The sequence below is a fragment of the Chthoniobacterales bacterium genome, from assembly GCA_035274845.1.
In the GTDB taxonomy this organism is placed as follows: Bacteria; Verrucomicrobiota; Verrucomicrobiia; order Chthoniobacterales; family UBA10450; genus AV80.
Genome location: DATENU010000008.1, coordinates 1 through 57671 on the forward strand (window position 1 = coordinate 1; position 57671 = coordinate 57671).

52 protein-coding genes (1 of these 52 running past the window's edge) are annotated in these 57671 nt (G+C 59.0%); 29 read left to right on the top strand and 23 right to left on the bottom strand.

Annotated features, from left to right (window positions below; translation table 11 throughout):
* The first annotated feature begins 317 nt into the window (after positions 1 to 317).
* Together VJU77_03250 and VJU77_03255 are read left to right on the top strand one after the other, a co-directional pair.
* Positions 318 to 1298, top strand: coding sequence for a glycosyltransferase (locus VJU77_03250; protein ID HKP02355.1), 981 nt, complete (start codon positions 318 to 320; stop codon positions 1296 to 1298).
* On the top strand, positions 1295 to 2746 hold the full coding sequence (locus VJU77_03255; GenBank protein ID HKP02356.1) for a pyridoxal-dependent decarboxylase: 1452 nt from the start codon (positions 1295 to 1297) through the stop codon (positions 2744 to 2746). The genes VJU77_03250 and VJU77_03255 overlap by 4 nt, the downstream gene beginning before the upstream one ends.
* Positions 2747 to 3057: 311 nt before the next feature.
* Here VJU77_03255 and VJU77_03260 read toward each other — a convergent pair whose 3' ends face one another.
* Positions 3058 to 3324 (bottom strand): zinc ribbon domain-containing protein, encoded by a 267-nt coding sequence (locus VJU77_03260; GenBank protein HKP02357.1) that lies wholly within the window; start codon positions 3322 to 3324, stop codon positions 3058 to 3060.
* 23 nt (positions 3325 to 3347) lie between these two features.
* On the bottom strand, positions 3348 to 3641 hold the full coding sequence (locus VJU77_03265) for a hypothetical protein (protein HKP02358.1): 294 nt from the start codon (positions 3639 to 3641) through the stop codon (positions 3348 to 3350).
* Between the two features lie 171 nt (positions 3642 to 3812).
* On the opposite strand from VJU77_03265, the gene hppD reads away from it, so the two are divergent.
* Positions 3813 to 4946: a 4-hydroxyphenylpyruvate dioxygenase gene (hppD, locus tag VJU77_03270; GenBank protein ID HKP02359.1), complete on the top strand. Its 1134-nt coding sequence runs from the start codon at positions 3813 to 3815 to the stop codon at positions 4944 to 4946.
* A 23-nt stretch (positions 4947 to 4969) separates the two neighbouring features.
* Entirely contained in the window at positions 4970 to 6154 is a 1185-nt protein-coding gene (locus VJU77_03275; protein ID HKP02360.1) for a homogentisate 1,2-dioxygenase, read from the top strand.
* A gap of 85 nt (positions 6155 to 6239) precedes the next feature.
* On the opposite strand, the gene VJU77_03280 is transcribed toward VJU77_03275, so the two are convergent.
* The 3 genes from VJU77_03280 to VJU77_03290 form a co-directional block, all read right to left on the bottom strand.
* Entirely contained in the window at positions 6240 to 6938 is a 699-nt protein-coding gene (locus VJU77_03280; protein ID HKP02361.1) for an NlpC/P60 family protein, read from the bottom strand.
* A gap of 202 nt (positions 6939 to 7140) precedes the next feature.
* A complete protein-coding gene (locus tag VJU77_03285) occupies positions 7141 to 10125 on the bottom strand; it encodes a protein kinase (GenBank protein ID HKP02362.1) in 2985 nt (994 codons plus the stop codon).
* Positions 10126 to 10674 (bottom strand): ECF-type sigma factor, encoded by a 549-nt coding sequence (locus VJU77_03290; protein ID HKP02363.1) that lies wholly within the window; start codon positions 10672 to 10674, stop codon positions 10126 to 10128.
* Between the two features lie 231 nt (positions 10675 to 10905).
* On the opposite strand from VJU77_03290, the gene VJU77_03295 reads away from it, so the two are divergent.
* The 5 genes from VJU77_03295 to VJU77_03315 all read left to right on the top strand — a co-directional run bounded on the left by VJU77_03295 (position 10906) and on the right by VJU77_03315 (position 16311).
* Positions 10906 to 11346 (top strand): hypothetical protein, encoded by a 441-nt coding sequence (locus tag VJU77_03295; GenBank protein HKP02364.1) that lies wholly within the window; start codon positions 10906 to 10908, stop codon positions 11344 to 11346.
* Positions 11347 to 11454: 108 nt separating this feature from the next.
* A complete protein-coding gene (locus VJU77_03300) occupies positions 11455 to 13125 on the top strand; it encodes a kelch repeat-containing protein (protein HKP02365.1) in 1671 nt (556 codons plus the stop codon).
* Positions 13126 to 13341: 216 nt separating this feature from the next.
* On the top strand, positions 13342 to 13881 hold the full coding sequence (gene folE, locus VJU77_03305) for a GTP cyclohydrolase I FolE (protein ID HKP02366.1): 540 nt from the start codon (positions 13342 to 13344) through the stop codon (positions 13879 to 13881).
* A 72-nt stretch (positions 13882 to 13953) separates the two neighbouring features.
* Positions 13954 to 15165 carry a 6-carboxytetrahydropterin synthase gene (locus tag VJU77_03310; protein ID HKP02367.1) on the top strand — a complete coding sequence of 404 codons (1212 nt, stop codon included), beginning with the start codon at positions 13954 to 13956 and terminating at the stop codon, positions 15163 to 15165.
* Positions 15166 to 15618: 453 nt separating this feature from the next.
* Positions 15619 to 16311 (top strand): SDR family NAD(P)-dependent oxidoreductase, encoded by a 693-nt coding sequence (locus tag VJU77_03315; protein HKP02368.1) that lies wholly within the window; start codon positions 15619 to 15621, stop codon positions 16309 to 16311.
* A gap of 94 nt (positions 16312 to 16405) precedes the next feature.
* Here VJU77_03315 and VJU77_03320 read toward each other — a convergent pair whose 3' ends face one another.
* The gene (locus tag VJU77_03320; protein HKP02369.1) at positions 16406 to 18130 is read right to left on the bottom strand and encodes an aromatic amino acid hydroxylase; all 1725 of its coding nucleotides are present in this window, start codon (positions 18128 to 18130) and stop codon (positions 16406 to 16408) included.
* A gap of 310 nt (positions 18131 to 18440) precedes the next feature.
* Between VJU77_03320 and VJU77_03325 the strand changes: the two genes are divergently transcribed.
* Entirely contained in the window at positions 18441 to 19163 is a 723-nt protein-coding gene (locus VJU77_03325; GenBank protein ID HKP02370.1) for a hypothetical protein, read from the top strand.
* Complete coding sequence (locus VJU77_03330; protein ID HKP02371.1) at positions 19160 to 19822, top strand: class I SAM-dependent methyltransferase; 663 nt, start codon at positions 19160 to 19162, stop codon at positions 19820 to 19822. Before VJU77_03325 ends, VJU77_03330 begins: the two co-directional genes overlap by 4 nt.
* Here VJU77_03330 and VJU77_03335 read toward each other — a convergent pair.
* Both VJU77_03335 and VJU77_03340 read right to left on the bottom strand, forming a co-directional pair.
* Positions 19819 to 21876, bottom strand: a complete 2058-nt coding sequence (locus VJU77_03335) for a DUF4349 domain-containing protein (protein HKP02372.1) — start codon at positions 21874 to 21876, stop codon at positions 19819 to 19821. The two genes, VJU77_03330 and VJU77_03335, sit on opposite strands and share 4 nt — an antisense overlap.
* A 5-nt stretch (positions 21877 to 21881) precedes the next feature.
* Positions 21882 to 22424: a sigma-70 family RNA polymerase sigma factor gene (locus VJU77_03340; protein ID HKP02373.1), complete on the bottom strand. Its 543-nt coding sequence runs from the start codon at positions 22422 to 22424 to the stop codon at positions 21882 to 21884.
* 238 nt (positions 22425 to 22662) lie between these two features.
* On the opposite strand from VJU77_03340, the gene VJU77_03345 reads away from it, so the two are divergent.
* Positions 22663 to 23133: a transposase gene (locus VJU77_03345; GenBank protein ID HKP02374.1), complete on the top strand. Its 471-nt coding sequence runs from the start codon at positions 22663 to 22665 to the stop codon at positions 23131 to 23133.
* 72 nt (positions 23134 to 23205) lie between these two features.
* Here the strand turns inward: VJU77_03345 and VJU77_03350 are convergent, their stop codons facing one another.
* The 9 genes from VJU77_03350 to VJU77_03390 all read right to left on the bottom strand — a co-directional run bounded on the left by VJU77_03350 (position 23206) and on the right by VJU77_03390 (position 33798).
* Complete coding sequence (locus tag VJU77_03350; GenBank protein HKP02375.1) at positions 23206 to 24222, bottom strand: L,D-transpeptidase family protein; 1017 nt, start codon at positions 24220 to 24222, stop codon at positions 23206 to 23208.
* 44 nt (positions 24223 to 24266) lie between these two features.
* The gene (locus VJU77_03355) at positions 24267 to 25313 is read right to left on the bottom strand and encodes a mechanosensitive ion channel family protein (protein ID HKP02376.1); all 1047 of its coding nucleotides are present in this window, start codon (positions 25311 to 25313) and stop codon (positions 24267 to 24269) included.
* A 154-nt stretch (positions 25314 to 25467) separates the two neighbouring features.
* Positions 25468 to 25893, bottom strand: coding sequence for a VOC family protein (locus tag VJU77_03360; GenBank protein HKP02377.1), 426 nt, complete (start codon positions 25891 to 25893; stop codon positions 25468 to 25470).
* 356 nt (positions 25894 to 26249) lie between these two features.
* A complete protein-coding gene (locus VJU77_03365) occupies positions 26250 to 28313 on the bottom strand; it encodes an amylo-alpha-1,6-glucosidase (GenBank protein ID HKP02378.1) in 2064 nt (687 codons plus the stop codon).
* Entirely contained in the window at positions 28291 to 30303 is a 2013-nt protein-coding gene (gene treZ / locus VJU77_03370; GenBank protein HKP02379.1) for a malto-oligosyltrehalose trehalohydrolase, read from the bottom strand. The genes VJU77_03365 and treZ overlap by 23 nt, the downstream gene beginning before the upstream one ends.
* Before the next feature lie 562 nt (positions 30304 to 30865).
* Positions 30866 to 31318: a hypothetical protein gene (locus VJU77_03375; GenBank protein HKP02380.1), complete on the bottom strand. Its 453-nt coding sequence runs from the start codon at positions 31316 to 31318 to the stop codon at positions 30866 to 30868.
* 65 nt (positions 31319 to 31383) lie between these two features.
* Entirely contained in the window at positions 31384 to 31872 is a 489-nt protein-coding gene (locus VJU77_03380) for a hypothetical protein (GenBank protein ID HKP02381.1), read from the bottom strand.
* 41 nt (positions 31873 to 31913) lie between these two features.
* Complete coding sequence (locus VJU77_03385; protein HKP02382.1) at positions 31914 to 32372, bottom strand: polymer-forming cytoskeletal protein; 459 nt, start codon at positions 32370 to 32372, stop codon at positions 31914 to 31916.
* A 166-nt stretch (positions 32373 to 32538) separates the two neighbouring features.
* Positions 32539 to 33798 carry an MFS transporter gene (locus VJU77_03390; GenBank protein ID HKP02383.1) on the bottom strand — a complete coding sequence of 420 codons (1260 nt, stop codon included), beginning with the start codon at positions 33796 to 33798 and terminating at the stop codon, positions 32539 to 32541.
* Between the two features lie 271 nt (positions 33799 to 34069).
* Here VJU77_03390 and VJU77_03395 point away from each other — a divergent pair, with 271 nt between their 5' ends.
* The 9 genes from VJU77_03395 (at position 34070) to VJU77_03435 (ending at position 43667) form a co-directional block, all read left to right on the top strand.
* Positions 34070 to 35047, top strand: coding sequence for a lysophospholipid acyltransferase family protein (locus VJU77_03395; protein HKP02384.1), 978 nt, complete (start codon positions 34070 to 34072; stop codon positions 35045 to 35047).
* Positions 35044 to 36027 carry a hypothetical protein gene (locus VJU77_03400; GenBank protein HKP02385.1) on the top strand — a complete coding sequence of 328 codons (984 nt, stop codon included), beginning with the start codon at positions 35044 to 35046 and terminating at the stop codon, positions 36025 to 36027. The genes VJU77_03395 and VJU77_03400 overlap by 4 nt, the downstream gene beginning before the upstream one ends.
* A 118-nt stretch (positions 36028 to 36145) precedes the next feature.
* Positions 36146 to 36754: a L,D-transpeptidase gene (locus tag VJU77_03405; protein HKP02386.1), complete on the top strand. Its 609-nt coding sequence runs from the start codon at positions 36146 to 36148 to the stop codon at positions 36752 to 36754.
* 79 nt (positions 36755 to 36833) lie between these two features.
* A complete protein-coding gene (locus tag VJU77_03410) occupies positions 36834 to 38072 on the top strand; it encodes a 4-hydroxy-3-methylbut-2-enyl diphosphate reductase (protein HKP02387.1) in 1239 nt (412 codons plus the stop codon).
* A 110-nt stretch (positions 38073 to 38182) separates the two neighbouring features.
* Positions 38183 to 39013: a Ku protein gene (locus VJU77_03415; protein HKP02388.1), complete on the top strand. Its 831-nt coding sequence runs from the start codon at positions 38183 to 38185 to the stop codon at positions 39011 to 39013.
* A gap of 290 nt (positions 39014 to 39303) precedes the next feature.
* A complete protein-coding gene (locus tag VJU77_03420) occupies positions 39304 to 39621 on the top strand; it encodes a hypothetical protein (GenBank protein ID HKP02389.1) in 318 nt (105 codons plus the stop codon).
* A gap of 14 nt (positions 39622 to 39635) precedes the next feature.
* Positions 39636 to 40649 (top strand): hypothetical protein, encoded by a 1014-nt coding sequence (locus VJU77_03425; GenBank protein HKP02390.1) that lies wholly within the window; start codon positions 39636 to 39638, stop codon positions 40647 to 40649.
* A 453-nt stretch (positions 40650 to 41102) separates the two neighbouring features.
* A complete protein-coding gene (locus VJU77_03430) occupies positions 41103 to 41582 on the top strand; it encodes a hypothetical protein (GenBank protein ID HKP02391.1) in 480 nt (159 codons plus the stop codon).
* Positions 41583 to 41585: 3 nt separating this feature from the next.
* Entirely contained in the window at positions 41586 to 43667 is a 2082-nt protein-coding gene (locus VJU77_03435) for a tetratricopeptide repeat protein (protein ID HKP02392.1), read from the top strand.
* Between the two features lie 84 nt (positions 43668 to 43751).
* Here the strand turns inward: VJU77_03435 and VJU77_03440 are convergent, their stop codons facing one another.
* The 3 genes from VJU77_03440 to VJU77_03450 form a co-directional block, all read right to left on the bottom strand.
* Positions 43752 to 44174 carry a YkgJ family cysteine cluster protein gene (locus VJU77_03440; protein HKP02393.1) on the bottom strand — a complete coding sequence of 141 codons (423 nt, stop codon included), beginning with the start codon at positions 44172 to 44174 and terminating at the stop codon, positions 43752 to 43754.
* Positions 44175 to 44277: 103 nt separating this feature from the next.
* Positions 44278 to 45501 carry an NAD(P)/FAD-dependent oxidoreductase gene (locus tag VJU77_03445; protein ID HKP02394.1) on the bottom strand — a complete coding sequence of 408 codons (1224 nt, stop codon included), beginning with the start codon at positions 45499 to 45501 and terminating at the stop codon, positions 44278 to 44280.
* Positions 45502 to 45504: 3 nt separating this feature from the next.
* A complete protein-coding gene (locus VJU77_03450; protein HKP02395.1) occupies positions 45505 to 46239 on the bottom strand; it encodes a DUF72 domain-containing protein in 735 nt (244 codons plus the stop codon).
* 141 nt (positions 46240 to 46380) lie between these two features.
* Here VJU77_03450 and VJU77_03455 point away from each other — a divergent pair, with 141 nt between their 5' ends.
* The 3 genes from VJU77_03455 (at position 46381) to VJU77_03465 (ending at position 48118) form a co-directional block, all read left to right on the top strand.
* The gene (locus VJU77_03455; GenBank protein HKP02396.1) at positions 46381 to 46794 is read left to right on the top strand and encodes a DoxX family protein; all 414 of its coding nucleotides are present in this window, start codon (positions 46381 to 46383) and stop codon (positions 46792 to 46794) included.
* Positions 46795 to 46799: 5 nt separating this feature from the next.
* Positions 46800 to 47579, top strand: a complete 780-nt coding sequence (locus VJU77_03460; protein ID HKP02397.1) for a dienelactone hydrolase family protein — start codon at positions 46800 to 46802, stop codon at positions 47577 to 47579.
* A gap of 119 nt (positions 47580 to 47698) precedes the next feature.
* Positions 47699 to 48118, top strand: coding sequence for a transposase (locus VJU77_03465; protein ID HKP02398.1), 420 nt, complete (start codon positions 47699 to 47701; stop codon positions 48116 to 48118).
* A 97-nt stretch (positions 48119 to 48215) separates the two neighbouring features.
* On the opposite strand, the gene VJU77_03470 is transcribed toward VJU77_03465, so the two are convergent.
* Complete coding sequence (locus VJU77_03470; protein ID HKP02399.1) at positions 48216 to 50324, bottom strand: S46 family peptidase; 2109 nt, start codon at positions 50322 to 50324, stop codon at positions 48216 to 48218.
* A gap of 254 nt (positions 50325 to 50578) precedes the next feature.
* Between VJU77_03470 and VJU77_03475 the strand changes: the two genes are divergently transcribed.
* A complete protein-coding gene (locus VJU77_03475) occupies positions 50579 to 52645 on the top strand; it encodes a tetratricopeptide repeat protein (protein HKP02400.1) in 2067 nt (688 codons plus the stop codon).
* 156 nt (positions 52646 to 52801) lie between these two features.
* Here VJU77_03475 and VJU77_03480 read toward each other — a convergent pair whose 3' ends face one another.
* Together VJU77_03480 and VJU77_03485 are read right to left on the bottom strand one after the other, a co-directional pair.
* A complete protein-coding gene (locus VJU77_03480) occupies positions 52802 to 53326 on the bottom strand; it encodes a hypothetical protein (GenBank protein HKP02401.1) in 525 nt (174 codons plus the stop codon).
* A 147-nt stretch (positions 53327 to 53473) separates the two neighbouring features.
* Positions 53474 to 54079 carry a hypothetical protein gene (locus VJU77_03485; GenBank protein ID HKP02402.1) on the bottom strand — a complete coding sequence of 202 codons (606 nt, stop codon included), beginning with the start codon at positions 54077 to 54079 and terminating at the stop codon, positions 53474 to 53476.
* A gap of 122 nt (positions 54080 to 54201) precedes the next feature.
* On the opposite strand from VJU77_03485, the gene VJU77_03490 reads away from it, so the two are divergent.
* From VJU77_03490 to VJU77_03505, 4 genes are all read left to right on the top strand, one after another.
* Positions 54202 to 55335: an AI-2E family transporter gene (locus VJU77_03490; protein HKP02403.1), complete on the top strand. Its 1134-nt coding sequence runs from the start codon at positions 54202 to 54204 to the stop codon at positions 55333 to 55335.
* A gap of 106 nt (positions 55336 to 55441) precedes the next feature.
* Positions 55442 to 56410 (top strand): ABC transporter substrate-binding protein, encoded by a 969-nt coding sequence (locus tag VJU77_03495; protein ID HKP02404.1) that lies wholly within the window; start codon positions 55442 to 55444, stop codon positions 56408 to 56410.
* A complete protein-coding gene (locus tag VJU77_03500) occupies positions 56410 to 57213 on the top strand; it encodes an ABC transporter ATP-binding protein (GenBank protein ID HKP02405.1) in 804 nt (267 codons plus the stop codon). The genes VJU77_03495 and VJU77_03500 overlap by 1 nt, the downstream gene beginning before the upstream one ends.
* A protein-coding gene (locus tag VJU77_03505) for an ABC transporter permease (GenBank protein HKP02406.1) crosses the window boundary here: on the top strand, positions 57213 to 57671 show its 5' portion. Its footprint extends 309 nt past the window's final position; the window shows 459 of its 768 coding nt (coding positions 1–459); it begins with the start codon at positions 57213 to 57215; the stop codon falls past the right edge of the window. Before VJU77_03500 ends, VJU77_03505 begins: the two co-directional genes overlap by 1 nt.

The following is a 57671-nucleotide window of genomic DNA, read 5'->3' on the forward strand; positions in this document are numbered from 1 at the left end:
TCTGTAGCGGCGGTCTCAGACCGTCGGCTGATGACGGAATGAAGGTCGACGGTCCGAGACCGCCGCTACAGTCAGGTGGATCGCGCGCTACGCCGCGCGATGATTGACGCGTCTAGTTTCCTTCGAGGGGCGCATTTCCGCAGCAACGCTGTCGTCATCGAGCGCGTAGCGCTCGATCCACCTCGTTTGGCTTCGCCTCATTAATTTTGTAGCGGCGGTCTCAGACCGCCGGCGCGATTAGATAATAGACGATCGACGGTCTGAGACCGCCGCTACAGGAAATGAAACGCTGCACCTATCTTCTCCCAATTCGACGAATGAGCTTCTCCGACGCCGAAGCGGCTGAATTCGCCGAATATTTCCACACCCTGGGCGAGGCCGGTTGCGAGGTGCTGGTCATGGACGGCTCGCCGGCTCCGGTGTTCGCCGAAAACCACAACGCCTGGAGTTCGCTCTGCCGGCACCACGAGGTGGATCGTTCGTTCGGTTATTTGAACGACAAGGTAAACGGCATTCACACCGGCGTGAAACTGGCGACCTCACCGAAAATCGTCCTCGCGGATGACGACATCCGTTACACCGCAGCGCAAATCGACCGGGTTTGCCAGCTCCTCGACGATTTTGAGGTCGTGCGTCCGCAAAACTACCTCTCGCCGCTTCCCTGGTGGGCGCGAATGGAAGCTGCCCGGATGCTGATCAACCGCGCGACCCTGCGGACCGCCGATTACCCGGGCACCTGCGCCTTTCGTCGGGACACCATGTTGCGGGTCGGGCACTACGATGGCGATGTCCTGTTCGACAACGAGGAGATGATCCGCCATTTCGCGCGGGAAGGCGCGGCCATCAGTTACGCGACGAACCTGTTCGTGCAAAAACGGCCGCCGCGTTTCCGGAAATGGATCGAACAACGGCCGCGGCAGGCCTACGAGGATTTCGGGTTGCGGCTAAAGACAGCTCTCTTTCTGAGTTTGCCTCTGCTGGCGGCGGTGGCCGGTTTCGCTTTTGGCTGCAAAGCGCTGTTGCTCTACCTGCTCGGCATTTTCGTGGGCGGTGTCGCGCTCGCTTTTGCCGGCCGGTGCCGCGGCGACGCGGGACAATACTTTCGACTGAGCGTCTGTCTTTTCGCGCCGCTCTGGATTGCCGAGCGCACCTTCAGCACCTACTGGGCGCTCTACTGGCAATTCGCCCGTGGCGGTTATCCCTTCGGCGACAAAATCTTGTCGAAAGGCATCGGACGCGATTGGATCAGCGGTGGACGCGTGGCCGCGCAGGCGGCGGCGCGCCAGCCTAACGAATGAACAATCAAAGCCCCGAACGTCCGCCCGGAACGATGGGCGACATCCCCGCCGACGTTTTTCGCAAACATCTCCACGAGCTGGCGGATTGGATTGCCGATTACCGGGAAAAAATCGCCGAGCGGCGGATTGCCCCGAACGACAAGCCGGGCGCGGTCCTGGAACAGTTGGACAAAACGCCGCCGGAAACCGGCACCTCCTTCGACCGCATCTTCGCCGACATCGATCGAGTGATCGTTCCCGGCGTGGCCCACTGGGCCCATCCGCAGTTCATGAGCTACTTCGGCTGTACCACCACCAGCCCTGGGATCCTCGCCGAGATGATCACCGCCGCGCTCAACGTCAACGCCATGACCTGGCGCACGTCTCCAGCCGCGACCGAGCTGGAAACGCTCGTGCTCGACTGGCTCCGGGAATGGCTCGGATTGCCCGCGGAATTTACCGGGGTCGATTACGACACCGCTTCCATCTCGACCATGCACGCGCTCGCGGTTGCGCGGGAGGAAGCGAGCACCTCCATCCGGACGCTCGGCCTCTCCGGCCGGTCCGAGCTGCCTATCTTTCGAATTTACGTTTCCGACCAGGCCCACAGCTCAATGGACAAAGCCGCGATTGCGCTGGGGCTAGGGGAGCACAACGTGCGGCGGCTCGCCTGCGATTCCGAATTTCGGATGAACGTCGCCACGTTGCGGGAGGCGGTGACCGCGGATCTTCGTCACGGCTTCAAGCCTCTCGCAGTCGTCGCAACCGTGGGCACCACCTCAACGGCCAGCGTCGATCCGGTGGCGGAAATCGCCAAAGTCTGCGCGGAACATCAGATGTGGCTCCACATCGACGCGGCTTACGGCGGCGGTTTGGCCCTGTTGCCCGAGCACAAATGGGTCACCGACGGCTGGGCCGAAGCCGATTCGCTCGTGATCAATCCGCACAAAATGCTTTTCGTTCCGTTCGATTTCAGCGCGCTTTTTGTCCGCGACATTGAGCGGCTCCGTCGCCTCTTCACCCTCGTCCCCGAATACCTGCATCTCCGCGATCCCGCCGGCGCCGAGATCAACTACATGGATTACGGCGTCCAGCTTGGCCGCCGCTTCCGCTCGCTCAAGGCGTGGGTCGTCTGGCGATCGTTTGGCCGCGCCGGGATGGCCGCCATCATCCGCGAACACCTGCGGTTAGCTCAGCTCTTTGCCGGCTGGGTCAAAGAGGACGCCCGCTTTGAATTGTCCGCTCCTGTCATGATGGGAGTCGTCTGCTTCCGCCTCAAGGACCCCAATGACAAAGCGGCCGACCAGAAAAACAGCGCCACCGTCGCCAAGATCAATGCCTCCGGGAAAGCCTACCTGACCCAGACCAAACTCCGCGGCCGCATCGTCATGCGCCTCGGTCTCGGAAACATCCTCTCCACCGAAGAACACGTCCATCGCGTCTGGGATATCATCCGCGAAGCGATCTAAATTTCACTAGCGGGCTTCTGTAGTTCTCGCCCTGTGGGCGACAGTTCCGCGCCAAAGGCGCCATTCAATTTTAGCCTGGGGCAACGCCCCACGGTTCATGAACGAAAAAGGCCGAGCGCTGAAAGCGCGATTCACGACGTTTTGTGCAAGATTTGAATCGCGCTTTCAGCGCTGGAAGCCTTGGAAATCCTTGGTCCTGGGGCGTTGCCCCCGGCTGGAATTGAGGTCGCGCCATTGGCGCTACGCGCTACCAAATCGCCGGAGAAGTCCGCTTCGAGGCGTTCGCATATTCCCTGGCTCGGCCATTTCCCTTAGGAACCCTTCCATCGCTCGAGGTTCGGAATTCCTTTTGTGAATAAGGACGCCAGAAAGCGGGGAAAGCCCATCTCTTTCATCTTCGCTTTGACGAAGTCCTGCATCTGGGACGCCGTCCAATCGGGCTGCTTGAACGCGCCATCTTCATAGCAATACGAGCAATACATGGTACTCACCGTGCCGTCCGCGTTGCGTCCCCCACCTCCCGGCGATTTCTTGAGCGGCATACCGCAGCTCTGACAATTCTTGTATGTGGCTGTCATAGGATTGTTTTGCCCTTTTCGCTTCAGGACGGGTTCGTCCCATCGGTCTTCTTTTTCATGACGCGCGCAATTTGAATCAGGGTAACGAGCAGCAGAGAGAAGCCCATCGCCGCAGTGCCAAGGAACAGGCCCCAGATCATGCCCACGCCGGCCGCATAGCGCACCAGTGAACCACCAGCGCTGTGGCCAAACAGGGAGGCCACGAACTCTGGAGAGACCAGCGCAACCACACACGCGAATATGCCGCCGATAGCCGACGAGCCGAGAGCTCCCGCCACGATCGAGGCGAAATAGCGGAGGAAAGTCATATTGATCAACGGAACGAAATCGATCGGCTCAAAGCCATTACCTTTTTGTCTAACAAATCCTTCGCCCGATCACAAGCCCGGCGCATCGTGCGAAACGATTCCAGGCGGCTGGCTCGGCTTTGTTTGAAAGGCGTTCGGAGTTCGGTTAACGTGGAGTTGCCCGCGAAACCTCAAATTCTTATGGAAACGACCATCGCCGCTCCCAAACAAACCGCGTCCGCCGAAACCGATTTTCTCCCGCTCCAGGGGACTGATTACGTTGAATTCTGGGTAGGCAACGCCAAGCAGGCCGCGCATTTTTACAAGACTGCGTTTGGTTTTCAATCGCTCGCCTACGCCGGCCCCGAGACCGGCGTGAAAGATCGCGCCAGCTACGTGATCCGGCAGAACAAGCTGACTTTCGTCCTGACCACGCCGATGCGGCCGAATAACCCGATCGCCGACCACATCGCGTTGCATGGAGATGGCGTGAAGTTTCTCGCGCTCAAAGTCGAGGACGCGACTTCCGCCTGGAAGGAAACCACCAAGCGCGGCGGCAAGAGTTACATGGAGCCGACCACGTTGAAGGACGACACCGGCCGAGTGGTGATGAGCGGCATTCACACTTACGGCGACACGGTCCATCTCTTCATCGAGCGGGGCGATTACAACGGCGTTTTCATGCCGGGCTTCCGGAAATGGGAGAGCGACTACAACCCGCCTGATACCGGCCTTCTCTACGTCGATCATTGCGTCGGCAACGTCGGTTGGAACCAGATGAATCCGTGGGTGAAATTCTACGAGGATGTGATGGGATTCCGGAACATCCTCACCTTCGACGACAAGGATATTTCGACCGAATACTCGGCGCTCATGAGCAAGGTGATGAGCAACGGGAACGGCTTCGTGAAGTTCCCGATCAACGAGCCGGCCGAGGGGAAAAAGAAATCGCAGGTAGAAGAATACCTGGACTTCTACAACGGCGAAGGAGTCCAGCATTGCGCGGTCGCGACCAACGACATCGTCAAAACGGTGACCGACCTGCAAGCGCGCGGCGTCGAGTTCCTCAAGATTCCGACCACGTATTACGACACCCTGCCGGAAAGGGTCGGGCACATCGACGAAGACCTGGAGCCGCTCGCCCGCCTCGGCATCCTGGTCGATCGCGATAACGAAGGATATCTGCTCCAGATTTTCACGAAGCCGGTGGAAGACAGACCGACACTCTTTTTCGAAATCATCCAGCGGAAGGGCGCGAAGAGTTTCGGCAAAGGCAATTTCAAGGCGCTCTTTGAAGCGCTGGAAAAGGAACAGGAAGCGCGGGGCAATCTGTAATCGCCTAACGAGAGGATCAACTTATGCCGCATTATCAAAAGCTGGGCGAAATCCCGAGAAAGCACCACATTTGGTTCCATCGCAACGGGGCGGGTCCCGGGTATAAAAACGAAGGCATTTACTACGAGCACGTCATCACGACGGAAGGCTTCAACGAAGCTTACTCGATCATGTATCACCTCCGCCCCCCCACGCGGGTGCGCAGCGTCGAGCTGATCAAGTGTGAAGAGCTGAAGAAGGTGACGGACGCGCCGCTGCGTCATCACCACCTCAAGGCCGCCAATGTTCCGCGCAAAGGCGATCTCTACACCGGCCGGATCCCGATGCTCTTCAACCAGGACATGATCGCTTACCGGCAAAAACCGGCGAAGACCTACGGCGAATACGAGTATTTCCGGAACGGTGGCGCCGACGAGATCATCTTCGTTTTCAAGGGTGGGGGAACGCTGGAGAGCCCGTTCGGCAAACTGCGTTATCGCGCCGAAGACTACATCGTCATCCCGCGCGGGATTACTTACCGGCTCGTGCCGGACAAGGTCGAAGAAGAAGATTATCTCATCCTGGAGTCCACCGGTCCGGTCCGCATCCCGCGCCGCTACCTGAATCATGAAGGCCAGATCCGGATGGGGTCGCCCTATTCCGAGCGTGACTTTCATGGGCCGACTGAAACGCTGGTGATCGATAAAGACGAAGACGTTGCCGTTCTGGTGAAAGATGGTCCGCGCTGGACGCGGGTGGTTCACGCCCACCATCCTTGCGACGTCGTCGGCTGGGACGGGTTCGTTTACCCATTCACGTTCAACGCCCAGGATTTCGAGCCGATCACCGGCACGGTCCATCAGCCGCCGCCGATCCATCAGACCTTCGAGATTCGCGGTTACGTCGTCTGCACCTTCGCGCCGCGGATGCTCGACTATCATCCGGAAGCGGTGAAGATCCCGTGGGTGCACGACAACGTCGAAGCCGACGAAGTGCTCTTCTACGTCCGCGGCAATTTCGGCTCACGGAAGGGGATCGAGGCCGGCTCGATCACCTTGCATCCGCGCGGAATTCCCCACGGACCGCATCCTGGGACGATCATGGCGAGCAAAGACGCGCTGCGGACCGAAGAGCTCGCCGTCATGTTCGACACCGAGCATACGCTCGAGTTGACTGAACAGGCCGTCGCGCTCGACGACGAGAAGTATCCGCTTAGCTGGCTGGATTAGCGCAAACTAAACGGCACGGAGGCGTTCCGTCTCCATTCCGAAAATAGCCCAACGCTTGTGCGCTGGGCTATTCCCTTCCGATTCGTCAGCGCAACCACCGCCATGCCACCATCAGGACTTCCTGTCCGGCAATTGGCGAAGAATTCAGATCAACGATATGGACACGCATTATGTCCGGATCGGCTTCGATCCAGCGGCTGGCGCCCAGGCAGGCCAACACGTGGCTGCCGGATGTAGTCACGGCGAGATCGCCCGCACGAAGGCTTTGCGCAGCTCGCATCGGGATCGCCGCGCCATCGGCGATGGGCAACGTTAAGCCGTTGGCGCCTTTTCCCAGCTGAATCGCGTTGGTGTCGCGCCACCAAAGTTGGAGAGCCGCGCGGAGCAGCGCCGGATCGCCCGCGGCCAAACTTTCGTCAGCCAGGGCGCGGACCATGGCGGCGCGAACGAGACCGGAACAGTCAATGCCTCGATGATTCTCGCCGCCGTAAACATAACGAACGCCGTCGTATTGGCTCAGATGGTCGACGAACCGCTGACGGAGTCGGTCAGTGTTGATTTTTTCGCGTCCGGGAATCAGTAGGGCCGCGAAGAACGCAGCGATCATCAGCATCAGAAGAACTCGTAATGCCTTCTTTCGCCACGTGACTGCGACGAGGGACAACCCGGTCAAACCCCAAAGAGCAAGCAGCACCAAGCGAATGAGAGAATTGCGATAAGGGACGATAATGAGAAGCCCGAGGGCTGCGGCAGGCAGGAGCAATACGATGCGTTTCCAAGGCACAGCGTGAATCCTCCTATGAAACGACCGTCGTGCAATCTATTCGGCTCAAGGTATGCATGATAGTTCGCCATAGGGAGGTGCGAACGGCCCAGCGTGCCGTCCCTACCAAGCATTTGTGTCCATTCGCGGTCTTCCCTCCGCGGCACGAGGGCGTGCCGTCCCCAAGTCCATTCGCGTAATTCGCAGTTAGATCAGGAGTGAATTAATTCCAGTCAGGCGGTTGGGCCGCGCGGGCCATGATTTGCTGGAATTTCGGGTCCGCTCGGATGCCGTCCCAAACAGGATCGAACTTCAAACGACCGTAGTCCGGGCCTTTGGGCAAATGGGCGATTTTGGCCAGCTGTTCGAGGGCCGCTTCTCCTTCGCCAAGTTGCGCATACACCTCGGCGAGCACCAGGATTTGCTCCGGCGCATCCAGCGCGTTACGCGCTAACGGAGCCAAATCCACCGAATGCTGGGCCGTGCGGATCGCCTCTTCCTTTCGGCCGAGAGCGGCGTAGGCGACACTCAGGCTGCTCAGGCTGTTCAGGCTGTCCAGATCCTCGGGTCTTTCGGCCAGGATGTTCTGATAATACGCGACAGCGCCGGTATAGAATTCCCGCGCCTTCTCCTGTTCACCACGCATTCTGGCGATGATTCCTTCCCACGGCATCGCATATTTTTTCTCGACGGGAAGCGTAGCGAGCAAGGCAGAGGCGCGATCGAGGTCGCGTGCGAAAATGGCCAGTTCAATCGACCGTTCAGTGCCCCAGTTCGTCCGGACCGGCGCGGTTTCCAGGACCGCTCGGGCTTCGTCCAACTTTCCCAGGCCCAGGCGGCAATAGGACCGGTAAATGGAAAGGACGTCGTAATCCGGGGGAAACTGCTTGATGGCCCGATCGGCGAACTCTTCCGCTTCTCTAAATTGCCGCAAGGCGATAAGGCTCTCGAGAAGCTCGAGAGCGGTGAAATGATTGTGCGGGTCTAATTCGACGGCGGTCCTGCCATCTCTCAGTGCGTCTTTCCAACGCCCATACCGTCGCTCCACCAGCGCGAGGAGTTCGGCGCGCTCCGCCTTATCCCGAGGAGCATCCATGCCTTCCAGCTCCTCCAGCTCGCGGTCAAAATCTCGGGTAAGACGATAATAGCGCGCCATCGCGAGATGGGCCTCAGGCAGGTGAGGCGCCAGACGCACGGCGGTCTCGGCTGCTTCCTTCCCGGCAGCGAGGGATTGCTCCGACCGATAAACAAAACGGAAAGAGTCGAGATGTGTTTTCGAGAGGAGGCAGTAGGCGAGAACAAACTGGGGATCGCGCGCGATGGCGGAGCCAAGCAGATCGAGCGTGCGCGGATAATCGCGTTGGTAGAAGGCCTGGCGCGCGCGCAAATAGAGTTCATATGCCGCCAGGTCGCCGGTGGGAGCCTTGGCGAATGCGCTTACTTTTTCCGGCGAAAAATTCGCCTTCAGCTGCGACGCGATTGTTTGAATGATTTCGCTTTCGAGCGAAAAGATCTCCTCCAATTTCTTTTCGTAGCGTTGCTCCCAAATTTTGGTATCGGTCGCAGCTTCAAGGAGGCGAACATTGATCTGGAGACGCTCTTCGGCCTTCTGGACGGTGCCTTCCAGGACGTAGGCGACCCCCAGGATTCGTGCGATTTCGCGGTTGCTTGTCGTTCGGCCACGATACGGGGCGGCGCTGTTGCGGCTTATGACCTTTAACTCGGACACCTGGGTCAGCCCTTCGATAATGTCGTCATGAATTCCATCGACAAAGTAGGCGTCGGGGGCATTCGCGCCGAGACTCTCGAAGGGCAGGATGGCATCCCCGGCGGTAAGGCTCGCGAACGGCAGAACGGCGATGCCTTTCGTGGGCGCCGTAGCATTTGCGGAAATCTCAGAGGGCGGAGCGCCTCGGTGCTCTGAGAGCGCCGCTCCAGAGAACGAGCCCGGCTGCGGGCGGCCGCGGATGAGGCGATTGCCCAGAAGCAGCAGAACTAAACCGGCCGCGACCACTAGAGCGGTTAGAGCAAATCGCACCGGCCGGCTTTTCGAGAGTGTTCGCTGAAGAACGTAAGCCGGTTCGCTCGCGCGGATACGGATCGCTTTGCCGTCCAGATGTCGCCGGACGTCGTCGGCGAGGTTTTTTACGGAGGAGTAACGTCGTGCCGGATCCTTCTGGAGGGCGCACCCGACGATCGCGTCCAGGTCTCCGCGAAGGCGCCGTTGGCGGGTTGGATCCTTGACGACAATGCTTGGAGGGTGCGGCTCCTGTTCGCAAAGAACCGTGAGCAGTTCTTCGAGGGTTGGATTGCGATTCGGGAACCGGTGCGGTTTGCAGCCGGTGAGTATTTCGTAAAGCAGAACCCCGAGCGCGTAGACGTCGGTCGACACCGTCCCGGCTTCGCCTCGGGCCTGCTCGGGCGACGCTGAAACCGGTGTCAATAGTTTGCCGTCGAGCGCGGTCGCTTCCAGCGGATTGGTCGGGTCGAGTATCACTTTGGCGATGCCGAAATCGAGCAGCTTCACATCGCCTTTGCCCGTGACGAGGATGTTGCTCGCCTTCAGATCGCGGTGCACAACCGAATTGGCGTGGGCCGCTTCCACCGCCGCGCAAATCTTCAGGAATAACTCCAGCCGCGCGGAGATGGAGGCTTTGCTTTGCTCCAGAAAACGCGTCACCGGTACGCCCTCGACATATTCCATGACGAAATACTGGCTGTCGTCGTCCGTGGTTCCGGCGTCCAAAAGCCGCGCGATATTCGGATGGTCGAGCCGCGCCAGGACCCGGCGTTCGGAATGGAAACGCTGGACCATTTCCTCCGTGTCGATTCCGGAATTCAACAACTTGATCGCGACTTCTTTCTCGAAATATCCATCCGCCCGCGCGGCGAGATAGACGGTTCCCATTCCGCCGCGGCCGATCTCGCGCGTCACCACGTAGGCGCCGATCCTCTTGCCAATTGTTTGAGACGCGACCTCGCGCCGGATTCTTCTCGCGGCATTTTCCGCGCAGGCTTCCAAATCGTCGCTCGCGCTGCGGCGCAGAATCTCCGCTTCCGCCAGGAGCGATTCGGCCTCGGCCAGCAGGACCCGGTCGTCGGAGCAGGAGCGTTGGACAAACGCGAGGCGGGCGCTGGTCGATTCCTCATCAAAGGCATCACTGAGGATCGACTTCAGTTGCTGCCAGCGCTGCGGATCCATGCTCATTCAATCAGAGCGCGATAATTCGCGATGCAACCATATCTTTGCCAGGGCCCACTCGCGCTGCACCGTGGCCACGGAAATCCCGAGGGCGGCGCTGATTTCCGGCACCGTCAGTCCGCCGAAGAAACGCAGCTCAACGATCTGGCTTTGGCGTGGATCGAATCTCTCCAATTCCCGAAGCGCTTCGTCCACGCGCACGACATCGATCTCGCGAGATTCGTAAAATTCCGCGGCAAGCTCCAGGCGGTCGTTGCCGCCGCGCTTTTTGCGGTTTCGCGCGATCGCGTAATTCGTCAGGGTCTGCCGCATCGTGCGCGAGAAGATTCCCAGGAAATGAGCGCGATTTTCCCAGGAGGCGCTCTGCTGGTTTTCGAGCCGCAGGAAAGCTTCGTGAACGAGGGCGGTGCGCTGAAGGGTGTGATCCGAGCGTTCACCTCGAAGGTAGATCTCGGCGAGGCGAAGCAACTCGTCGTAAACGCCGGGAATCATCGCGTCCAGCGAGGTGCCATTCGCCTTCGCCCTCGTCGGAGTAAGCGCGTCCGCTGAATTCACAGCCCTTAAATCAAAGGATGACGCATTCAAACCCTGCCTAATTTACGGGATTGACGGATTCTTACAATACCGCAGACAGGTGTTCCGGAGAGGGGCCGATCTTTTTCCCCGATTCCGACTGATTTTTGATAGGTTCTTCCGCCCTTTATTGCATTACAGGGTGTGGAAAGAGAATCACTCCTGGCGAAGCGAGAGGTTCGCCGTCGTCTGTGGCCGGGTCGTTTTGCTCGTATGATGCAAACGGCGAGCACTTTACTGATCGTCGCGAATCTGGTCCTGCCTGGGACAGGCCTCAGGGCCGAACCGCCGGCGAAAAACACCCGCAATCCCAGCTCTCGCGACACGACCAAGGCGAAAGACTCGGGCCCGTCTCGCGCTCGTCTCCTTGAATCGGCCAATGGCTGGTTGCGCGTGAACGGGGAATGGGTGCACCCTGAGGGCTACAAGTTCGTGAACAACAGAGTCATTCGAACCACCGCAAGAACCGGGAAGACATTGCCCAAGCCGCCGGGCAAGCTGGCGCAGGAAAACGCGTCGAAGCTGGAGTCGCCAACCAAATCCAAGGCCCCTGCCGCGACCACCGACACGAGGACACCGGCCGAGAAGGCGGCCGAAGCCCGGGAAAAAAATTTAACCCCGACGGCAGCACCCCAGACTGGAACGCATTTGTAATTCAGCCAGATGATAACCGAGGCACGAGCTATGAAATTGAATAAACCTCAGAGGGCGCAGAGGGCGTTGCTTGCGATCTTTGCCGGCGCGCACGAATGTGTTGCCGGGATGAAACCGTTGTTCGCGGGAGCAATCATCTCGTTTGTTCTGACCGTTGCGAGCAGCGGCCAGACTGGCGACGGGGAATGGTCTCATCTCCAGTACATGCCCTCCGAGAGACAGGAAGTGGCCACAGCGGTTTTGGGCGGGAAGATCTACGTCATGGCGGGCTACACCGGGACCGACTTTGACGTTCACTCCACTGCGACGGTGGATGTTTACAATCCCGCCACCGATACATGGAGTTCAGCTCATCCGCTCCCGGCCGTGAACAATCACAATTGCGCGGCGGTAGTGGCGGGAAAACTCTACTCCTTCGCCGGGACTTCGAACGCGACCTACCTTTACGACCCAGTTAACGATTCGTGGTCCTTCGTCGCCTCGTCGAATTACCCACATGTCAACACCGCGGCCGTCGGGGTCCTTAACGACAAGATTTACATAGCGGGCGGGCTCAACGCCGGCAACCAGGCGGAGGTTTTCGATCCGCAGACGAATACGTGGACGCCGATTGCCTCGATGAACATACCGCGGCACCACTGCGCCGGCGGTATGATCAACGGCAAGTTTTATGTTGCCGCCGGCCGAGGCTGGGCCGCGTCGGAAACCGCCCTGGAGGTTTACGACCCGCAAACCAACTCCTGGAGCACGCTGGCGCCGATGCCCACCGGACGTTCCGGCGTGGCCGCCGCCGTCGTCCATGACGAGTTGTACGTCTTCGGAGGTGAGGGGAGTCAAGGGGTCTATCCAAATGTCGAGGTTTACAATCCAACCACCAACAGCTGGCGTCGAATCCAGGACATGGCCGACCCGCGTCACGGCATCTGGGCTTCGGTCATTGGCAGCCGGGTTTACATCATCGGCGGCGCGGTCGCCCTAAACTACCTGCCAACTGGATCGAACACCGTGTTCAGCGTGACGAGCAAAGGAACGTTTGCCAATATTTCCACGCGCCTGAAGGTGGGCACCGGCGACAACGTCTTGATCGGCGGCTTCATCGTTAATGGCACGGCTTCGAAACGGATCATTGTTCGCGCTCTCGGTCCATCGGTTCCGCTGCCGGGAGCCCTCACGAATCCTCGGCTCGAGCTTTACAATGCGGCCGGCCAGTTGATCGCGACGAACGACAATTGGCGGGACGCGCCTAACCGGCAGGAGATCATCGATAGCGCGCTCGCGCCAATGAACGATCTCGAGTCTGCCATTCTCACGACCGTGAATCCCGGCGGTTTCACCGCGGTCGTCCGGGGAGAAGGCGCCTCGTCCGGAGTGGCGCTCGTCGAAGTCTATGATCTCGAGGCCGGCTCGCCTTCCAGCCTGGCCAATATTTCCACGCGCGGGTTGGTCCAGATGAATGACGATGTCCTGATCGCTGGAATTATTTTCGACGGCCAGATGCAGCGGAAAGTGATCGTGCGGGCCATTGGTCCCTCCCTTCCGCTGGCGAACACGCTGGCCGATCCGCGGCTGGAATTGCGCGACGCGAACGGTGGCCTGGTCGCCCAGAACGATAACTGGCGCACCGACCAGGAAGCGGAGATCAGCATGACCATTCCGCCGACCAACGACCTTGAATCAGCCATCGTCCAGACTCTGCCGCCGGCGAGGTACACCGGGATCGTGCGCGGAGTAAACAACGGGACCGGCCTCGCGGTGGTCGAAGCCTACGCCTTGGAATAGCGGGACGTCTATCGCGGCGCTGCGTCCGCTGTCGCCCGCGCAGGCGGCGCCGCGGCGTGGGCAATCTTTACACCCTGGGGCGGCTGCCTATATTCACGTTCCCAACTAACCGGGGGCGAGACAGCAATGGCAGGACAAAATCACGAAACGGAATTACAGGCGGCCGAGCGTCGCATCGCGAGCCTGCGTCCCTGCGCGGCGGCAAAGCTGGCCGGCATGGAAAGCTCGTTCCGCAGCCTGCTGGAATCGGTCGGCGAAGATCCCGAGCGTCAGGGATTGCTGAAGACACCGAATCGGGCCGCGCGTGCGTTCGAGTTCCTGACCGCCGGCTATCGCCAGAGCCTCGAGACGCTGGTTAACGACGCCATTTTTGATTCCGAAGCCAGCGAGATCGTGCTCGTGAAAGACATCGAGCTCTACTCGATGTGCGAGCATCACTTGCTGCCGTTCGTGGGCAAGGCGCACGTCGCCTACATTCCGCATGGGAAAGTGATTGGGCTTTCGAAAGTTGCGCGCATCGTCGACATGTTCGCGCGTCGGCTCCAGATCCAGGAGAACCTCACCATCCAGATTGCCGACGCGCTCATGAAGACGCTGCATCCGACCGGCGTCGCGGTCGTCATCGAGGCGAAGCATCTTTGCATGATGATGCGCGGCGTGGAGAAACAGAATTCGCTCATGAAAACGTCCTGCCTGCTCGGTGTCTTCAAGGAAGATGGCCGGACCCGCTCGGAGTTTCTCTCTCTCCTGGCCTGATGTGCTGGGCGTCTCGGTGAGACGCCGGCCACTTTCCCCGTGCCGTCTCACCCAGACGGCCTACAATCAGGGATGCTCCTGACGGTCAGCAAGCGTCTCGAATTTTCGGCCTCGCGCCGTCTTTTCGTCCCGGAATGGAGCGAGTCCGAAAATCTGGCCGCTTTCGGGCCGGAAACCGCGGCGCGTTACGGAACCGGCCGCAATTACGTCGTTTATTTCATTTTCTCGGGCACGGTCGATCCCGTCACGGGAATGCTGCTGAACATCAGCAAGATCAAGGAGTGGGTGGGCGAGGTTTTGCGAGAGGGGTTCGATCATAAGTTCCTGAACGAAGACAATCCCGCGTTCGCCCACCTGCCGCCGACAGCCGAGAATGTGGCGCGCGAGCTTTTTCGCCAGGCCGCGCCCCTTTTTCATTCCTCGAGCGCCCACCTGATAGCGTGTCATCTGGCGGAATCGGAAGCGCGCAGCGCGACCTTCTATGCGACCGGAATTTTGGAATCAAATTACTGGTTCGAATTTTCCGCGGCGCGGCAAACGATGTCACCGCGGCTCACCAGGGAGGAAAATGAAAAGCTGTTTGGTGTCGCGGCTTCACCCTTTGGTCACGGCCACAATTATCGGGCGCGGCTGACTTTTCGGACCGACTCGGATCCCGGCGAGCGTTCGCAATTTCCCGCCGTCCACGCCAGCATGGATGCGCTGAGAAAGGAACTCGACCATAAGAATCTGAATCGACAGGTTCCAGGGCTCGCGAATCAACCGATTACGACTGAAAACCTGGCCCGGTATGTTCATCATCGAATCGCGGGGTCGTTGCCTATCGAGCGAGTGCGCCTGCACGAACGAAGCGACTTTTTTGCTGAATACTGGAAGGGCGATCGCTATTTCCTTGGGCTTCAGCTTCCCTTCAACGCCGCTCATCGATTGCACAGCGCGGTCCTGTCCACCGATCAAAACGTCGCCCTTTACGGCAAGTGCAATAACTCGCTGGGTCACGGTCATCGCTATATCACCGAAGCGACGGTCGGTGGCCCGTTCGATGAACGAAGCGGGACGTTGATGAACTTTGCCGCACTCCAAGCGGGGGTGGGGGAGGCCGTTCGGCCCTGGCAGGACAAACATTTGGATCTCGAACTCGAGGAATTTCGAAAAAAGCCCTCTACCGGAGAAAATATCGTCCAGGCTCTTTGGCCCGGTTTCGATTCGCGCCTGGACGCGCGCCTTGTTCGTTTGCGTCTCTGGGAGACCGCCAACAACCGCTTCACCCTGCGAAAGTCATAGCCGCGTCGCTTCAAAAACCAAGGAGCGGCGCTTTCCAAACCGCCGTCTGCAGCAGCGCCCGCTTTGAAAGCGGGCCTCGCTCTTTGGTCTGCTTTACGGGTCGGTCTAAAAAGCCGCAGCGACACTTGACGTGTTCTTTTTACGGCGACAGAGCGCCGTCACTACAGCACATGCCCCCAGATCTTGACGGCTTAAAGCCGTCAAGATTACGGCGCGCCTTCGAAGATCGAGTGACAGGTTTGGCATGATCAATTGCTCGATTCGCTAAGCCGGAGCAAGGAGCGGCGATTTACAAACCGCCGTTCCAAAAAGGCGCTCCGGCGGCGTAGAAAAGGTTCATCAACGACACTAGACGCGTTCTTACGGCGATTTCCCAGGCGCGGAACCGTCCGTTACCACGCCGTAATTCGAAGTTGGACGTTGAGCGTTGGACGTTGAACGTTCCTCTTCCTCATGAAGCGATATCTCATTACCGGCGCGAGCCGCGGCATCGGGCGAGCCATTGCCGAAAAGCTCGCGGCGCCTGGGCACGCGCTTCTCCTCCATGGGCGCGATCATGACGCGCTGGCGGAAACCTGTCGCCGGGTCGAAATTAAATCGAGCCAGGCAATCCCGCTTTGTTACGACCTGCGAAATCCCGCTTCGATTCAGAAGATGGTCGACGAAATTGGTCCGGATCCCCTCGAGGCGCTGATCAATAACGCCGGCATCGCGAGCGTAAAACCGCTCCGCGAAATCACCCTCGACGAATGGCAGGCCACTTTCGCCGTCAACGTCACGGCCCCATTTCTCCTGACGCAAAAACTTCTGCCACTCATGTCCGCCGGTTCAACCGTCGTTAATATTTTATCGATCGCGGCGAAAACAGGGTTTCCGAATTGGGGCACTTATTGCATGAGCAAGTTCGCGCTCGAAGGTTTCTCGCAGGCGGTCCGCGAAGAAGTGCGACCGCGTGGAATCCGCGTCCTCAACGTTTATCCAGCGGCGACCAACACGGAAATTTGGAGCGGAGTCGAAGGCGACTGGCCGCGCGAGAAGATGCTGGTGCCGGAGGAAATTGCCCATGCGGTTGCTTATGCGCTCTCCCGGCCGGCAGATGTTGGCGTCGAGAATATCATGGTGCAAAACGTCAGCGGCGCGTTGTAATCTGTAGCCGTCGCCCTGCGGGCGACGTGAGTGTGCTGCTTCTCGCCAACGCTTCGCACAGCGAAGCGGCTACAGAAGAAGACCGCCGAGCGGCTTAGCGAACCTGCCCCGCGGTCTCGAGCCCGGCCTTGTGATATGTTACCAGCCGGAAGCCCCACTCGATCAGGGTCGCTTTGTCTTTATCGGTGAGTTTTTTCTGGTTGAGGAAACTCACAATCCGCTGCTTGAGATCGTTTTGTTCGCCGGCGTCATCGAGTAACTCGAAGATGTCCATCGAAAGGAGCCAGTCATTCGCGTGCTCGGCCTGTTGCGTCTCCCAGATTTCGCCGAGCCGCTCGTAACCGACTTTGCGTTCCCGAATATCGCGGACCTGCTGGTAAAGGTTCTCGAGCTTTTTGCGTTTCTCGTCGGAAGGCGCCTTGATGGTGCGCTCCTTCGGCACGAGCGCGACCTCCAAATACGCGTCCTTGTCCGCCGCGCCGTTGAAGACCGACACGATCCGATCACCAACCGCCATGTCGTATTCGCCCCAGGCCGGTTCAAAAAGGAGGCGATCCCCGAGCTTCACAGTGCAATTCGAGAAGGTCACTAACAGCAGCTTGCCGTCTGGCCGAACCAAACGTTCCACCCGTCCGGTCACCGTTATGCCGCTCGTAAACTCCAATTTCGCGTCTTCACCTTCCCGAAGCGTGGTCTCTTTCCAATTGCCAATCGGCGCGCCGAAACCTTCCGCGTGCCGCTCCTTGCTGTGCCCCTCGAGTTGTTTGTCCTTGAAGGCCAGCGCCGTCGGCCCAGTCGTCCGCAAATAAATCGGCTGCCCATTTTCGTCCGCCAGCACTTCGCTGAAAACGCCAGTCACCTGGAGGCCGGAGGAATACTCGGCAGTCGCGGCGCGCTTGCATTCAATCGCCTTGTTCAACCCTTCCAGGCCACCGACGCGATAGGCCATCCGGCTGGCGAATTCTTCCAGGACATCGCTGAGGTGCTTGAAATCGCGGCAGACGAAGAGCTGCGGTTGCTTTGTCGTGATATCAAACGGCTGATTCGCCGCATCGATGGAATACCAGATCTTCTTCACATTCGGTTCCAGGCAGGAAACCGATTCGCCGATCGAGGAGAGCAGACCCGCGCCGTAGATCTTCGGATTTTCGAGCGTGCCGATGAGGCCGTACTCGACCGTCCACCAATGCAACCGGGAGAGCAGCGCCATTTCCGACGGCTCCCCAAGATTCGCGAAACGCTGTTCCACTTCCCGGGTCGCGTCTGCCACTTCCTCTTCTTTCGAGTTCGGCAGCTCCTTCAAAATCGACAGATGCCGGATCGCTTCGTAGAGCTCAAAGTCCTTGCGTGACTGCATCGCTCTCGCACCGACTTCGCCGAAACGCTGGAGGTAATCGGAGTATTCGCGATCGACAATGATCGGCGCGTGTCCCGCGGCTTCATGGACGATGTCCGGCGCCGGCGTGTATTCGATGTGGTGGATCTGGCGCATATCGCACGCGATCACCAGGACCTTGTAAGCCTGGAATTCCATGAACGCCGCCGGCGGAATGAACCCATCCACCGCGACTGCGCCCCAGCCGATCTTGCCCAGGATGTCGTTCATCTCCTGGATGCGCGGGATGCGTTCGAAGGAAATGCCGGTGTCGAGCAGCCCCTGGAAATAAACTTTATGGGCGTATTCCTTCAGGAAAAAAGTGTTCTGGCGCATGATGAAGCGCCAGACGGCGTGATCGACCGAGGTGTATTCGTCGTAGCACTGGTCCACCGCGAACTGGAGCAAATGTTTCGGAAGCGCGGCCACGGCCTTGTTATTCATGGGAATGGCATTCGATATCATTAGGCGGTGGCTCCCTCGCGGATGCAGCCTAAATTAAGATCGATTGGAAACGGAGCAAGCGCATTCAAGTCGGGCGACCGCGGTCCTGGCAGAGAGGAACACCGCCGGTAGGGACGCCCAAGGTAGGGACGCAGCGCTGCGGCGTCCGCGGATCCCGCGAGCGCGGGACGCCGTCCCTACCACCAGGTATCCAGCCGCCACCTGGCTTAATCTCGTCTGCCTTGACGCCCCGATCGTTGCCGTTACGTGGCTTTGCCTTTTCGCCAGGGTATTCCGGGTGCCGGTGTCTATGGGAAACGCCACCGCCCTTTTTTTGACCGCCTGGCTCATTTACCTGGCCGATCGCGTGGTAGACGCTTCATCGCTCAAGAGCGGAACACCCCGCTCTCTTCGCCAGGCTTTTTGCCTTCGGCACCGCGAGATCTGGATCAGCGCTCTGGTAATCATCTGTGGACTCGACTCCTTTGTGATCTGGTGGAGCACCGCGGCGGTAACGCTTTTTGTCGGAGCCGTGGTTGGGCTCCTTGCCTTGATTTATCTCGTCCTCAATCATCCGCTCGGTCTCATCTGGCGTTCGTTGCCCGCCAAGGAAATCGCGGTTGGTTTGCTCTTCGCGGCGGGAACTTTCGTGGCGCTGCTGCCGGCCATCCCATCGCCGCCCGGATTTGTCTTTGCGGCAGTCGGCTTTGCGGGGCTTTGCTCGCTGAACTGCATCAGCATCGCCTGCTGGGAACGCGAATTGGATCGTGAGCAGGGCAAAGTCTCGATCGCGACGCGGCACCCGGAAATTGCGGGACATGTCAGATCCATCTGCCTCATTCTCGCGCTGACGGCGTTCGCCCTTGCGATCCCTTTTCCTTTGGCTCTTCCGATGTTTGTTTGTATCGGCGTGAGCGCCTTGTTGCTCATGGGGCTCGATGTGTCGCCCTCCCTGGCGCCTGATTGGCGCACCGCTCTGGCCGATCTTGTCCTGCTTACTCCGTTGCTAGCGCTGATCGCGGTGAAGCTGTGAGTTTCGACGCCGTTGCGCCTTGGTATCGGGTGCTGGAAACAGTCGCGTTCGGCAACGCGCTCCAGCGTGCCCGGCTAGCCTGCCTTGGTGAGATTGGCTCCCCCCGCCGGGCCCTGATCGTCGGCGAGGGGAATGGGAGGTTTTTGCTCCAATTACTCCGGAGCCATCCGAACGCGGAGATCGATTGCGTGGATGCGAGCGGCCGGATGCTGGAGCTGGCCCGGAAACGAATTGAGCGTGACGCTCCGGAGCAAACGAGCCGCGTTCGGTTTCTGCAACAGGACATTACTTCTTGGACGCCGGCGGGAGAGAATTACGATCTGATCGTTACCCATTTCGTGCTCGATTGTTTCCCGGAAACGACGTTGCCCCGCGTGATCGATCGTCTCGCGGGCGCTGCGAAAGCAAAGGCAGATTGGCTGGTCGCCGATTTTTGTCTTCCGTCATCGGGCCTGGCCCGGTGGCGGGCCCGCGCGTGGCTTGTCGCGATGTATCGATTTTTCCGCTTCACCGCGCGGATCGAAGCGGACGAGTTAGTCGACCCTGCTCCTTTTCTCCAAGCGGCGGGATTTTCGTTGGGCCGCGAGCATTTGTCCCGAGGCGGCATGCTGAGATCGCAGCTGTGGCGGCGGGAGCGTTCGCTCCAACAAGGACCTTAGCTGCGATCCGCTTCCTGCTCGGCCACTTGCTTGCGCGCGGCGCGCGCCCGTGAGACGCGCCGCACGATCCAGCCAACAGCCGCCAGGATCAGTGCCCACGGCGCGAGGAACGCGACCGCCACGCCAATCATTCGCACGCTCCACATCAAAGCCGCCGCGCCTTGTCCAATGGTCCGGCGCAACGTCGCCCAAATCCCGGTCTCTTCCGAAACGATGTTTCCCTGGCTGTAAACCTGGATGGAAACATCAGCCGGTGCGCTCGCTTCATCGATTTGCGAGTTCGGCCGATCGTCCCGCCGGACACTGACGTTCTCGACCTTTCCGAGCCCGTTCAACGCCTGCATGAGCGCGTTGTAATTCTTCATCGGCACGCGAAGCGAAACGTTCGCGTATTCGCGGCCATTCGGATCGCGCGAGAAAGAGGAGCTGCGGATGCGGCCGTTCTGTTGCTCGGCGATGGCGCGAAGCTGTTTCGTCTTGTCGCTCACTTCCGGCGTCTGGATCCGGAGCGAAGTCGATTGCAACGCGATCTCCTGTTCGTCGCGCGAGAGAGTGATATTCAGCTCCATCTTGTCGCGCTCGGTCTTCGCACTCTCGCCCAGGCCGTCGCCGCCCTGGGAAACGCGTTGCGTTTGCACCTGGAAATTCTCGACCCGGGCCATGCCTTTGATTCGGGCGATGACCGCCTCGCTTTCCTCCGGAGCAAGCAACAGGCTCATTCGCGCCGACACGCGGCCGGTATTATCACGGTCGATCTGGGCATTCGTGATCTGCACCTTCGGCGAAGCGAGCGCCTTGATGTCGTTGTAGGTCTTCTCGACTTCGGTCGCGTAAAGCGACAGCTGCGCCCGTTCCTTCAACAGGAACGCCGCCGGAATGTTCATGTTCTTTTCCGCGAGCGTGATCGTCACGGTTGCGAACGCCACTTGCGAATCCATGAACTTCAACTCACCCTGCATCGTCTCGATTTCCTCGCGCACCCGGCCGAGTTCCTTTTCAACTTCGAGCAGGTCAGCGACGTCTTTGCTCTTCGTCTTCAGGATTTCGATGAGCCGCTGCTCCATCAACCGCGCGTTCTTCAGGCGCGATTCGGTGTCGAAATAATTCTTGGTGACGTCCTCGGTCGTGAGCGCCTGGTTCTTCAGCTCCCCGATCGCGCGCAGTTTCCCGAGAAACCGGTCGAGATTGTCCGGCAACACTTTCACCACGATCTCCCCCCGCAGTTTGCCGTTCGCCTGTTTCTCCGAGCTTGTGGTCGAGACGTAGCCTTTCTCTTCCGAGGCGAATGCAGTGATCTTCTGGACCGATTCGTCGAAGCTGGCGACTTCCATCTCCGCCGTTGCGTTGCGGACCAGCTTTCGATTGGCGGTTGGTCCAACAGTCAACGCGGATGCGGAAGGTTCCGTCGGCGTTTCGGCGGTCACATCTGCGGCATCGGCTTTCTCATCCTTGAACTCGGCCTTTTTTGTTTTGACTGGCGCGCGCAACGCCTCGGTCTGTGGCCTCGGCGCAGACGAAGTGACCGCGTCCATCGGCGGGGGAGGTGGAGCGACCGTCGATGGCGCCACGTTCTTGGTACGGCCGTCGGCCTTGCTGAGAAGGCCGTCCGCTTCCCGGCTTGCGCCCGGTTTTTCCTGCTCTGTCGGCGCTTGGTTAAAAGCGACCGTCACATCGTAAGGCGTTTTCGGCGTCATCGAAAATTCACCGGTGAGCATTTTCCCCATTTGGGCGAGGGTGAGAAGAACCGCAGCGGCTGCCGTGAGCTGGACCGCGCGGACGCGCATCAGGTCGGCGATGAGGCTGATCAGCCCAGCCCGTTTCGGCACACGCTCGCGGAATCGGGAGACCATCCGTTGTTCGAAGGCGGCGTCGGCCTTCTTCTGGGCCAAAGTTTCGTTCAGAATCCTGTTCATAGTTTTTCCTTCCTGAAAAGCCTGGCGGCATTCCGCGCACTCAACGAGGTGGGCGTGGAATCCATCGCGCTCGGCAGCCGTCAGTTCGTCGTGGAGATCGGCCGCGAGCAGTTCGTCAATTTGTTCGTGAATCGTCGCCATAAGAGTTATCCGGTTGAGGCCAGGGCCGGCTTGAGCCGTTTCCGCATCAGTCCAAGGGAGCGGCCCAGAATTCCGCGCAGCGCTCCGTTCGTCAGGCCAAGGGTCTGCTCGATCGTGCCGTAATCGAGCTCTTCGAAATAACGCAACGTCACCGCGGCGCGATGCAGTTCCGGCAACTGCGCCAGGGCCGAGCGGACCTCGCCATCGAGGTCCGCCTTTTGGCCTGCGGCCGGGAATTCGGCCGTTTCCGCTGGTTCAAAATCTTCCGGTAACGGTTCCGGCCGGCGTTTTCGGGCGAGGTCCCGTGCCCGATGCCGAGCGATGGTGGCAAGCCAGGCGGGGAACTTGGCCGAATCCCGCACCCGCCAGCGCGATTTCCATGCTTTTACGAAAGTATCCTGGACGACGTCCTCCGCTTCCTCGCGGTTTTGCAAAATGCCGTAGGCAATGGCGAAAAGGTTCCGGCTGGCCGACCGGATGACGGTCTCAAAAGCGGCGCGATCCCCATGGATGGCGGCGCGGTAAATTGCGTCTTCGGATGAGTCCATTTCTGTTGTTCTACCAGCCTAGACGCACGAGGTGCCGGTTCCGCGCGAAAAATCTTGTCAAAAATTTGTAGGCCGGGGGAAACCGTCGTCTCGTCGCAGCGACGGTTTGGGACCGCTTCTTCTGTAGCGGCGGTCTCGGACCGTCGTCCCGCTGTAGCGGCGGTCTCAGACCGTCGTCGGCAATCTCCCACATCACAAAGATATCGCCGGGACCCGCTAAGTCCGCTAAGAGAGCTACGTGCCCCCCAGGCTTTCGCGTCTCGAACGCATCTACGTTCGCGAGCCGATCTACTTTGTAACGGCTTGCACCGCTCACCGGAGGAAGCTGCTGGCGCGTCTGTCCATCCACGCTGTCTTCCTCGGCTTCGCGGCCAATGGCCCAGCCTCGGGCGCGTGGATTGGTTGTTATGTGCTAATGCCCGATCATTTCCATGTATTTGTAGCAATCGATGACGAGCGGATATCGCTCTCGAATTGGGTTCGCGCACTCAAAGGGACACTTTCATCTCAGCTACGGAAGGAGGGAGTTTCTTCTCCGTTTTGGCAGAAAGGGTTCTTTGATCATGTGTTGCGGAGCGAAGAATCTGCTACGCAAAAATGGCAGTATGTTCGGGAAAACCCGACGCGTGCAGGTCTGGTGACAGAATCAGACGACTGGCCTTTTCTCGGTGAAGTGTTTCCCTTGGAATATCGGGCGGAGAGCGGGTGAGTTCGGACGACGGTCAGAGACCGCCGCTACAGGTGCGACGGTCTGAGACCGCCGCTACAGAAGAAGGCTCTCCTACCTGAAAATCGAAACGGCGTTGCCCACGGTGACCAGCTCCTTCACCCTGGCGGCATCCCAATTCGCGGTCCGAATGCAGCCGTGGCTCGCGGCTCGGCCGATGGTTTCAGGATTATTCGTCCCGTGGATCCCGACGTGCGGTTTGTTCAATCCCATCCAAAGAACGCCCACCGGATTGTTGGGGCCGGGCGGCAGGTTGTAGAACACACTCGATTTCTCGCCATGCTGGAGCACGCCCTCGTCGTGCCGGAAAACCGGGAGCGTCGCGATGCCGAGAATCTTCCAAAGGCCCATCGGCGCGGGCAGGGTGGATGAGCCGGGAGTGATCGGAAACTCCGCCACGAGCTGCTTGCCGTCGTAGATCAGGAGAAAGTGGTCTTTCGTGTCGATGTAGATTTTTCGATTCGCGAACGCGGCATTTTTCTCGGCGAAACCTTCCTTCAGATCCTCGATTTTGAACGGCAACACATTCGGCACCTTCACCGTGTCGCCCGGCTTTAGATTCTCCAGCTTGAGCTCCGGGTTGATCTTCTTGAGGAAGTCCTCGGCGGAATGGTAACGCTCGGCGACGAATTCGAGGAGCGACCCGTAGTTCAATCGTTTGAGCTTCGCCTGCTCGGACGGCTTGCTCGCGGTGTCGCCGACGAAGTTCAGCGCTTCCGGCGGAATCGTGTAAGTGGTGTAGGTCTCGGGCACCTGGTCGAGCAGCCACGAATCGATTCCGCCGGTCTCCGGCATGCCGTGGGCGCGCTTGTAGTGCACCAGCGCCTTCCGGAAAAATTCGCCCATCCGGCCATCGATCTTGCCCGGGCCGAAGTCGTTGTTATCGAGAAAAATTTGCAGCTTCACGCTCGTCTCTTCGTCGTAATTCGGCAGCGCGACCGGGATGGTTTTCGGAACCGATACTTTTGGCTTCGGCGATGGCTGCGGCCCGGGTTTCTCCGTTTTTTTGGCCACCGGCTTCGCGGCCATGGTCACGAGGGCGACGGCGACAATTAGAATTCGAGAATGCATCGGCGAAGTAATCGGCTGGGATTGCGTGACTGGCAAACGAAGCATTACCGATTCGCGCCCGCCGGGAACATGACTTTGTCCGGCGCCGCGTTGAGCGCGGCCAGCAGCTTCGGGATCAGGCGCGTCTTGATGGAGCCGGCTTCACGCGGCGGGACGACATACCGCACGATGGCGTCGATCCACGTCACCTCGTCGACCCGAAAGAAAACCCGCGGATGCGCCCGGACCTCGAGCTCGTTCACCGGTGTTTTCGCCAGGAGATCGCGGTAAACCTCGACGCGATCTTTCATCTCTTCGCCGATTTCCTGCTCCACGATCCGTTCCATCGTCTGGGCGACGAACTGCAAATCGCTCTGGTAGGCGATCTGGAATTTTATCTCATTCCAGATGTAGGGGAAGAGCGGCCAGGAATAATTGTAAACCATCGAGTCGAGCACCTTCGCGTTGGGGAACTTGATGATCCGGCCGCTCGGGTGGTCCGTGGAAAGAAACGAGCCCCCGAACTCCCAGAGCGTGGTGTCGATGTAGCTGACATCGATCACGTCCCCGGTGGCATCGCCGATTTTGATCCGGTCGCCGACGCGATATGGCCGCCGGACGAGAATATAAATCCAGCCGATGAAACTCGACATCGGCGTCTGCACCGACAGGCCGACAATGATGGAAACCACTCCCACCGAGATCAGTGCCGTGTACCAGTTCGCGAAGAAGATAGAGAGCCCGATGAAGACAATCACAATCCCTACGATGAGGTGGAGAATGCGCCGGAGCGTGAAGGTCGTGGAGGCGTCTTCGACTCGCCCAATGGCATAAACCGAGACCGCTTTCGCGATCGCCAGGACAATGACGATGAAAACCGTTGCCCGAACGGCGCGGGCGATCAGATCGAGATGAGGCTGCGGAAGGGGGATCCATTTCCAGCCGAGTAACAACCAGATAGCGGCGCAGCCCAGCAGAACCAGGGCGTGGGTCGTAAACCAGAACTTATCCCGCGCCTGCGCCTTGATGACTGGCTTGCCGCCCGTCTGGGCCAGGGCCTCGCGGACCTCTGGCTTCTGTTTCACCTGGGTCAGCGTTTCGGGCTCTGCCATACCCCTGTATTCGAAATAGTCCGCCGTAGCGGCGGTCTATGATCGCTGACTCTTGTCTGGGGAGCGCACGCGTTTCGCCGAAGCTTCTTCTCTGCGAAAGCGGAAAGATAAAAAAATTCCTGACGCGGAGGCGCCGTCGTCACCGCGCTCCAACTCAGGGGATAAGCTGTTTTAGCTCAACCAACATTCCGTCCGGCGCTTTCAGAAACGCGACCTTATAACTCCCGGTCGGCGTCGGAGGCTCGACGGGGAAAAGCTCGGGCTCTTTAAAAACGATCTCACGATTGCCGCCGTTACGCTCGACGTAATAATTCGTGGCCGCCTCACAGTCCTCAACGAGGAACGCCATGTGGAAAGCGCCGAGGCGATCGGGTCCCGGTGCCGGCTGCGGCGTGGCCGCGGTCGACGGGGCAAAAAGGAGGGTTGCCCCACCAAGCCTGAACTGTAAGTGCCGAATCGGACCGATTTGGACAAAGCCAAGATTCTCCGCCTCCATAATGTCGACGTAAAAGTGAATGGTCTCTTCGAAGTCAGAGTAGGTGCGGTAATGAACGTGGTCGAAACTGAGGTTGGGCTTCATGAGTTTGCTCGGCATCTCCGAAACGGCCGTCGCCGGTCGGCGTCGTTTATCGCGGTGGCGATTTCTTGATTTTGGCCAGGTAACTTCGCGCTTTAGGTGAAAATGAGCCGTCGGGCGTGCGGGACAGGAATATTGCGGGGGAAAACAAAATCGGGGTCAAAACGAATCCCAGCCTGCGCCGCGGAGGATGTCAAGTGCGAAGGAGCGGATGTCGATGACGTAGCGATATGCTATGCGATCCGTGCGATAAGCGCGGAGCCTCACCGTTCGCGACGCGTTTTGTTGGGAAAAGACTTAATCGAGGCGGGGGCAGGCCTTCAGCTGCGGCTCGATTGGTCTCGCCGACCCAGAAGAAGTCACGCCGTCTTCACCCAGCAACGCAGCACTTCCGCGACGCTCCAGGCTTGGGCGATGCAACCACCGGCGGTGTGCGGTTCCCGCGCATCGAAAACTTCGCTAATCGTTCCGATTCCGTTCTCGTTCATGCTTTCCGGGAAACGATCGAGGAATTTGCGCGCGGCTGTCTTTTCTTCCGGATGCACTTTCAACCAGGCATCGATAAACGGCCCGATTAGCCATGCCCAAACCGTGCCCTGGTGGTAGGCGCCGTCTCTAGAGCGAAGGTCACCGCCGTAAATCGGTTTGTAATCCGGATGGTTCGGCGAGAGGGACCGCAGGCCGACCGGTGTCACCAAATCGCGCTCGGCGACTTCGACCACCGATTTCCAGCGCGCCTGATCGAGCACCGGATTGTCGAGCGAGATGGCAAAGAGTTGATTTGGCCGGCAGGCGGGGTCGCTCGCGGTGCCCCCATCTACGTCAACGACATCGTAAAGGTGTCCACCTTCCTCGAACCAAAAGCGGTCGTTGAACGACTCGCGGGCTCGCCGGGCATGGTCCGCGTAGCTCTGGGCCGCTTCGGCGTTTCCCATCTCGCGGAGCCAGCTTTCCAGAAGCTTGAGCGCGTTATACCAAAGCGCGTTGATCTCCACCGCCTTGCCTCGCCGCGGTGTGACCACCCAATCGCCCATCTTCGCGTCCATCCAGGTGAGCTGATAACCTTCCTGGCCTTGGACGAGCAGCCCATCCCGGGGATCGACGTGAATGTTAAACCTCGTCCCGCGCAAATGATGCTCGGCGATATCGACCAAGGTGGGCAGGAGGAGCCGGAGAGTGATGCGGTCCTGCGACTTTTTTAAGTATCGGCCCAAGGCATGGAAGAACCAGAGGGTTGCGTCCGCGGTATGATAAAGTCCCTCCTTTTGTCGATCAGGAAACATATTCGGGATCAGCCCATTGCGAACGTAATGAGCAAATGTTCGTAAAATATATCCAGCCTCTTGACAGCGCCCGGTTACCAACGTTAGCCCTTCCAGGCTAATCATCGTGTCCCGCCCCCAATCGGTAAACCAGTGGTAGCCCGCGATGACCGTCCGCACCTCATCGCCCGACGCGTGAGCGCGCGCCGCTTCCTCAAAGCGGCCGGCCGGGGTGATCACATATTGATCGCTCGCGAAAACGAGTTCCGCGGCGACGCCCTCCTTGGCTTCCGGGGCCGAGTCCTCCAGCAGTCTCGCGCGCCGTTGCCGTTCGGCTGCGAGCACTTCCAGTGGGCTCAGAACATCAATGATCTCCCATGGCTCGGTCGATCCAATCAACGTCGCCCTGTTTTCATCAGCGAAATCGACCTGAAAAAATCCGGGGCTCCAGAGCGTTCCTTCGTGGGCATAGCCGCGGGCCTGCTCGGTCCGATACACCACCTGGTGAATTTTCGCGGGCGCGATCGTAAAGGCTGTGGCATGACCGCAAATCCGCATGCGGAGCGCGCCATATTTCCGGCGAGCCGACACGATTTCGTAGCGTTCGTCGACCGCGCTCAGCTTGTAAGGCTCGGCCAGGGGCAAATCGACTGCTTCCTCGTGATGGCGAAAATGGAAGGCAGGCCGCAGCTCCAGCCTGGGAGGTTTCCCCGGGCCCCTGACCTGATAGCTCACGTGCACGGTGTTTTGGAGGTGAGGCATCGAGACGCGTTTCTCGATGGCGAAATCGCGAACGTGATAAACCCAGACCGGCATCCCGTCCTCGAGGCGGAATTCGCGAAGATAATCGGCGCTTTTCAGATCGAGCTGGCCGCCGGCACGTTCCTCCGCGCCTAACGACACTACTTCGTTGTCGTCAAAGCGGAGAAATTCGGAGACGTGATTCCACATGACGACGCGCCCGAGGGGAGTTGGCAGGGCCGCGACCAGGATGCCGTGATATTTCCGGGTGATCGCCCCGGAAACCGTCCCGGACGCGTAACCACCCAGGCCATTGGTCACGAGCCATTCCCGATTCAGGAGGACTTCGCGCGAGGGATGCGCCGGGTCCCACGCCATCGAGCGGACGACCACCGGATTACTGTTCGGCTTTTGCTCCACTTCTTTCTTTCGGTTTCCGGAGTGGTCTTGTCCGTGGAATGGGACGAAAAGCGATGGCGGCTTCCGCGGGGAGCGACCAACCTTCATCGGCAAAAGGCATGGCGACACCCGGCCCGCCGTAGCGTTGATCGTCGCTCGACCAAATCAACTCCCACTCAAAGCCAAGCGGCGGGGCGAGGAGCGGTTCGGCCGAGGGCGTCAGCGATTGTTCCGGACCGAGATTGACGAGCAGCAGGCGTTCTTCCCCCGGTTTCCCAAAGAAGCGGAGGAGGAAACTGTTTTCGCCCAGGACCGCGCCATCCAAACTTCCGGGAACCTGCCTGCTTAACCGCGGATCTTCCCGTCGCAGGCGAATGAGGTCACGATACAGATCGTAGAATTGCGATTGTTCCGTTCGCTCTGCGAAGTTCAGCTTGCAGCGCTCGAAATTTTTCGGGTCGGTCGGGTCGGGCAGATTTCGGTGTGCTTCGCCGCTCGCCAGAGACGGAAATTGGGACAGAAATTCGAAACGACCCTCCCGGATCGCGTTTCGAAGTTTTTCGTCGCCGATGTCCGTGAAAAAAACGAACGGCGTCGTCGCCCCAAATTCCTGGCCCTGGAAGAGGAGGGGGGTCCATGGCCCGAGCAGGAGCAGCGCGGTCATGGCGCGGTAGCGTCCCGGCGAAGTTTCAAAGCGCATCCGCGCGCCAGCCGCGCTGTTCGAAACCTGGTCGTGATTCTCGATGAAGGAAACGAACGCCGCCGGGTGCACGCCAAAAGTCGGCATCCCCCGTTCGGCATCCTGCCACCAATACGGCTGGCCCTGGAAGAGGTAGCCATATTTCGCCGCGGAAACGAACTCCTGCGGCCGCCCGCAATAATCCGAATAATAGGCCTCCCGCCGCCCGCTCAGGGCGACATAGGCGCTGTGGTGGAAATCGTCGTTCCACAAACCATCGAGGTCGTCGCCGCCTTCGCTGCGGGGCCGAATAAGCTTCGTCTCCTGCGGTTCGTTTTCCGCGACGAGGATAATCGAACGCTCCCCGGCCGCGAGCCGGGCCGCGCGGCCGATTGCTCCCACGATGTATTCGTCCGAGTTGTCGTGAATGCTCTGGGTGGCGTCGAAACGGAACCCGTCGAAATGAAATTCCTCGATCCAATAGCGTCCATTGGTAATGAAGAATTCGCGGACCGGTGCGGAGTTTTCCCCGTCGAAATTGATCGAGTCGCCCCATTCATTGGCGCGTTCGGAATGGAGGTAATCGCCGGAGTAAAGCCCAAGGTAATTGCCGTCCGGGCCAAAGTGGTTGTAAACGACGTCGAGAATCACGCCCAGGCCTAACGAGTGGGCTTCATTCACGAAGGCCCGCAGATCGTCCGGGGTCCCGTAAAGGCGCGTGGGAGCGAAAAGATCGACTCCGTCGTAGCCCCAGCCGTAATCGCCCGGAAAATCCGCGACCGGCATCATCTCCACCACGGAAATCCCAATCCGGGCCAGCTCCGGCAATTCCCGGGCCGCCGCTGCCCAGGTGCCTTCCGGGGTGAACGTCCCGACATGCATCTCATACATGATCTGGCCCGGCAGCGCGAGTCCCTGCCAACTGCTATCGGTCCAGGAAAACCGGGTTGGATCGACCACGCAGGACGGCCCGTGCGGTCCTTCCGGTTGGAAGCGGGAAGCCGGATCCGGGTAGAGATTTTCTCCGCCATCGATCCGAAAACGGTAAAGCGTTCCGGCCTCAGCCGTCACCGCTCCGGAAAAATAACCAGTCGGCTCGCGTTCGAGTTCGTGAAAATGGGGAGCTCCTTTGCTGATCCGGCCATTCTCCCATTGGCCTTCGAGAGCCACCTCTAGTCGTTTAGCCTTCGGCGCCCAAACGCGAAAATGCGTCCGGCCATCGTCGGCTGGCTCGGCTCCAATTGGATAGCGGCGCTTGCGTGCTTCTTCCGTCACCTGACTCCTTCGCTCCGCGTTCCCGGAACGGTTGTGCGGGAGTTTGTTTGTTTGCATCTCAAATGGCGAGAAAGCCGGCGGCGGCTACGGCATGATAGACCGCACTCCGGGCACGTTACACGAAGACCGGAGTGGGGTCATCCGCCGTCGCGTCCTGGCTGGCCGAGGCTGCGTCCCCACAACTTGATGGCTTTACCCTGTTAGGAATATAGAGCGCCGGGAGGCGCGAAGGATTAAAGCCCGGAGGGAGCGTAGCGAACTCCGGGGGAAAAGAACGGAACCACCCCAAAGAACCCCTGAAAGGGGTGACGGATGCCGCGCATTGTCGGGGGCCAACGGAATCTCGGAAACGTCGCCTGGTTTGCTTTGTTCTCGATCCGTCGCCCCTTCGGGGCTCGTTTCATTGAGACGCAAACCCCGGAGTTTCGCTGCGCTTCACTCCGGGCTTTTATTCCGACGTCCCTTCGGGACTAAGGGCTTGTCGCAGTTGTTTCGAGATAGCAGCCCTTTTCGATTTCCCTGCGGGACGCGTTAGAGCGACGCAACTCGGTGGACGTGCCGATCCAAACTTGACGGCTTTAGGCCGTCAGTGTTCCTCAGCGCGACGAGGACTGGAGAATCAACGCCGGTTTTCCGGCCACTCGCGTTCCAGAAATGAATCGTAGTGTCCCTGTTCGATCTCCTTTATGAGATCGCGAAACGATTCCTGTTGCAGCATGCAGCCTCGGGCCGTCTCCACTTTCGCGTCGTTCGCTCTGAATTTTTCCAGGGCGCGCTGATAGGCCGCCCGGTCGCGCAATCGCAGGGCGACCAACGCATAAAGCTGCCCCGCCGGCGATGCCTGCGGCAGGAGGCCCTCCAGCCGAGCCACGGCATCCGATTCCTTGAGAATTTCGCGAAGCGCCCGCTCGCCCTGCGACATGGTTCCGGCGACGCCAATTCCGCCAAAGGAAAAGCTCGAGCACAGGCTCAGCGAAACCTCCGGCTTCGTTCTTTCGGCCAGCCCAACCGAGCCGACCAGGGAAAGCAAGGCAACCGTCCACAGGACAATGGGGGAAATCGTAACTTTCATATCGCTTTGACGAACGCCCCTCGATTCCCATGCGCACTAATTTCGACGGAAACCGGGCCGCTCAATCACGACTTCGCCGCCGCGGTTGGCTCGAACAAAGCAGCCTCGTAATTGGCCACAAAAAATCGTTTTCCTCTCGTCTCAATTCGGTGACCCTCTGCCTTGAGCTTTGACTTCTGCGCGGCAATGCCGCCGGGAAATTTCGGGTTCAGTTCACCGCCCGTTTTTAGCGTCCGCCAATAGGGCGTGATCTTGCGAGCGCCTGCTTCCGCGGCTTCTTCGGCCGCATTCGCCGCAATCCAGGCGAAGATACCGGTCGTCAGCGGACAACCGATTGTGGCGCCATGCTTTCCCGCGATGAAGGCGCGAAGTACATCGGTGGTGAGAATGCGTCCGCGTGGAACGGAACGCATGATCCGGTCGACTTCGATTGGAGCCGGGATCGCCATGGTCCCTTTGCCCCATTTGGTCGCCGCTTTTCCCTGCAGTGCGACCACCTTCGGCAGGTCCTTGCTGTCAGCCAGTTTCTCCCGCCAGCTCTTCTTGCCCGGCATAGAGAAATGCTGATTAGCCCTCGGGCGGGCGCCACTAGCGATTACGCCGAAGCCGCTGCCCCTGCGGGCTTTTGCGAGAACGCGATCTTGGCGCTGCCGACGAAACTGGCCGCTTCATCGACAACCAGGCGGGGCGCTTCGATATCGCCGTTCACGGTGCAACCGGCGCGCAGCTCGCAGCGTTCGGCCGCTGTGATGTTGCCGTCCACGGTGCCGTCCACGATGACGGAGCGCGTCTTAATGTCGCCCTTGATCTTGGCCGCCTTGCCGACGGTCAGCCGGCCTTGGGAATTGATCTCGCCTTCGACTACGCAATCAAGAGTCAGCTCTTTTTGAAATTTAACGCTGCCCTTGATGGAGACGCCGCTCGAGAGCGTTCCGCCCCGGCTAACCTCGGTCGCGCCGTTTGGGGTCGGGTCGGGTTTGGCTTGCGGTTGAGGAGGGGGCGTCGCCATTGGGGCGGCGGGCTCCACTTTTCGGCTGCTTGAAAACATCTGCATCGGGTTTGGGTCTCCTTCGAAAGATCATGGGACAGTTATTCACAAAGGTCAACCTTCGGTTTGATTTGGAGGCGGCACGCCACCGTGCCGGTGGGGGAAAAGTGGTGGAGCCGGCACGCCACCGTGCCGGTGGGGGAAAGCGCCGAAGCAGAAAATCGCGTCGTCCTCAACGGCCTGGGGGCAAGCCGTCTCCATTGCGCGCTCGGGATGACAACGCGTAAATCACCGTCCCAACAAGGCCGAAGACGGCCGCGCCCAGAAAATTCGCGCCTGGTCCCAATTTCCAGAGCCAGGCGCCCAGGACGGCGGCGGTGCTGACTAATAAATCCCGGACCAAATAATACGCGCCGACCATCTGGCCGCGGCGTTCGGGATCGCAATAACCGATGATCAGGGCCTTACGCGACGTGTCCCCGAATTCCTTCAAACCCCGGATCGCGAACGCCAGCACCAGCATGGCGAAACTGCCGGAGATCCAGAGCGCGAGCGGGAAAAGGGTGAAGAATCCGAAGGTGGCGAGAACAAAAGGCTCACGACCGTGTTTGTCGGCGAAATGAGAAACCGGGATCAGGCAGAGGCTGGCGACGACAACCTCGATGCTGATCAGAATGCCGACTTCTTTGGCGGTCACTCCGACATTGTCCATCGCGTAGATCACGACCCACGCGTACGGGATGCCCTCGCAGAAGCGGACCAGGATGTCGCTGAGCAAGAGACGGCGCAGTGGCGCACTAAACGCGAGCAGGCTTTGGCGGAAGTTCCAGTGGTCGCCGGGTCGAGTCGCGGCCACCGGATCCTCCCGGAGCTGGCGTTGCACCAAAAGCGTTACGCCGGAAAGAACAATGGACGCGACCAAACCGATGCGCACGCCGTCGATGATGCCGTACCGGTCGATCAGATATCCGCCCAGGATCGGCGCGAACATGATCGGCAATCGCTTGATTACCGATTGCATTCCGATCCCCATCGCATGCCGATTCGGGCCGAGGGTGGCTCCGATGAGCGAGAAAGCGGCCGGCAGCGAGAAACAGGTCCAGGAAAGAAAAAGGAACATGCCGGCAATGACCGCGCCCCAATGCGGCACCAGGAGAACGAGGGAATAGCCCGCGATCGAAAAGAGATTGAAGGCGAGGAAAGCGCGGCGATGTCCCCAGCGATCCACCAGCACTCCGCCCGGATAGGCATAGATCGCGCCCAGCAAAATGCGGATCGCGTCAAAAGCCCCGATCAGAAAGATGGAGGCGCCAAGGGCCTGGAGGTATTTCGGCACGAACCGCATCCAGAGTTCTTCCCCCGAGCCGATAAGGAAGATCGCGATCAGCAGGATAACGAGGTTGCGCCGGAGTCCGAAGAAATCCGCGAGGCGGCCGCCGCCGTTTACGGAGACTCGTTCTGGGTGGCCTTTGGTCTTTCGCGCCGGATCCATCTCACGGGAAGAGGCAACGTCCAACGCCCAACGTTCAACGTCCAACGCCGAACTAGAGAAAAGACCAGTCGGGCGCTTTCGGACCGATGATTTGGGGAATTGGTGCGCAGTTGATCCTCCGGCATCCGAGAGTCCGGAATTGGACGTTGGATGTTGAGCGTTGGACGTTGGACGTTCCGCCCGCAGGCCGGCTCGTCCCGTACTCGCAGCGCGGACGAAGCGTGCTTACACTGGCGCCGTGCGCGCAGGTTGGAAAAAATTTCGTTATCGAATGGAATGGCTAGCGGTGAAGGGAGCCGGGAGCCTGGTTCCGTTGCTTTCGCGAAAAATGTGCGTGCGGCTCGGGGAATTCATCGGGCGAACGGCTTTTGCGGTCGATAAGCGGAATCGCCGGGTCGCGTTGAGTAATCTCACGGCGGCGTTTGGCGACCGGTTTTCATCGCGCCAACTCGAGGAGATCGCGCGTGAAAGCTATGTCCAGTTTGCCCGCACGGTCACCGATCTTTTTTGGACGCCGGCCCTAACGGCGGAGAATTTTTGGGACTACGCCGAGTTTGCCAACCTGGAACGCCTTCGCGCGGAGATCGCGCCGTCGAACCGCTGCATTTTCGCCGTGTTCCACTACGGCAACTTCGAATGGCTCAGCCCCGCCGTGGCCTGGGCCGGCATGACCACCGACGTCGTGACCCAGGAATTCAAAAACCCGTTGCTCGACCAAATCTTCCAGGGCTTCCGCGAACATGCCGGGCACACGTCGGTCCCGCGGAACAAAGCGATTGTCCGGCTTTACAAGACGCTGCGAAAAAGCGGCCGGGCGGCCTTACTGGTCGACACGACGCTGGCGCCGCATCACCCGACGGTGGTGATCGATTGCTTCGGCCTGAAGACAATCGTGACTGTTGCCCACGCCTGGCTCCACGAAAAAACGGGCGCGCCATTGATCCCGATTTATTGCGAGCCGTTGCCGGAGGGCCGGTGGCGGATCGTGGCCCAACCGAAAATCGAGGTGCCGGCGGGCGCGACCCACCAGGAAATCGCCCAGCTCTGCTGGGACTCGTTCGAACCAGTCGTTAGGCAGAACCCCGCGCCCTGGCTCTGGATGTACAAACATTGGCGTTACAAGCCGGTCGCGGCGCCGCGTCCTTATCCGTTCTATTCGCAGGAGTCGCCGTTTTTCGAGCAGATCGCTTCCCGGCCGAATTACGCGAAGCTCGACCGGCCCGCCGCTCTCGAAGCGATGCAACCATGACGCCATTCTGGAAGCGTGGCCGGCACCGGGCCGAATGGCTGTTCGTTCGCCTCGGGGCCGTGGTCACGCCCCTCTTTCCGAGACGATTGGTGGAAGGAATCGGGTCGAGCTTCGGATGGCTGGCTTCCTTTCTGGATCGCGAAGGGCGTCGAGTGGCGCTGAGCAATCTGGAGCACGCGTTCGGTTCCACGCTCACGCTCGCCGAACGCAAAAAAATCGTTCGCCAATCCTATCGGCATTTCGCCCGCGCGATGACCGATCTTTTCTGGAGTCCGCGCCTGACGGCGGAAAATTTCGCTGGGCTCGTTGAGTTCTCCGGCCTCGAACAATGGAGCTCCGCCCTGGAGGAGGGGAAGCCAGTCATCTGGGGTTGCCACCACTTCAGCAACTTCGAATGGATGGCGACGAGCGTCGGCTTGTCCGGGCGCCGAAGCGTGATCATGGCGCAGGAATTCAAGAATCCGCTCCTGGATCCGACGTTTATTGCGCTGCGGCAATGGGGCGGCCATCGCGTCGTCACGCGCCAGGGATCGCTCCTCCATCTCTATCGGGCTCTGCGGCGGGGGGAACGGGTGGCGATTTTCGCCGACCTGACGATCTCGGCGAAAATCCCGAGCGTGGTGATCGATTGTTTTGGGATGAAACGCTGCGTCAGTTTTGCCCAGGCGTGGCTCCATCAGCGGACCGGCGCGCCAATCATCAACGCCCACATGGAACCGTTGCCCGACGGGCGATATCGGCTGGTCTTTCATCCGCCCTTGCAGCTGCGGCCCGGCGCTTCCGCGCGCGAAATCGCGCAGGCCTGCTGGGACCAATTCGAACCGGTCATTCGCCGGAATCCGGCGCCGTTTATGTGGATGTACAAGCACTGGCGTTACCGGCCCGAAAGCGCGGACCCGAACGCGTATCCGTTTTACGCCAACGTTTCGCCGCACTTCGAGAAGCGGCTGGCGGAGACCGGGAATGGAGTGGCGGAGTAATGGAGTGAGGGTGGCCAATTTCCTCTTCCCCAGCACTCCACTGCTCCATTACTCCATCCGCCTCGCCGCGTCGCGGTATTGACAAAATCGCGCCAGTACGCTTTTCCATTCTCCAACTATGAGACTCTTATCCCGCCTCGCCCTTTGCCTGTGTGTGCCGGCCGCTTTGCTCCTGACCAGCTGCGGCACGATGACCACCTCGTCGTCATCGAAGAATTACCGCGTGATCGCGCATAAACCGAACGATCCGTCCAAAGTGGAAGTGTATCTGTCCCTCAAGACGCAGAACGTTTACGTGATGGAAGGCGACCGTCTCCTCATGGCAGCGGTCACCAACGTCGGCAAGCCAGGCGCGGAGACGCCCACCGGCGACTTCACCATTTACAACAAGGAAAAGAAACGCCGGCGCGCCAGCGAACCGGATGCCGGGTATCCCATGGCGTACTGGCAGGAATTCAAATCCGCTTACGGTTTTCACGAGGGCTTCGTCCATCCGTATCCGCACACCCACGGCTGTGTCCGGATGCATCGGGAAGCGGTCGCTCGCATGTACGCGCTCACCAGCATCGGCACCAAGGTTCACATCCGGCAATCGCTTCCCGAAGATCAGAAATACGGCAGCCAGGTCATGAAACTCGACCAGAGCAAGGATCCCGATCCGCCGCGGTCGTTCATGATGTCGGACGCCTGGTTCAAGGATCCTCCGGGGCCGCTCCTGGTAGACTGAATCCGGATTCACAGCTAGGTTCTGGTGGCCGCCGGGTGTCGCGAGGATGCCCGAGGGCGGACTTTCTTTATTCAGCTCGATGAGCACGAATCTTATCTCCAGCGGAACGACGGCGCGCGAGAAGGTGAACCTGCGCACGCCGGAAGTGATGACGGCCGTGCAGGAGCAGGTCGAATCGCATTACCGTAGCGACATTGTGGACAAGGTCCGGCGCGCCGGCGGGATCCTCCAGTGCGGCGACGTCACCGTGCGTCTGGCCAAGCAGTTCGGATTTTGCTACGGCGTCGAGCGCGCCATCGACCTCGCCTACGCCGCCCGGAAAGTTTTCAAGGACCGGCGGCTCTTCATCGTCGGCGAGATCATTCACAATCCCGAGGTCAACGAGCAGATCTCCTCGCTCGGGATCAAAAACCTGATGGGGAAAAACAAGCAGGCCGACATCTCCGATCTCCAGCCGGAAGACGTCGTGATCGTCCCGGCTTTTGGCACCGAGCTTTCCATCCAGCAACAAATCAAGGACCGCGGCTGCCAGATCGTCGATACCACCTGCGGCGACGTGATGAGCGTCTGGAAACGGGTGCGCAAGTATGCCAGCGAATCGGCCACCTCGATCATTCACGGCAAGGCTTCGCACGAGGAGACGAAGGCCACCAGTTCCCGCGCGCTCGGCGACGGGAAAGGACATTATCTCGTCGTGCTTACCCTCAAGGACACCGACTACGTCTGCGATTACATCCGGCACGGCGGAAACAAGCAGGAATTTCTCGCGCATTTTAAGGACGCGCATTCGCCCGGATTCGATCCTGATGTCCATTTGAAGACGGTCGGAGTGGCGAACCAAACCACGATGCTGCGAGGGGAGACGGAGGAAGTGCAGCGCCGGATTCGCCAGGCCATCGTCGATCGCGACGGCCCTGAGGGCGCGACGAAGAATTTTCGTTTCTTCGACACGATCTGCGGTGCGACCCAGGAACGGCAGGACGCGTTGCGCGAGCTGCTCGATGTCCGGATGAATTTGCTCCTGGTGGTGGGCGGCTACAACAGCTCGAACACTTCGCACCTGGCGGAAATGGGCGAGGAAAAGCTGCCGACCTATTTTGTTCGGAACGCGTCCCGGTTAGTGTCCACGACCGAGATCCTGCATTACGACCTTCATGAGCGGCAGGAAATCATCGCCAAGGACTGGCTGCCCGGGGGGCCGATCGTGGTTGGAATCACGGCGGGGGCGTCCTGCCCGAACAACCTGATCGAGGAAACGTTGGTGCGCTTGTACGAGCTCCGCGGAATCAGCCGCGAACAGCTCGAAGCCGCGGCGTAGAAAATGTAGAGGCGCTTGTGCCAAGCGCCTTGAGCCGGGAACAGGCGCTTGGCACAAGCGCCTCTACATAATACGCGCGATCAACCCGCCAGCGGCGAAGCTTGTACGCCATGCGTGCAATCTGGAAAGGCAGTATCAGTTTCGGCCTCGTTAACATTCCCATCGCGCTTTACCCGGCGACCCGAAAAGAAGAGCTAAAGTTTCGTCTCCTGCGAGCAAAGGACCTCAGCCCGGTGAATTACAAACGGGTGGCGGCAAAGGACGGCAAGGAAGTTCCGTGGGACGAAATCGTTAAGGGTTACGAATACGAAAAAGGAAAGTTCATCGTCCTGAACGAAAAGGATTTTCAGCGGGTCGATCTGGAAGCGACCCAGACCGTCGACATCCAGGACTTTGTCGATCTCGATGAGATCGATCCGATGTATTTCTACAAGCCGTATTACCTTGAGCCGCAGAAAGGCGGCGACAAAGCCTACGCGTTGCTCCGCGAAGCGCTTTCCGATGGCAAAAAGGTTGGCATCGCCAAAGTCGTCATCAAGACGCGGCAATATCTGGCGGGAGTGAAGGCGTTGAAAGACGCGCTGGTGCTAGAGCTGATGCATTTTGCCGAAGAGCTGGCCGATGCGGAAAAGCTCCACGTGCCGAAGAAGACCACGGTCGGCAAACGCGAGAAAGACATGGCCGAAGCGCTCGTGAAAAGCATGAGCTCGAAGTGGGACCCGGCGAAGTACAAGGACGATTACCGCGAAGCGCTCATGGACGTGATCGAAGAGAAAGTGGAGTCGGGCGGAAAAGAGATTGAGGAGAAACCGAAAGAGAAGAAACCTTCGACCAAGGTGATCGACCTGGTGGCCGTTCTGCAGGAAAGCCTCAAGGCGCATGGGGGGCGAAAGATAAAAGCGGCGCCGAAGAAAGCGAAGCACCACAAAAAAGCGGCGTAAGTCTCAGGATTCGACATTCGTGTCATCCGAAAGTTGGCGAAACGCGCCTGCCACCGCGTTTGCAGTAGCAGATTCGCCGCCTTCAATTTTTGTGCTTTACAATTCCAGTGGTCCTCGCAAACTTCATCGAATTTTGATTCGATTTTATGATTTCCCCCAAGACGTAATGATTTCAGAGGCGTATCGCGGCTTTGCTCGAAAGCATAATATAGCTCTTTGCGTTAGCGGTTCGCAAAGCCGCACTTCTTTCTCAACACGCACGTAGTTGATCCAGCAGGAGACCCCTCTCTATGACGCAGAGTTACGAATTTGAGATCATTGCCATAGCTCCAGACACGGCGGCGGATATTGCACAAAAAATTATGCCCGCCATTAAGGACGGCCTTCGCGAACATGGCCATGAATCTTTGTTAGAGGATCGGGAAATCCAAGTGGATCAGAAAGAGAATTTCCCGGACATGGACTATCACACGGTGATAATCCTCGTTCACGTCGCCACGAACATTGCATATGATGTTTTCAAGACGTATGCGATTCCCCAGCTACGAAAGCTCGGCGAAGTTCGAGAACCGAAGCAAAAGTCAGATGAGCGAAGAGCTGACGGGTAGCGATCGGGCTGCCGATGCATATACGGCACAAAGCGAAACTCAGCGCGTATGTGCTGGCATGCGAAGGATTACACAAAGTCCTCCCTGATCTCTATACTGCGGCACAAGATACTAACGACTCTCGCCTTAACGTATTGGGCTTGATTGGTGCCTTCGAGATTCGAGTCCAAGAGTTCTTCGGCAGCTGTAAAGAAACTGATCACGCAGCGGCGGCTTTCCGGTTGGCGCAAAAAGTATCCGAACTGGGCGATCTCGCCCGGGATCTGAACGCAGAGGCGGGAGCAATATGGGATCGATATTCTATCGCATTGAAAGACAAGATACCCGCTTGGAATTTTGTGGCGCATGTCCAAGAACTACATGATGTGGGACGCGGCCTCGCGCGCGAATTTTTTGCCAATTGTGCGCCCCTGCTTGGCCGCCTGAAAGTTGATTGTCGCTGTCAAGTAAGGTGCAACGAATCAGAACGGTCTATCCCCCCGATGTTATTTAGCCATTCGAGCGCATTGATTGAGGCAATCTTTTCGTTCGAGTCCAACGAGCCACACTTTCGGTGGTACGTAGCGTTACCTTTCAGATTTCTACACGAGTACACCGCACATATCTTCGCAATCGACACGCGCTATCAAGTTTTCAGCGATGGTTGGATGTTAGTCGCCGCCTCACGATTCCTCGAGCGACGTTGGCTAGCAGCGGATGGTGAATTCCCCCTCTCAGAAGACCAAGTATATGTTTTTCGGAAAGCCCTTGAGCATATGTTATCGCCGGTTTCCCAACGGGGAATACGTGTGGCGCGGCTATTTGAAGCGATTGTGGAGTCCGAGGGACGAGCGGTGCTTTTCGTAGAAACTACCGATGCTCTGTGTAGCCTGGAAAACGCCGAGCCTCTGGCACGATTAGAGTACACCGCGCGCTTCTTGAGAAACCTCGAGAGGCTGTTTTCCACGCGGGACGGACGGAATCATGTCCGCCGCTTAACGACGGTTAATGGTGAGGAGTTTTTGAGGGTCGTTACTTTGCAATTTTAGTCACCTGAGCATGAAAGCTGCTTAGAATCGTGGCTCGGATGAACTTTTCACTTGTTTCTTGCTCAGAAGAGCATCTACTCTCACGCCATGCAAAGGGCTGACATGAACAGAGTGCGGGTCGCCGTCCGACAAATAGCGTTGGACGGGAAGCCCTTTACCGCGTTCGACATCCAACGTCGGACGGGTTTGAACATTGAGAGTATTCGGACCGAGATTCAGCGTCTGCGAAAAGGTGGCTTTCTGGATACGAGTACGTCAAAGACACAGCCGGCGGAGCGTGGTCCTGGAGCCCCTGCGGCACTGTACTCCCTGACGCCGGACCCCGCACGAATTCAAGAGCTCCGTGGAACTGTTGCTTCGTTTTATCTTTCGGTACCCGTGGCGCGAACATCCCGGCCGACGAGTGAACACTTTATCTCAGCGCGACATGCACTGAACGATGCAACAAAGGCTATGAACTCCGAAGAACGGGAAAACCTTCTTGCGACCGCAGAGTTGGAACTACAGGCAGCTTGGCTATCGGAAGGCGATGGAGGTGCGACTGAGGAATTGAAGGCGCACCTTCTATTCGAATCAGCCAGACTGAAACTCCTGCACGAGGACTATTCCGACGCGGAAATGCAGTTCGCACACTGCCGAGACGTTTTCGTAGAGCACGGGGATTATGACCACGCCTTGTTGGCAGATGACAATGTCTTGGCGTGCGAAATCAAAAAATTGACTGAACGCGAAAAATTATGCCTTGCAACGCTTAACACATTGCGGGGCAGAACTGCGAGCCCGCTCGCCTTAGCTGTTTTGGAGGCAGCCCAGTCTTTAGAGTCGGCAGAAGAAGTGCGGCTCGATGACTATTATGTGGGCAATGATATCTCTCGCCAAGAATTTCGCCATTATTTCGGTGAACTCGAAGTTTGTACTGCGGCATTGTCGTAGCTTGTGATCTTTCGGTCTAAAATACCGCCCTTCATCGTCTTCTATTCGTATAAAGGCGGCGTAGGCCGTAGTATGGCTCTAATCAACGTGGCGGCGATATTGGTGGGTCGTGGCAGACGCGTGTTGGCAATCGATTTGGATTTGGAAGCCCCCGGCATCTCCTATCTGTTACAGCAGAAGCATGCCGGACCGACGGCAGGCTTTGTTGACTTGCTATCGGATGTTTTTCTAGAAAAAGCTGAGTCAGCGATGGCAAATGTCAAAGATCCGCAGGCCATCCTTCGCTACACTCACATATTGGATGTCCCAGAGGAGGTTCGTAGCAAACCGGGTGGAGGATTGATGATTATGCCGGCGGGGAGGCTAGATGCTGATTACGAAAGGAAACGCCAAGCCATTGATCTTCATCGACTCTATCAAGAGGGTAAAGGCAAATCGCTTATGATGCGCCTACGTGAACTAATTATCAGTAGTCGTCAGTTTGATTACGTACTTATTGACTCACGTACTGGCTTTTCTGACGAAGCGGGAATCAGCATTCGCGATCTAGGCGACCACTTACTTATTCTTCATGGCTTAAATAGCCAAAATATTGAGGGCACCGCGCGTGTGATCGAACAGATTCGCAAGACACTTGCGCAGAAGAGACGTAGCAATGTTTCAGTTCCATCCGGTGTGCGCCTTGACGACGGTTCGCGAGAAACAAGTGTGCGAAAACAAAATGTCGAGATCGATTTCGTTGCCAGTCCAGTTCCCATCGGCGAGGATATTTTTCGGCGCAGGCGCATTGAAGAGGCAAACGATCGGTTTACGTCTGCGTGGGGCAAACTGATTAGCGTACGTCTCTCCATACCGTATCATCCGCGTCTCGCCCTAGATGACGAGCCCGTCTTGTTTCATCAGACGGAAGGGGGACTCTATTTGGCCTATATGGCCATCGAAGAGCGCGTCCGGGAAATGAGCGGTGATACAACGGCAATTTGGTCTACACGCGCTCAGGAAGCGATCGCTGCCGGAAATCACGAGGACGCGATTCAATACTTTAGAGAGGCTGCAGACCTGGGGGCGAAACCGACCTCTTTGATTATGTCGGCTTGCAGTGGACTCGTTGGAAAAGAGGAATTCACCGCTTATTGGAAGCTACTGGAAGAGTTATCTCCTGGCAGAAATCCTCTTGAACTTCTCGTTGGCATTCAACATTTCGAACAACAAAGAAGATATGAAGATGTAGAGAACTTATATCGTGAGGCAATTGAACGATATCCGGCCGACGAAAGCTTTAAAATACCGTTTGCAAATTTTCTCCGGCGGTATCGCAATAAGCCGCAAGAAGCGGCTCAACTTTATCGCCGCGCATTAGAGCGGTCACCTGAGAATGTAACGCTACTCTCGGATCTTGCGGGATTATTATGGCGATCTTTGGGCATGCAGGATGAGGCAGAAGGCCTCTTACGCACGGCTATCAAGAATCATCCCCATAATGCTCGATTGCTTAGTCACTTGGCTAATTTGCTATGGTACGCTCGGAGTGATTATGAACAGGCGGAAGAGCTTTTCGAGGACGCATATCGTCTACAGTCCAACGACGAGATTGTGGTAGGGCGTCTTGCAAACTTCCTCTGGAAGGTCAAGAAGGACTTTGCCCGAGCCGAAAGACTGTATGCTAAAGCTGTCAATCTCACGCCAGATGACGGCGACAATCTTTGTAATTATGCCGGATTTCTGTTGGCTCAGCGTCGTGATACGGAGCAAATGCTGCTTCGCGCATGGGCTGTGTCATTTAATCGTCGGGATCAAACGACTGCCGAGATTGCTTTCTATCGGGGCGTGCAACTCCGTATAATAGGCAAACAGGATACTTTACCGCTCTCTTACTTGAAAACCCTGTTGCGGTTAGAATTTCCTCGAATGCCTTGGTCTTTTGAAGAGGTTTTACGCATAGCAGGAGAGAAGTTCACCGCGCAGATTTTCGATTTGTACCGAACCTTGGCAGCTGCAATCTTAGATCCAAGCCGCCTCCAGGATTTGGAGCGGTCACCTCATTGGAGAGAGTTAAAAGAGCAACCGATATCGGACGATATCTAAGAGCTTTCGCCGTCGCGAGCGCTCACTCCTTCGTACGGCTGCGAGGGCCCCTAGGGTCTGCGCGGTTCGCAAACAGCTCTTTCGTTATAGATCCTTCAGCGCATCCGTAACGGTATTCTGCAAGAGGCGGGGCCCGCCGCCGCCTAGCGATTCGTCGACTGCTTCGAGTCGCCGGATCAGATCAATCACTTCGCGCCGGTCGTAGGGGCCGCCGGCCGCGGCGCAGAAATGGGTCCGGCAACCAAACGGACGGGAATCGTAAATAAGGCAATTGCCGGTTGGAGAATCGAGCAGCGGACAAGCACCCGTGGGATTCACCGGCAAAGCTTTGCGGCCGGTTGCGCGCAGGGCCTTCGCCGCCAGAAGCGCTTCACCCTTGGTGAGGTAAGGGGTGCGGCCGGTGAGCTTGAAATGGCAACATTTCTTCAACCGAACGCAATTCCGGTCGATAGGCCGCGACGCAAGGTCGGCGTAAACCTGGCGAACTTCCTCGAGGGCTTCATTCACGCGCAATCCTAACCGCGATAACCGATCCCGGCTACAGCGGGCGGATCGAGCGCTCCGTCGCTCGATGAAGGCGTCAAACACCGAGCGACGGATCGCTCGATCCCTAACATCGCGCCATGGCGTTCCCGGCGATCCAACCAGTCGTCCATGCCGCCTGGAAATTGAAGCCGCCGGTGATTCCGTCCACATCGAGAAGTTCGCCCGCGAAATACAAACCGGGGGCCACGCGGCTTTCCATTGTCTTGAAATTTACCTCGCTCAGCTTCACGCCGCCGCAGGTGACGAATTCGTCCTTGTTCAGGGATTTTCCATGCACGGTCAGCTCGGTCCGAACGAGAAGCGCCGCCAGCACGATCGCCTGTTCGCGGGAAAGAGTCGTCGCCCGGACGGAAGCATCGATCCCGGCGAGGTGGGTAAGCGCCTCCCACAAGCGATTTGGCAGACCGCCGAGCGGTGAGTTTGCGACGAGCTTGTTTGGGTTGGTGCGGCGCAACTCCTGCAATTGGTGTTGGACGGATTCCGCTGTCGCGCCCGGCAGCCAGTTCAGGCGAAGCGAAAACTGATAATCCTGCTCATGGAGCTCACGCGCGCCCCAGGCCGATAAGCGCAGAATCACCGGACCGCTCAATCCCTGGTGGGTGATCAGGACCGGGCCGCGTTCCCGCAAACGGGCGGACGGCACCGACGCTTCCACTTCGCTGACGGAGACTCCCGGCAGCGAGCGCAGCCATGCTTCGGTGACATGAAACGAAAACAGGGAGGGCACCGGCGCGGCCAATTCGTGGCCCAGGGATTCAGCGATTTGTCCGCCGACGGCGGAACGCGTTCCTCCGGTGGCGAGCAACAACCGATCGAAGATCGCCGTCTTTCCGTCGGCAAACTGTAACTCGAATCCGCCATCCGTTCGTCGAACCGCATCGACCCCTTTCCTTCGAAACATTCGCACCCCGGCCGCTTTCGCCTCGTAGAGGAGGCAATCGATGACGGTTCCGGACGCGTCCGTCACCGGAAACATCCGGCCGTCCTCCTCTGTTTTCAGCCGGACTCCGCGGCGCTCGAACCAGGCCACGGTATCGCTCGCGGAAAAGCGGTGGAGCGGCGAGATCAGCGCGCGTTCGCCCCGTGGATAATTTTCGCTCATTGCGCGCGGCTCGAAGCAGGCATGGGTCACGTTGCAACGGCCCCCGCCGGAAATCCGAACCTTGGTCAGGAACTCCGAGCTACTCTCGTAGATCGAAACTTCATTCGCCGGGTTCGCCTCGGCGCAGGTAATCGCGGCGAAGAATCCTGCCGCGCCGCCACCGCCGATTGCGATCTTTGCGCCCACGACTTAAGCGACCTGGTGTCCCCGCGCGCGGAGACGCTTCCGAAGTTCCCGCGCATTCTTGATCGCGAAACCCTCGCGGTCGTTGTCGAAATAGATCCAGGCTTCACGCGCTCCGCTCGATTCAATTCGGGAAGCGCACTCGTCCAACTCCACGCCGGCATAGTCGTGCCGGTACCATCGACTCCGGCCGTGGAGCCGGGCATAGATGACGTCGCTCGTCCGGATAAGGTCGTCGGGCAATCGCGGGGCGCTGACCGCGCAAAAAATCAGGCCGCGCTCGCGGAACCGGCGATAGACGGCTTCGCGCCACCAACTCTTATGCCGAAATTCCACCGCGTTGCGATAGCGCGGGTCGAGCTGCCGCACAATGCTCGCCAGGCGCGACGCCGTGTAGCGGTAGCTCGGGGGAAATTGGAACAGGAAGCAGCCCAGCTTTTCCCCCAGGATTTTTTCGAGACCGCAAAATTCTTCCACCAGCATTCGGGTCCGCACCATCCGCTTTTCGTGCGTGATTAGGCGATTCACCTTAATGGAATAGCGAAAGCCTTCGGGAGCGTTGCGCCGCCAGCTTTTGACGGTGCCGAGCTTCGGCCAGCTGTAGAAGGGCGCGTTCAATTCAACCGTGTTGAAGACCGAGGTATAATGCCGAAACCAGGTGTCGGTCCGTTTCGTGTCGGGATAAAAAATCCCGCGCCAATGCCAGTAAAACCAGCCGGAGCAACCGATGTGAATCTGCACCCGGCACGGTGATGCAGGGAACGCGTGTTGCCAATCAAGGAGCGGCGGTTTGAAACCGCCGACTGAGAAAACAGCGGTTTCAAACCGCCGCTCCTTGGTAAGAATCTTGACATCGCGCGACCCCCCGAACAGCCTGCCCACATGAACTCACTGAAGCGCTTCGCGGATCCCGTTTATTGCCTTATGCGACTTGTGGTCGGCCTGCTTTTCGCCTGTCACGGTGGCCAGAAAATTCTTGGATTCCCACCCGCAGCCAAGGCGATGCAGCTCGACACCCTGGGGATGGTCGGCGGTTACATCGAACTCATCTGCGGGTTCATGATCGCGCTTGGGTTGCTGACCTGCGTTGCGGCCTTCATCGCCAGCGGCATGATGGCCGTGGCCTATTTCATGGTCCACGCGCCCAACGGGTTTTTCCCGATCGTCAATCGCGGCGAGGCGGCGGTCCTCTATTGTTTCGTCTTTTTCTTTATCTTCTTCTACGGGAGCGGAAGATTCAGCCTGGACGCGCTGCTCTTTAGACGCGGCGACTCGACGGTTCCGCCCGCGGTCTGACGAACATGAAAAAGTTTTCCTTTCTTTGCCTCCTCCCCATCCTCGCCGTCGCTACCGCGTCCGCCCAGGACTGGGCCAAGGCGCGCCTGGAAAAATCGTCGCGCCATGGCGAATGGGTCGATTTCAAATCGGGCGAGCGGAACGTGAAGGCGTTCGTAGTTTACCCCGAACGGAAAGACAAGGCGCCGGTCGTCCTCGTGATTCATGAAATTTTCGGGATGACCGATTGGGTTCGCGGAATGTGCGATCAACTGGCCGAAGCCGGCGTCATTGCGATCGCGCCCGATCTGTTGAGCGGCCAAACCTACGCGGACGTGGATGGGGCGCGAAAGGCCATCTCCGCGCTGCCGAAAGAACAGGTCCAGGCCGATCTCGACGCGACCGCGGAGTATGCCCTGACCAAAATTCCCGCGGCCAACGGTTCGCTGGCGGTCTGCGGATTTTGCTGGGGCGGGGGATGGACGTTCAACTACGCCAGCATGAATCCAAAGCTGAAGGCCGCGTACTCCTTCTACGGAACAGCAGTCGATAACGCCGAGGCGCCCGGGAAGATTCCGTGCCCGGTCTACGGGTTCTACGGCGAGAACGACGCTCGCGTGAATGCGACGATTCCAAAAGCCGAGGAACTAATGAAAGCCGCCAATAAAAAATACGAGCCGGTGATTTATAAAGGCGCCGGCCACGGCTTCATGCGCGAGGGCGAATCGCCGACCAGCACGCCGGAGAACAAGAAGGCCCGCGATGACGCGTGGACGCGCTGGAAGACGCTGCTGAGCGCGCTTTAATGGTAGGGACGGCGCGCGGCGCCGTCCGCTGAATGTCCCCCCAGCCCCCCAACGCAGATTCGCGGACGCCGCCGCGCGGCGTCCCTACCAGGCCTGTTCGCAAAACGCTTCCGCATGAGGTGCCGCTTTGGCTGCATCCGAGCGAAGAAAATTATTTCATTACGATTTGCTGCCGCGAACGCGGAAGAAATCGCCTGGCGAAACCGGGAGTCGCGCCGGCATTAATCGAAACCATTAAGCACCGGAATGAGCGGCAACTCTGGTATGCGCACCTGGTCGTGATCATGCCAGACCACGTGCATTTGCTGGTGTCCTTCGGCCAAATTCAGATGCGGATTCAATGCGTTGTCAGCAAGTGGAAGGAGTGGACCGCCAAATCGCTGGGCATCCGCTGGCAGCGCGACTTTTTCGAACATCGCTTGCGAAAGGAAGAGAGTTTCCGCGAAAAGGCGGACTACATCCTGGCGAATCCGGTCCGAGCCAGGTTAGTCGAGCGTTGGGAAGATTGGCCCTACATCTTCATTGCTGAGCCATGGTAGGGACGGCGCGCGGCGCCGTCCGCCGAACGTCCCTCCAGCGCGAAATGGCAATTCGCGGACGCCGCAGCGCGGCGTCCCTACCACGCAAGCGCCCGCCTCATTTTCCCAGCTCATCCGCGAGCGCGCCGGCGTCGTAAACTTTCCGGAGCGCTTCGGTGATCGCAGCGGAATCCACGCTCACGGCGCGGGCCTGCTTTTCGGTGTAGATGCAATCGAGAGCGAGCGACTGGATGTTGCCGTCGAAAATAATACCGACGAATTCGTTCGCCTTGTTGACGACCGGGCTGCCGCTGTTTCCGCCGATAATGTCCGCGGTGGAGACGAAGTTGAACGGCGTGCTCATGTCCAGCTTGCTCTTGCGATCGAGCCACCGCTTCGGCAGATCGAAAGGTGGCTCGTTATTATGCTGCGTCGCGCGCTCGTAAAGGCCGGCCGTAGTGGTCAGCGCGGGAATTTGTTTGCCGTTTTCCTCGTAACCCTTCAAAGGGCCGTAGGAAAGACGCAGGGTGAAAGTGGCGTCGGGATAGCTGCTGGTGCCTTGCAACGCAAACCGCGCCTTGGCGATCTCGGCATAGGCCTGCTGCTTCACCTCATCCTGGGACTCAAAGGTTTTGCGAACTTCGCGAGCCGGCCCGTCGATCAGGCGCGCCAGCTCGATCATCGGATCCTTTGCGGCTGAAACCGCGGACGCGCCGCCGTTGTAGAGTTGCTTCCGCACCGCGACATCCTTGAGCTTTGTGCCGCTGACCAGTTCCGTGGCGCGATTGACCGGCGACTTGCCGGCCAAAACCTTCTGCACCAGCGGATCGTTGGCGCCGAACCGCGTCATCACGTCGGTGAGCGAATCGGTGAGCTTCAGGATTTCGTAGTCATCGTAGATCGGAGAGGAAGAAAAGAGCTCCAGCTCGAGCGATTCCTTGTAGCTGTCACGGAATTCCGGGAAGCGTTCGCCATTCGGTTTTGGCATCTCGTCGCCGTGGCGCAAAACCCGGCGCGCATATTGAAAGAGCGTGCTGTTGAACGCGCGCGGGGCCCGGTAACCGGCAGAGGGCCGCCCGCGGGATTGCTCGAAGTAGTAATAAACCGGAAGCACCTTGGCGGTCGCTTCCTGGGCCTGCTTGATCCGATCGTACGCCGCCAGGGTTCCTTTCCATTCTGCGCTGCCGTTCATCCCGTCGCGCAGCTTCTTTTCCCGGTCCTCGATGGAGCGCCAGATTTCCGGATCGAGCAAGGCCGCGGCATATCCCTCGTAGCGCTTGCGGTTGTTCTCGATACCCCGGACATCCTCCTGCGCCCGGCGCTTGTTCTCGAAGGAGCGTCCTCCCCAGGCATGGAGAAGGGATTCGCGGCGATAAAAGGCGCTGAGCAGGTAGGGCACTTCCACGTCGCGCAATTCCGCGAGGTCGCTGATCGAGAGCTGGCGATCGGTCCGCCCGGGATGACCGCTCACGAAGGTGAGCTCGCCGTCCGCGGGACCTTTCGGATTCCACTTCAGGTAATGTTCGATCTTGGCCGGCTTGTCGTTCTCGTAAGCGCGGAAGATGCAGACATCCAAATCGAAACGCGGATACTCGAAGTTGTCCGGATCGCCGCCGTAAAACGCGATCTGCTCTTCCGGCGCGAAGACGAGGCGGACGTCGTCATAACGCTTGTAACGATAGAGGTGGAACTGGCCGCCCTGGTAAAGCGTCACCACATCCGAGCGCAATCCGGTTTTCTCGCGCGATTCTTTTTCGATTTGGGCAATCACGTTGCCGCGGGCTTTGTTCGCGTCTTCCGGGGACATGTTTGGCTGAACGGCGCTCTTCACGCGATCGGTGACGTCCTCGATCGACATCAGGACGTTCAGCTCCAGGTCCGTGGCTTTCACTTCGTCCTTTTGCGTCTTCGCGTAGAACCCGTCCCGGACGTAGTTGTTCTTCTCGCTGCTGATCTTCTGAAGGGTATCGAGGCCGACGTGGTGGTTCGTGATCGCGAGACCGGTGGACGAGACAAACGAACCGCTGCCGCCGGAGTTGAAACGGACACTCGATTTCTGGAGATGCTCGAGCCAATGCGGCGTCGGGTCGAACTGATAGTTATCTTTCAGTTGTTTGGTCGGCGGATTGGTGAAAAGCCACATTCCCTCATCAGCTTTGGAGAGGGAGAAAGCGCTGGAGACGATCGCGAGGGCCAGGAAAGAGCGGCGAAGAATCGGATTAGCCATAGAGCGTGCAGCTTAGGACGGAGAGGTTTAATCGCCAGCGAATTTCTCGATGGTTGCCGTTCTCGCTGTAGCCGCCTCGCTCTGTCGAGGCGTGTTCGAAATCAGGCACGGCGACCGAGCGCCGTGGCTACAGCGTAAGCTCCGCGGCTGCCCACTCATTTTTGCATTCCGCCAGAACCCGCCAACTGTATGCTCCCGCCGTGGCAAAACGACAGAAGCGAAAGGCTCAGAACCGTTCCGACACCGGAAAGCAAATGTCCGTTTCGTCCTCCCAAGCGCGGGAAGGTGGAAAATGGTTCGAGAAGGAGAGCTGGCTCCTGGGAATTGTCCTTCTTCTCACGGCGCTGGCTTTTGCCAATTCGCTTACCGGTGAGTTTCTCTACGATGACTGGTATCAAATCGAGCGGAATCCCCAGATCAAATCCTGGACGTTTCTGCCCTCGGTCTTTTCCCATCACGTCTGGGCATTTTCCGCCACCGAGAACATGCCGGTCAGCGGCCTCTATTATCGGCCGATCTTTAACCTGGCGCTTCTGATTATCTATCAACTGGCCGGCTCAAGTGTAATCGGCTGGCATCTTGTCTCCTTGTTGCTCCATCTTGGCGCGACTGCCCTGGTCTATCGGTTGGGTCGGCTTTGGAATTTTGAAAAGGTCGCCGCCGCCCTGGCGGCCCTGATTTTTGGCCTCCACCCGGTCCATGTCGAAGTGGTCGCCTGGGCTTCGGCGTTGCCTGACCTGATGCTGGGGCTGTTCGGACTTGGTTGTCTCGTTCTCTATGAAAAGTTCCGTCGCGCCGAGCGGCACCGTGGTCTTTGGTTTTTAGGCAGCCTTCTTTGCGCGCTCCTCGCCATGGGAGCAAAGGAGACCGGCTTGATTCTGCCGCTTTTCGTGATCGTGCGCGAAGTGCTGGATTCGGGCGCGGAAAAGGAAACTTTGGGGCGAATCAAGACGCTCGGTCTCCGGACAGGACCATTCGTGCTCGTGGCCATCGGGGCCCTGTCGGCGCGGTATTCCGTCCTGGGATTCTTCGCCCGGAACAACGCCCACTCCATCTGGCACCTGATTCTCACCGTTCCCTTTGTCTTGCTTCACTACCTCCGGACACTGGTCGCGCCCTATCCGCTGGCGTTCATTTACGATTATGAATTTATTTTGTCGGCCACGGACCCGCGTTTCTGGGCCAGCGCCCTTTTTCTCCTGGCGCTGGCGATCTTCGTCATTCGCTTTTGGATTTCCCATCCTCAAGCCCTGAAGGCTTTGGCCTTGTTCGTGGTTTTTCTTTTACCCGCCCTGAATTTACGGGCGCTGACGCCGATCGAATCGATTGTCCACGATCGCTATCTCTATCTTCCTTCAGCCGGCTTTCTTATCTTCGCTGCTTTCCTGCTCCATCGATTGGCGAACCGTTTGAGCGAGCGCCCGGCAACCTTCCTGGTGAATGCCGGAGTGGTTTTCGCGCTAATCCTCACGCCGATAACATGGCTCCAAAACTCCACCTGGCAGAGCGACACGGTCTTGACCGAGCACGCTTTGCGCTTTTCTCCAAGATGGCCGTTCCTCCACCTCCATCTGGCGGAGGTCTATGAAGAAAAAGGCCGCGTCGCGGAGGCCGAAGACGAATTGAAGAAGGCGCTGGCCCTTGGGCCCAGATGGACGGCCGCGTACGAGACGCTCGGGAATTTTTATTCCAAACGAGGCCGGGCCTCGGAAGCGGAGCGCCTTTTCCTGGAGGCGACCCGCCGGGGCACCGATGTTCTGTCGACCCGGGTAAATCTCGCGGTGAATCAAATCCGCCTGGGCAAACTGGCGGAAGCCAAAACGAAACTCGAACAGGTGGTGGCCGAGCACCCGGATAATGCGGCCGCCAATTTCAACCTCGGATTGGTTCATGAAAAACAGGAGCACCTCGATTTGGCGGAACAACATTATCGGAAAGCGATCGCGAAAGATCCGACCTACGTGGATCCGCGCGTGAATCTGGCCGCCGTGCTCGTGCGTCAGATGCGGTTCGACGATGCCTATAAACAGATCGACGCCGTCCGCTCGCTTGCGCCCCAGAACACCGAGATCGTGTTCTCGCTCGCCGGCGCCTACCTCCAGTCGCAGAAGTGTGACCTTGCCGTGGAGACATTGAACCAACTCACCCAGGCGAACCCGAATCAGCCGCGCGCGTTTGTCATGCTGGGATTAGCCTACGAATGCCTTGGGCAGCCGGAGAACGCCCGGTCAAGTTTTCAGCGCGCTGTCGATGTTGCTCCGCAGGACCCGATCATCGCCGTGGCGCGACGGCATCTCGAGCAACTCGCCGCCCCGAAATAGCGATGCCGGCTATTTTTGACCCGACCCTCGCCGTTCCGTCACCCCGTTCCGGGGTTTGGATATTTGACGGCTTGTTTCCCGGAGTTTCGCTGCGCTCCACTCCGGGCTCTAATCCCTCGCCCCGCCGGGGCTCGAACTGACCAGGACCGAAAAACTCTACAGACCGGCCGGATGCCGCACTTCGAAGCCTGACGGCTTGCGCGGGGTCGGCTGCCAGCGAGGCGCCCATTGGCGCGTAGGATTGTGAGGCGAAGTCGTGTCCAGGCGAAGGCCTGCGATCACGGCAAAGGTGTGGCCGCTTCGAGCGTAAACCGTGATCCATTTCCCGGGACCCCGGCTTCCAAAAGCGCGAAGCTCGTTTGAACTCATCGGGAGCGAGACGAGGCCCGCGCCGGCGAGAGCATAGGAAACCGTGCCCGAACAATCGTAGGCGTTATCGTGAAAAGTCTTGTGGCCGCCGCCATACTTATACGGCTTGGTCCGTAATTGGTTTGCCGCCCAGATGGCGCGCTTCACCGAGACCGGGGCGTTGGCCGGGGCGAGAGCTAATCCGTCGCGGAGCCGGGCTTCGTTGCCGGGTGTAGTCGGCCCCGTGGAAGGAAACGCCGCCGCCAGGGCAGCCTGAGCGGTCAGGGCCAGAATTGCGCTGCAAACAATGATTTTCGAATGGGCGAGGGACATGGGCTGGTCGTAGAAGGCCCTTCGTATGCCAGCAGTTACAAAAAAATCAAGCCGGGAATTTGCGTCCCTGCGGGGGAAAGCGTGAATGGTGATAAGTGACTGGTGATTGGTTTAGCTGCTTACCATTCACTTATCACCAATCACCGTTCACTCTTTCGACTGAAGCGCGCTCACCTTCTCCTCCGCGCGGCTGACTTCGGATTTCCGTCCGCTCCCCATGGCCAGCAATTTCTTCTGCCGCTGAAGGTTTAGCCGGGCGGCATCGAGCTCCGCCCGCTCGCGTCGGGCCACGGCCGCTTCCGCTTCCTGCTCGGCCAGCGCCAGGACGGCAACCGCCGCAGCGGTCTCACTCTCAGGAATTTCTCCCGACGCTACCCGCGCCTGCTCCGCCGCTACATCCTCCTTCGCCACTTCCAATTTCGCCTGGGCCAGGTCCGCTTCCAGCCGCACGACTTTGAGGACGCGATTCTCCGCTTCCACTTTCGCGATGACGCCGGCTTTAAAAAGACGTTCGCCGGAAGCGGCGCTCTTTTTCGCCTTCTCCAAAGCGATCCCGATCCGCTCCGGATCGAGCACCGTCTGTCCGGCGACGGCCGTATCGGGGGTCGTGTGGACGACGTTCCGGTTCGGAGTTTCCTGGATGAGGAGGGGCGGTTCGATCTCGAGCGGTTCGCTGGGATTCTTCGGCAACTCCTCCTGGGCCGGCAACGTTGCCGCAAGCAGCAGCGAACTCATCCAGAGGAAACGCCTCATCCCGGAAAGATACCACGAAAGGCCAATCGCTGGCTACAATCTCGTTTCAGCGAATGCCTTAGCTACGTCGCCTCGCAAAATACGAGCGCGCGAAATGCCGGGCAGTCGCGAATCATTCAGCGATGTCTTTTGATGATCGAAACGAAACCGGGGAGGAAACCAAAACCGACCGGCGCCAGGGCAGGCTCCATCGCCTGGCGGATCGTTTGCGTGGGCCGTTCGACATCAAATCGCTCGCGCTCACCGGGCTCTTCGTGCTCGCGGTTTTCTACACGATGTATTTCATGCGGGCGATGATCCTGCCGCTCGTCCTGGCTTTGCTTTTGAGCTATCTCCTCACTCCTCTGGTGCGCGCGCTTACCCGGATTCGGATCCGTCCGCCGCTGGGGGCGGCCCTCATCCTTCTCACCCTGATCGGCCTGGCTGTTTACAGTATTTCCCGGCTCGCGGAACCAGCCGCGGGCTGGATCGAAAAGGCGCCCTACAGTTTGCAGGAGCTAAAACTCAAGCTGCTCCCGCTGAAAAAACCGATGGAGAAAGTCGCCGAGGCCACGGGCGAAATCGACAAGCTGACCGCTCCGGAGCCGGAAGCGGCCAAACCTCAAACGGTAGTGGTGAAACGCAACGCGCTCGCCGAAACCTTTTTCACTCAAACGCCGGAGTTCATCGCCAGCGCGGTGGTCATGCTGATCCTGCTTTACTTTCTCCTCGCGTCAGACGGCGTGTTTCTCGCCAAGATTATCAAATTAAACTCGCGGCTGGAGGACAAGAAACGCGCCCTTTCGATCATGCGCGAGATCGAGTCCCAGATTTCGCGTTATCTGCTCACCGTCACCGCCATTAACATCGGCCTCGGCGTCGCGGTGGGAACCACCGTCCATTTCCTCGGGCTGCGCAACCCGATCATGTGGGGCGTGATGGTGGCCCTCCTGAATTTCGTCCCGTATCTCGGGGCGCTCACCGGGATTATTTGCATGACCCTCGGCGCGGTCCTGAGTTTCGACAGCCTCGGCTACGCGATGGTTTTTCCGGGGAGTTACCTGGTGCTCGCCACCTTGGAAGGAAACTTCATTACGCCGCTGGTCCTCGGCCGCTCCCTGACTTTGAATCCGGTGATAATCCTGATCTCGCTCGCCTTTTGGGGCTGGATGTGGGGAATTTCCGGAATGGTCCTCGCCGTCCCGATCTTGGCCACTTTTAAGATCTTTTGCGATCACATCGAACCGATGACCCCCATCAGCGACTTCCTGAGCTAACCCGCTCGCTTTTCCGATCATTTGCCGGTCATGAGAAAACGTCGCCCACCTGTAATTCCGCTCGTCACCCAACTCGCTCGCCCATTAATCTTAACCGCCTAAACATATGCTGAAGAAAATCTCGCTCCTTCTTGTCGTCGCCGCGTTTGCTCTCGGGCCATCGGTCCAGGCGGCGGAAAACGTGGTCCTTCGCGTCGGCCATTTTCCGAACATCACCCATGCGCAGGCCCTGGTGGCGCACAATTTTTCCCGGCAGGGCAAAGGCTGGTTCGAGGAGCGCCTCGGCGCCGGCACGAAGATCGAATGGTTTGTCTACAACGCCGGACCTAGCGCGATGGAAGCGATCTTCGCTCAATCGATCGATCTCACCTATGTCGGCCCCGGCCCGGCGCTCAACGCTTACACGAAATCGAACGGCGCCGAAGTCCGGCTCATCGCCGGGGCGGCCAACGGCGGCGCGGCCCTCGTGGTGCAGCCGGATCAAAACCTCAAGGCGCCCGCTGATTTCCGGGGCAAGAAAATCGCCACCCCCCAGCTCGGCAACACCCAGGACATCTCCTGCCGGGCCTGGCTCATCGCCGGCGGATTGAAAATCACCCAGCTCGGGGGCGACGCGCAGGTCCTGCCGACCCAGAACCCCGACCAGCTTTCGCTCTTCCAGCAAAAGAAGGTCGACGCCGTCTGGACCGTGGAGCCCTGGGTCTCGCGGCTCGAGAAGGAATCTGGCGGCAAGATCCTTGTGGACGAAAAGGAAGTCGCCACCACTGTCCTTGTCTCAAGCGCAAAGTTTCTCAGCCAACAGCGGGAGCTGGCGAAAAAATTTGCGGAAGCCCATTTGCAGTTGACCGATTGGATGGCGAAGCACCCGGGAGAAGCGCAGAAGCTGATCAAGGATGAACTGCTGGCCGAGACCCGCAGCGACATGGCTCCGGACCTGATAGCGCAATCCTGGCAGCGGATCGTGTTCACGGCCGAGGTGCCACGTCCGTCGATCGAGAGTTTCATGCAGAACTCCATCAAGACCGGGTTCATCAAGACGGCGCCGGACCTATCGAAGTTGTTCGAAAAACCCTGATGCCGCTTCAGGAGGAACTGCAGGGCTTTCCGCCGGCCAAGCTGGCGGTGGAAGATGTGTCGAAGTGGTTTCGCACCAGCCGGCAATCCGTCCACGCCCTCGATCACATCTCTCTCGAGATTTCCGAGGGCGAATTCGTTTGTCTGGTGGGGCCGAGCGGCTGCGGAAAATCGACTCTCCTGGACATCATCGCCGGCCTGGCGACGCCCGACGAAGGCCGCGTCATGGCGGACAATGTACCGGTGATCAATCCCGGCCGGCATCGCCTCGTTATGTTCCAGGAAGCCGCCCTCTTCCCGTGGCTCGATGTCATCGGCAACGTCATGTTCGGGTTGAAGCTGAAGCCCGGGTTGCGCAACAAAGAGCGGCTCGAAGTGGCCAAGTTCTTCCTTCAACTGGTAGGATTAGAGAAATTTTCGAAGGCCCATGTCCACGAACTTTCCGGCGGCATGAAACAACGCGTCGCGCTCGCCCGCGCCCTCGCCCCGAACCCACGCGTCCTTCTCATGGACGAACCGTTTGCCGCGCTCGACGCCCTGACCCGCGAACAGCTTTACAGCGACATTCAGCGCATCTGGCAAAAACGCCGCAAAACCATTGTCTTCGTTACCCACAACGTCCGCGAAGCCGTTTGCCTGGCTGATCGCGTCATTCTCTTTTCGCGCAACCCGGGCCGGATCCGGGAGCAATTCGAAATCCCGCTGCCGCGCCCGCGCGATATCAACAGCATCGAGCTCGCGGAACACGCCGGGAAAATCACTCGCGCTTTGAAAGGCCACATGGAAGGGGAGGTAGCTGAGTAATGCGACGCGTTCTCCTCGCCACCCTTTTCTTCCTGGTCCTGATCGCTGGGTGGCATTTGCTGGTCAAGTCGGGCCGATACTCGCCTGTCCTTCTTCCCTCGCCCCGAAGCGTCGGCGAATACCTGGTCGGCGCGGCCCGCGACGGCACCCTCCTGCAAGCCACCGGCGTCACTGTTCGTCGGCTGCTCGTCGGTTATCTCATCGGCATCCTGATCGGTTTGCCGCTCGGCCTCTTTACCTCGGCGTCAAAATTTATAGAAGACACGATCGGTGTCCTGGCGCTCGGGCTCCAGACTCTGCCGAGCGTTTGCTGGATTCCGCTCGCGTTGCTTTGGTTCGGGCAAACCGAAAGCGCCATGCTTTTCGTCGTGGTCATGGGAACGGTCTGGTCGGTCGTCATCGCCACCGATACCGGCGTGCGCAATATTCCGCCGATCTTCGCCCGGGCCGCGAAGACG

What these genes read in the sequence shown, in the direction of transcription:
- VJU77_03475 (HKP02400.1), top strand. Translation starts at nt 50,579, where the DNA reads ATGTCCGTTTCGTCCTCCCAAGCGCGGGAAGGTGGAAAATGGTTCGAG.
- VJU77_03255 (HKP02356.1), top strand. Translation starts at nt 1,295, where the DNA reads ATGAACAATCAAAGCCCCGAACGTCCGCCCGGAACGATGGGCGACATC.
- VJU77_03295 (HKP02364.1), top strand. Translation starts at nt 10,906, where the DNA reads ATGATGCAAACGGCGAGCACTTTACTGATCGTCGCGAATCTGGTCCTG.
- VJU77_03410 (HKP02387.1), top strand. Translation starts at nt 36,834, where the DNA reads ATGAGCACGAATCTTATCTCCAGCGGAACGACGGCGCGCGAGAAGGTG.
- VJU77_03315 (HKP02368.1), top strand. Translation starts at nt 15,619, where the DNA reads ATGAAGCGATATCTCATTACCGGCGCGAGCCGCGGCATCGGGCGAGCC.
- treZ (HKP02379.1), bottom strand. Translation starts at nt 30,303, where the DNA reads ATGCAAACAAACAAACTCCCGCACAACCGTTCCGGGAACGCGGAGCGA.
- VJU77_03380 (HKP02381.1), bottom strand. Translation starts at nt 31,872, where the DNA reads ATGCCGGGCAAGAAGAGCTGGCGGGAGAAACTGGCTGACAGCAAGGAC.
- VJU77_03500 (HKP02405.1), top strand. Translation starts at nt 56,410, where the DNA reads ATGCCGCTTCAGGAGGAACTGCAGGGCTTTCCGCCGGCCAAGCTGGCG.
- VJU77_03460 (HKP02397.1), top strand. Translation starts at nt 46,800, where the DNA reads ATGAAAAAGTTTTCCTTTCTTTGCCTCCTCCCCATCCTCGCCGTCGCT.
- VJU77_03470 (HKP02399.1), bottom strand. Translation starts at nt 50,324, where the DNA reads ATGGCTAATCCGATTCTTCGCCGCTCTTTCCTGGCCCTCGCGATCGTC.
- VJU77_03320 (HKP02369.1), bottom strand. Translation starts at nt 18,130, where the DNA reads ATGAATAACAAGGCCGTGGCCGCGCTTCCGAAACATTTGCTCCAGTTC.
- VJU77_03495 (HKP02404.1), top strand. Translation starts at nt 55,442, where the DNA reads ATGCTGAAGAAAATCTCGCTCCTTCTTGTCGTCGCCGCGTTTGCTCTC.
- VJU77_03355 (HKP02376.1), bottom strand. Translation starts at nt 25,313, where the DNA reads ATGGCAGAGCCCGAAACGCTGACCCAGGTGAAACAGAAGCCAGAGGTC.
- VJU77_03250 (HKP02355.1), top strand. Translation starts at nt 318, where the DNA reads ATGAGCTTCTCCGACGCCGAAGCGGCTGAATTCGCCGAATATTTCCAC.
- VJU77_03340 (HKP02373.1), bottom strand. Translation starts at nt 22,424, where the DNA reads ATGGACTCATCCGAAGACGCAATTTACCGCGCCGCCATCCATGGGGAT.
- VJU77_03350 (HKP02375.1), bottom strand. Translation starts at nt 24,222, where the DNA reads ATGCATTCTCGAATTCTAATTGTCGCCGTCGCCCTCGTGACCATGGCC.
- VJU77_03360 (HKP02377.1), bottom strand. Translation starts at nt 25,893, where the DNA reads ATGAAGCCCAACCTCAGTTTCGACCACGTTCATTACCGCACCTACTCT.
- VJU77_03300 (HKP02365.1), top strand. Translation starts at nt 11,455, where the DNA reads ATGAAACCGTTGTTCGCGGGAGCAATCATCTCGTTTGTTCTGACCGTT.
- VJU77_03400 (HKP02385.1), top strand. Translation starts at nt 35,044, where the DNA reads ATGACGCCATTCTGGAAGCGTGGCCGGCACCGGGCCGAATGGCTGTTC.
- VJU77_03490 (HKP02403.1), top strand. Translation starts at nt 54,202, where the DNA reads ATGTCTTTTGATGATCGAAACGAAACCGGGGAGGAAACCAAAACCGAC.
- VJU77_03425 (HKP02390.1), top strand. Translation starts at nt 39,636, where the DNA reads ATGCATATACGGCACAAAGCGAAACTCAGCGCGTATGTGCTGGCATGC.
- VJU77_03390 (HKP02383.1), bottom strand. Translation starts at nt 33,798, where the DNA reads ATGGATCCGGCGCGAAAGACCAAAGGCCACCCAGAACGAGTCTCCGTA.
- VJU77_03430 (HKP02391.1), top strand. Translation starts at nt 41,103, where the DNA reads ATGAACTCCGAAGAACGGGAAAACCTTCTTGCGACCGCAGAGTTGGAA.
- VJU77_03375 (HKP02380.1), bottom strand. Translation starts at nt 31,318, where the DNA reads ATGAAAGTTACGATTTCCCCCATTGTCCTGTGGACGGTTGCCTTGCTT.
- VJU77_03455 (HKP02396.1), top strand. Translation starts at nt 46,381, where the DNA reads ATGAACTCACTGAAGCGCTTCGCGGATCCCGTTTATTGCCTTATGCGA.
- VJU77_03325 (HKP02370.1), top strand. Translation starts at nt 18,441, where the DNA reads ATGGGAAACGCCACCGCCCTTTTTTTGACCGCCTGGCTCATTTACCTG.
- VJU77_03480 (HKP02401.1), bottom strand. Translation starts at nt 53,326, where the DNA reads ATGTCCCTCGCCCATTCGAAAATCATTGTTTGCAGCGCAATTCTGGCC.
- VJU77_03485 (HKP02402.1), bottom strand. Translation starts at nt 54,079, where the DNA reads ATGAGGCGTTTCCTCTGGATGAGTTCGCTGCTGCTTGCGGCAACGTTG.
- VJU77_03385 (HKP02382.1), bottom strand. Translation starts at nt 32,372, where the DNA reads ATGCAGATGTTTTCAAGCAGCCGAAAAGTGGAGCCCGCCGCCCCAATG.
- VJU77_03335 (HKP02372.1), bottom strand. Translation starts at nt 21,876, where the DNA reads ATGGCGACGATTCACGAACAAATTGACGAACTGCTCGCGGCCGATCTC.
- VJU77_03395 (HKP02384.1), top strand. Translation starts at nt 34,070, where the DNA reads ATGGAATGGCTAGCGGTGAAGGGAGCCGGGAGCCTGGTTCCGTTGCTT.
- VJU77_03405 (HKP02386.1), top strand. Translation starts at nt 36,146, where the DNA reads ATGAGACTCTTATCCCGCCTCGCCCTTTGCCTGTGTGTGCCGGCCGCT.
- folE (HKP02366.1), top strand. Translation starts at nt 13,342, where the DNA reads ATGGAAAGCTCGTTCCGCAGCCTGCTGGAATCGGTCGGCGAAGATCCC.
- VJU77_03420 (HKP02389.1), top strand. Translation starts at nt 39,304, where the DNA reads ATGACGCAGAGTTACGAATTTGAGATCATTGCCATAGCTCCAGACACG.
- VJU77_03285 (HKP02362.1), bottom strand. Translation starts at nt 10,125, where the DNA reads ATGAGCATGGATCCGCAGCGCTGGCAGCAACTGAAGTCGATCCTCAGT.
- VJU77_03415 (HKP02388.1), top strand. Translation starts at nt 38,183, where the DNA reads ATGCGTGCAATCTGGAAAGGCAGTATCAGTTTCGGCCTCGTTAACATT.
- VJU77_03275 (HKP02360.1), top strand. Translation starts at nt 4,970, where the DNA reads ATGCCGCATTATCAAAAGCTGGGCGAAATCCCGAGAAAGCACCACATT.
- VJU77_03260 (HKP02357.1), bottom strand. Translation starts at nt 3,324, where the DNA reads ATGACAGCCACATACAAGAATTGTCAGAGCTGCGGTATGCCGCTCAAG.
- hppD (HKP02359.1), top strand. Translation starts at nt 3,813, where the DNA reads ATGGAAACGACCATCGCCGCTCCCAAACAAACCGCGTCCGCCGAAACC.
- VJU77_03310 (HKP02367.1), top strand. Translation starts at nt 13,954, where the DNA reads ATGCTCCTGACGGTCAGCAAGCGTCTCGAATTTTCGGCCTCGCGCCGT.